This window comes from Sinorhizobium chiapasense (genome assembly GCF_036488675.1).
Classification (GTDB): Bacteria; Pseudomonadota; Alphaproteobacteria; order Rhizobiales; family Rhizobiaceae; genus Sinorhizobium; species Sinorhizobium chiapasense.
Genome location: NZ_CP133148.1, coordinates 113,924 through 170,821 on the forward strand (window position 1 = coordinate 113,924; position 56,898 = coordinate 170,821).

52 protein-coding genes, 2 tRNA genes, 1 pseudogene and 1 riboswitch (2 of these 56 only partly in view) are annotated in these 56,898 nt (G+C 62.0%); of the genes and pseudogenes, 34 read left to right on the plus strand and 21 right to left on the minus strand.

Annotation, left to right across the window (positions count from 1 at the left end; translation table 11 throughout):
• Positions 1-810: the 3' portion of a proline racemase family protein gene (locus RB548_RS00535; protein ID WP_331373133.1), read on the plus strand. It extends 225 nt beyond the left edge of the window; the window shows 810 of its 1,035 coding nt (coding positions 226-1,035); the start codon falls outside the window, past its left edge; it ends in the stop codon at positions 808-810.
• A 48-nt stretch (positions 811-858) separates the two neighbouring features.
• Here RB548_RS00535 and RB548_RS00540 read toward each other — a convergent pair whose 3' ends face one another.
• Complete coding sequence (locus RB548_RS00540; RefSeq protein WP_331375037.1) at positions 859-1,134, minus strand: tetratricopeptide repeat protein; 276 nt, start codon at positions 1,132-1,134, stop codon at positions 859-861.
• Positions 1,135-1,176: 42 nt separating this feature from the next.
• Positions 1,177-1,719 (minus strand): annotated as a pseudogene (locus RB548_RS32125) (sel1 repeat family protein); the annotation flags it as partial.
• A 210-nt stretch (positions 1,720-1,929) separates the two neighbouring features.
• Between RB548_RS32125 and RB548_RS00550 the strand changes: the two are divergent.
• Positions 1,930-2,547, plus strand: a complete 618-nt coding sequence (locus RB548_RS00550) for a FecR family protein (RefSeq protein ID WP_331373134.1) — start codon at positions 1,930-1,932, stop codon at positions 2,545-2,547.
• 9 nt (positions 2,548-2,556) lie between these two features.
• Here RB548_RS00550 and RB548_RS00555 read toward each other — a convergent pair whose 3' ends face one another.
• Both RB548_RS00555 and RB548_RS00560 read right to left on the minus strand, forming a co-directional pair.
• Positions 2,557-4,437, minus strand: a complete 1,881-nt coding sequence (locus RB548_RS00555; RefSeq protein ID WP_331373135.1) for a CHASE2 domain-containing protein — start codon at positions 4,435-4,437, stop codon at positions 2,557-2,559.
• A 5-nt stretch (positions 4,438-4,442) separates the two neighbouring features.
• A complete protein-coding gene (locus RB548_RS00560) occupies positions 4,443-5,147 on the minus strand; it encodes a Crp/Fnr family transcriptional regulator (protein ID WP_331373136.1) in 705 nt (234 codons plus the stop codon).
• A 215-nt stretch (positions 5,148-5,362) separates the two neighbouring features.
• Between RB548_RS00560 and RB548_RS00565 the strand changes: the two genes are divergently transcribed.
• Positions 5,363-5,803 (plus strand): DoxX family protein, encoded by a 441-nt coding sequence (locus RB548_RS00565; protein ID WP_331373137.1) that lies wholly within the window; start codon positions 5,363-5,365, stop codon positions 5,801-5,803.
• A gap of 75 nt (positions 5,804-5,878) precedes the next feature.
• Here the strand turns inward: RB548_RS00565 and RB548_RS00570 are convergent, their stop codons facing one another.
• On the minus strand, positions 5,879-6,307 hold the full coding sequence (locus RB548_RS00570) for an RbsD/FucU family protein (RefSeq protein WP_331373138.1): 429 nt from the start codon (positions 6,305-6,307) through the stop codon (positions 5,879-5,881).
• Complete coding sequence (locus RB548_RS00575; protein ID WP_331373139.1) at positions 6,307-7,539, minus strand: ROK family transcriptional regulator; 1,233 nt, start codon at positions 7,537-7,539, stop codon at positions 6,307-6,309. Before RB548_RS00575 ends, RB548_RS00570 begins: the two co-directional genes overlap by 1 nt.
• 382 nt (positions 7,540-7,921) lie before the next feature.
• Here RB548_RS00575 and RB548_RS00580 point away from each other — a divergent pair, with 382 nt between their 5' ends.
• From RB548_RS00580 to RB548_RS00610, 7 genes are all read left to right on the plus strand, one after another.
• Positions 7,922-8,947 (plus strand): sugar ABC transporter substrate-binding protein, encoded by a 1,026-nt coding sequence (locus tag RB548_RS00580; RefSeq protein WP_331373140.1) that lies wholly within the window; start codon positions 7,922-7,924, stop codon positions 8,945-8,947.
• Positions 8,948-9,146: 199 nt separating this feature from the next.
• Positions 9,147-10,229: an ABC transporter permease gene (locus RB548_RS00585; RefSeq protein ID WP_331373141.1), complete on the plus strand. Its 1,083-nt coding sequence runs from the start codon at positions 9,147-9,149 to the stop codon at positions 10,227-10,229.
• Positions 10,229-11,011, plus strand: coding sequence for an ATP-binding cassette domain-containing protein (locus RB548_RS00590; protein ID WP_331373142.1), 783 nt, complete (start codon positions 10,229-10,231; stop codon positions 11,009-11,011). The genes RB548_RS00585 and RB548_RS00590 overlap by 1 nt, the downstream gene beginning before the upstream one ends.
• Positions 11,008-11,628, plus strand: coding sequence for a nucleoside triphosphate hydrolase (locus RB548_RS00595; RefSeq protein WP_331373143.1), 621 nt, complete (start codon positions 11,008-11,010; stop codon positions 11,626-11,628). Before RB548_RS00590 ends, RB548_RS00595 begins: the two co-directional genes overlap by 4 nt.
• Positions 11,629-11,778: 150 nt before the next feature.
• A complete protein-coding gene (gene pyrC / locus RB548_RS00600) occupies positions 11,779-12,816 on the plus strand; it encodes a dihydroorotase (protein WP_331373144.1) in 1,038 nt (345 codons plus the stop codon).
• Positions 12,817-12,887: 71 nt separating this feature from the next.
• A complete protein-coding gene (locus RB548_RS00605; RefSeq protein ID WP_331373145.1) occupies positions 12,888-13,586 on the plus strand; it encodes an orotate phosphoribosyltransferase in 699 nt (232 codons plus the stop codon).
• Positions 13,587-13,667: 81 nt separating this feature from the next.
• On the plus strand, positions 13,668-14,594 hold the full coding sequence (locus RB548_RS00610; RefSeq protein WP_331373146.1) for a carbohydrate kinase family protein: 927 nt from the start codon (positions 13,668-13,670) through the stop codon (positions 14,592-14,594).
• A gap of 71 nt (positions 14,595-14,665) precedes the next feature.
• Here the strand turns inward: RB548_RS00610 and pgi are convergent, their stop codons facing one another.
• Positions 14,666-16,291 (minus strand): glucose-6-phosphate isomerase, encoded by a 1,626-nt coding sequence (gene pgi / locus RB548_RS00615; RefSeq protein WP_331373147.1) that lies wholly within the window; start codon positions 16,289-16,291, stop codon positions 14,666-14,668.
• Between the two features lie 523 nt (positions 16,292-16,814).
• Positions 16,815-18,539: a long-chain fatty acid--CoA ligase gene (locus RB548_RS00620; protein ID WP_408642388.1), complete on the minus strand. Its 1,725-nt coding sequence runs from the start codon at positions 18,537-18,539 to the stop codon at positions 16,815-16,817.
• 576 nt (positions 18,540-19,115) lie between these two features.
• On the opposite strand from RB548_RS00620, the gene RB548_RS00625 reads away from it, so the two are divergent.
• The 9 genes from RB548_RS00625 to RB548_RS00665 all read left to right on the plus strand — a co-directional run bounded on the left by RB548_RS00625 (position 19,116) and on the right by RB548_RS00665 (position 29,443).
• The gene (locus RB548_RS00625; protein ID WP_331373149.1) at positions 19,116-20,294 is read left to right on the plus strand and encodes an AI-2E family transporter; all 1,179 of its coding nucleotides are present in this window, start codon (positions 19,116-19,118) and stop codon (positions 20,292-20,294) included.
• A 475-nt stretch (positions 20,295-20,769) separates the two neighbouring features.
• Positions 20,770-20,859 (plus strand): K(+)-transporting ATPase subunit F, encoded by a 90-nt coding sequence (gene kdpF / locus RB548_RS00630; RefSeq protein ID WP_331373150.1) that lies wholly within the window; start codon positions 20,770-20,772, stop codon positions 20,857-20,859.
• Between the two features lie 27 nt (positions 20,860-20,886).
• Complete coding sequence (gene kdpA / locus RB548_RS00635; RefSeq protein ID WP_331373151.1) at positions 20,887-22,590, plus strand: potassium-transporting ATPase subunit KdpA; 1,704 nt, start codon at positions 20,887-20,889, stop codon at positions 22,588-22,590.
• 10 nt (positions 22,591-22,600) lie between these two features.
• Positions 22,601-22,774 carry a hypothetical protein gene (locus RB548_RS00640; RefSeq protein WP_331373152.1) on the plus strand — a complete coding sequence of 58 codons (174 nt, stop codon included), beginning with the start codon at positions 22,601-22,603 and terminating at the stop codon, positions 22,772-22,774.
• 40 nt (positions 22,775-22,814) lie between these two features.
• Positions 22,815-24,905 (plus strand): potassium-transporting ATPase subunit KdpB, encoded by a 2,091-nt coding sequence (kdpB, locus tag RB548_RS00645; protein WP_331373153.1) that lies wholly within the window; start codon positions 22,815-22,817, stop codon positions 24,903-24,905.
• Between the two features lie 11 nt (positions 24,906-24,916).
• Positions 24,917-25,486: a potassium-transporting ATPase subunit KdpC gene (gene kdpC, locus RB548_RS00650; protein WP_331373154.1), complete on the plus strand. Its 570-nt coding sequence runs from the start codon at positions 24,917-24,919 to the stop codon at positions 25,484-25,486.
• A gap of 59 nt (positions 25,487-25,545) precedes the next feature.
• The gene (locus tag RB548_RS00655) at positions 25,546-28,251 is read left to right on the plus strand and encodes a sensor histidine kinase KdpD (RefSeq protein ID WP_331373155.1); all 2,706 of its coding nucleotides are present in this window, start codon (positions 25,546-25,548) and stop codon (positions 28,249-28,251) included.
• The gene (locus RB548_RS00660) at positions 28,248-28,943 is read left to right on the plus strand and encodes a response regulator transcription factor (protein WP_331373156.1); all 696 of its coding nucleotides are present in this window, start codon (positions 28,248-28,250) and stop codon (positions 28,941-28,943) included. Before RB548_RS00655 ends, RB548_RS00660 begins: the two co-directional genes overlap by 4 nt.
• A gap of 50 nt (positions 28,944-28,993) precedes the next feature.
• Complete coding sequence (locus RB548_RS00665; protein WP_331373157.1) at positions 28,994-29,443, plus strand: PTS sugar transporter subunit IIA; 450 nt, start codon at positions 28,994-28,996, stop codon at positions 29,441-29,443.
• Between the two features lie 88 nt (positions 29,444-29,531).
• Here RB548_RS00665 and RB548_RS00670 read toward each other — a convergent pair whose 3' ends face one another.
• The 5 genes from RB548_RS00670 to RB548_RS00690 all read right to left on the minus strand — a co-directional run bounded on the left by RB548_RS00670 (position 29,532) and on the right by RB548_RS00690 (position 34,096).
• Positions 29,532-30,761, minus strand: a complete 1,230-nt coding sequence (locus tag RB548_RS00670; RefSeq protein WP_331373158.1) for a cytochrome-c peroxidase — start codon at positions 30,759-30,761, stop codon at positions 29,532-29,534.
• 9 nt (positions 30,762-30,770) lie between these two features.
• A complete protein-coding gene (locus RB548_RS00675; RefSeq protein ID WP_331373159.1) occupies positions 30,771-31,223 on the minus strand; it encodes a FixH family protein in 453 nt (150 codons plus the stop codon).
• Positions 31,224-31,361: 138 nt separating this feature from the next.
• The gene (locus RB548_RS00680; RefSeq protein ID WP_331373160.1) at positions 31,362-32,084 is read right to left on the minus strand and encodes a helix-turn-helix transcriptional regulator; all 723 of its coding nucleotides are present in this window, start codon (positions 32,082-32,084) and stop codon (positions 31,362-31,364) included.
• A gap of 849 nt (positions 32,085-32,933) precedes the next feature.
• Positions 32,934-33,009: transfer RNA gene (locus RB548_RS00685), tRNA-Thr, on the minus strand.
• Positions 33,010-33,085: 76 nt separating this feature from the next.
• Positions 33,086-34,096, minus strand: coding sequence for an NAD(P)H-dependent flavin oxidoreductase (locus tag RB548_RS00690; RefSeq protein ID WP_331373161.1), 1,011 nt, complete (start codon positions 34,094-34,096; stop codon positions 33,086-33,088).
• Positions 34,097-34,693: 597 nt separating this feature from the next.
• Here RB548_RS00690 and RB548_RS00695 point away from each other — a divergent pair.
• Complete coding sequence (locus RB548_RS00695) at positions 34,694-35,848, plus strand: biotin transporter BioY (RefSeq protein ID WP_331373162.1); 1,155 nt, start codon at positions 34,694-34,696, stop codon at positions 35,846-35,848.
• Between the two features lie 91 nt (positions 35,849-35,939).
• On the opposite strand, the gene ppk2 is transcribed toward RB548_RS00695, so the two are convergent.
• Complete coding sequence (gene ppk2, locus RB548_RS00700; protein ID WP_331373163.1) at positions 35,940-36,842, minus strand: polyphosphate kinase 2; 903 nt, start codon at positions 36,840-36,842, stop codon at positions 35,940-35,942.
• A gap of 139 nt (positions 36,843-36,981) precedes the next feature.
• On the opposite strand from ppk2, the gene phoR reads away from it, so the two are divergent.
• The 7 genes from phoR (at position 36,982) to phoB (ending at position 44,983) form a co-directional block, all read left to right on the plus strand.
• On the plus strand, positions 36,982-38,241 hold the full coding sequence (gene phoR, locus RB548_RS00705) for a phosphate regulon sensor histidine kinase PhoR (RefSeq protein WP_331373164.1): 1,260 nt from the start codon (positions 36,982-36,984) through the stop codon (positions 38,239-38,241).
• 195 nt (positions 38,242-38,436) lie between these two features.
• Positions 38,437-39,471, plus strand: coding sequence for a substrate-binding domain-containing protein (locus RB548_RS00710; RefSeq protein WP_331373165.1), 1,035 nt, complete (start codon positions 38,437-38,439; stop codon positions 39,469-39,471).
• A 101-nt stretch (positions 39,472-39,572) separates the two neighbouring features.
• Positions 39,573-41,057, plus strand: a complete 1,485-nt coding sequence (gene pstC / locus RB548_RS00715; RefSeq protein ID WP_331373166.1) for a phosphate ABC transporter permease subunit PstC — start codon at positions 39,573-39,575, stop codon at positions 41,055-41,057.
• On the plus strand, positions 41,054-42,376 hold the full coding sequence (gene pstA, locus RB548_RS00720; protein WP_331373167.1) for a phosphate ABC transporter permease PstA: 1,323 nt from the start codon (positions 41,054-41,056) through the stop codon (positions 42,374-42,376). Before pstC ends, pstA begins: the two co-directional genes overlap by 4 nt.
• A gap of 13 nt (positions 42,377-42,389) precedes the next feature.
• The gene (pstB, locus tag RB548_RS00725) at positions 42,390-43,205 is read left to right on the plus strand and encodes a phosphate ABC transporter ATP-binding protein PstB (RefSeq protein ID WP_331373168.1); all 816 of its coding nucleotides are present in this window, start codon (positions 42,390-42,392) and stop codon (positions 43,203-43,205) included.
• A gap of 146 nt (positions 43,206-43,351) precedes the next feature.
• Complete coding sequence (phoU, locus tag RB548_RS00730; protein WP_331373169.1) at positions 43,352-44,065, plus strand: phosphate signaling complex protein PhoU; 714 nt, start codon at positions 43,352-43,354, stop codon at positions 44,063-44,065.
• A gap of 234 nt (positions 44,066-44,299) precedes the next feature.
• The gene (gene phoB, locus RB548_RS00735; protein WP_331373170.1) at positions 44,300-44,983 is read left to right on the plus strand and encodes a phosphate regulon transcriptional regulator PhoB; all 684 of its coding nucleotides are present in this window, start codon (positions 44,300-44,302) and stop codon (positions 44,981-44,983) included.
• Between the two features lie 80 nt (positions 44,984-45,063).
• Here the strand turns inward: phoB and RB548_RS00740 are convergent, their stop codons facing one another.
• Positions 45,064-45,582, minus strand: a complete 519-nt coding sequence (locus tag RB548_RS00740; RefSeq protein WP_331373171.1) for a GcrA family cell cycle regulator — start codon at positions 45,580-45,582, stop codon at positions 45,064-45,066.
• A 416-nt stretch (positions 45,583-45,998) separates the two neighbouring features.
• Here RB548_RS00740 and RB548_RS00745 point away from each other — a divergent pair, with 416 nt between their 5' ends.
• The 3 genes from RB548_RS00745 to RB548_RS00755 all read left to right on the plus strand — a co-directional run bounded on the left by RB548_RS00745 (position 45,999) and on the right by RB548_RS00755 (position 49,418).
• A complete protein-coding gene (locus RB548_RS00745) occupies positions 45,999-47,198 on the plus strand; it encodes an aspartate aminotransferase family protein (protein WP_331373172.1) in 1,200 nt (399 codons plus the stop codon).
• 34 nt (positions 47,199-47,232) lie between these two features.
• Entirely contained in the window at positions 47,233-48,150 is a 918-nt protein-coding gene (gene argF / locus RB548_RS00750; RefSeq protein ID WP_331373173.1) for an ornithine carbamoyltransferase, read from the plus strand.
• A 272-nt stretch (positions 48,151-48,422) separates the two neighbouring features.
• A complete protein-coding gene (locus RB548_RS00755; protein ID WP_331373174.1) occupies positions 48,423-49,418 on the plus strand; it encodes an Hsp33 family molecular chaperone in 996 nt (331 codons plus the stop codon).
• A gap of 56 nt (positions 49,419-49,474) precedes the next feature.
• On the opposite strand, the gene apaG is transcribed toward RB548_RS00755, so the two are convergent.
• Positions 49,475-49,867, minus strand: a complete 393-nt coding sequence (gene apaG / locus RB548_RS00760) for a Co2+/Mg2+ efflux protein ApaG (RefSeq protein WP_331373175.1) — start codon at positions 49,865-49,867, stop codon at positions 49,475-49,477.
• Positions 49,868-49,977: 110 nt separating this feature from the next.
• Here apaG and RB548_RS00765 point away from each other — a divergent pair, with 110 nt between their 5' ends.
• On the plus strand, positions 49,978-50,592 hold the full coding sequence (locus RB548_RS00765) for a CDP-alcohol phosphatidyltransferase family protein (protein ID WP_331373176.1): 615 nt from the start codon (positions 49,978-49,980) through the stop codon (positions 50,590-50,592).
• A gap of 50 nt (positions 50,593-50,642) precedes the next feature.
• Here RB548_RS00765 and RB548_RS00770 read toward each other — a convergent pair whose 3' ends face one another.
• Positions 50,643-51,827: an O-succinylhomoserine sulfhydrylase gene (locus RB548_RS00770; protein ID WP_331373177.1), complete on the minus strand. Its 1,185-nt coding sequence runs from the start codon at positions 51,825-51,827 to the stop codon at positions 50,643-50,645.
• Positions 51,828-51,870: 43 nt separating this feature from the next.
• A riboswitch (SAM riboswitch) is annotated at positions 51,871-51,949 on the minus strand.
• A gap of 74 nt (positions 51,950-52,023) precedes the next feature.
• Between RB548_RS00770 and RB548_RS00775 the strand changes: the two genes are divergently transcribed.
• From RB548_RS00775 to RB548_RS00785, 3 genes are all read left to right on the plus strand, one after another.
• A complete protein-coding gene (locus RB548_RS00775; RefSeq protein WP_331373178.1) occupies positions 52,024-53,121 on the plus strand; it encodes a 2'-deoxycytidine 5'-triphosphate deaminase in 1,098 nt (365 codons plus the stop codon).
• 151 nt (positions 53,122-53,272) lie between these two features.
• Positions 53,273-53,347, plus strand: a tRNA-Gly gene (locus RB548_RS00780).
• Positions 53,348-53,498: 151 nt separating this feature from the next.
• On the plus strand, positions 53,499-54,350 hold the full coding sequence (locus RB548_RS00785) for a transporter substrate-binding domain-containing protein (protein WP_331373179.1): 852 nt from the start codon (positions 53,499-53,501) through the stop codon (positions 54,348-54,350).
• A gap of 111 nt (positions 54,351-54,461) precedes the next feature.
• Here the strand turns inward: RB548_RS00785 and RB548_RS00790 are convergent, their stop codons facing one another.
• The 4 genes from RB548_RS00790 to RB548_RS00805 form a co-directional block, all read right to left on the minus strand.
• Positions 54,462-55,274, minus strand: coding sequence for a sterol desaturase family protein (locus RB548_RS00790; protein ID WP_331373180.1), 813 nt, complete (start codon positions 55,272-55,274; stop codon positions 54,462-54,464).
• Positions 55,275-55,358: 84 nt separating this feature from the next.
• Positions 55,359-55,769: a tellurite resistance TerB family protein gene (locus RB548_RS00795; RefSeq protein ID WP_331373181.1), complete on the minus strand. Its 411-nt coding sequence runs from the start codon at positions 55,767-55,769 to the stop codon at positions 55,359-55,361.
• A 49-nt stretch (positions 55,770-55,818) separates the two neighbouring features.
• Complete coding sequence (locus tag RB548_RS00800; RefSeq protein ID WP_331373182.1) at positions 55,819-56,628, minus strand: thermonuclease family protein; 810 nt, start codon at positions 56,626-56,628, stop codon at positions 55,819-55,821.
• A gap of 13 nt (positions 56,629-56,641) precedes the next feature.
• On the minus strand, positions 56,642-56,898 hold the end of the coding sequence (locus tag RB548_RS00805) for a S24 family peptidase (RefSeq protein WP_331373183.1). It continues 403 nt past the right edge of the window; the window shows 257 of its 660 coding nt (coding positions 404-660); its start codon lies beyond the right edge, outside the window — the gene reads right to left on this strand; its stop codon occupies positions 56,642-56,644.

Consider the following 56,898-nt stretch of genomic DNA (forward strand, 5'->3'; position numbering starts at 1 on the left):
GATGCCGGCTTCATCATCCTTCAGGCGGACCAGGCCCACGCCATGTCTGGCTCCAATTCGATTTGCGTGACGACGGCGCTGCTCGAATCCGGCATGATCGAGATGAAGGAGCCGGAAACGGTGGTGATGCTCGACACGGCGGCCGGCCTCGTCAAGGCGACGGCCACCTGCCGCGACGGACGGTGCGAAAGGGTGAAGCTCACCATGGTGCCGTCCTTCGTGCAGGAGCTGGACGTCGAGGTCGAAACGCCGGAATGGGGCCGCATCAAGCTCGATCTCTGCTTCGGCGGTATTTTCTATGCGCTGGTCGATGTCCGGCAGATCGGTACGACGATCGAAAAGGCGAATGCGCGGCGGATTGTCGAGGCGGGTATGCTGCTCAAGGATCTCGTCAACCGCACGATCCCGGTCGTCCATCCGGAGATCCCCGAAATCAGCGGCGTTGCCTACGTGATGTTCCGCGACACCGAGGCGGATGGCACGGTCCGCACCTGCACGACGATGTGGCCGGGCCGCGTCGATCGCTCGCCTTGCGGCACCGGCAGTTCGGCGAACCTTGCGACGCTTCACGCGCGCGGCCACGTGAAGCCCGGCGATGCGCTCAAATCCCGGTCGATCATCGGCTCGGAGTTTGAGGTGGGGCTTGAAGGCGTGACGACGGTCGCCGGCAGGAAGGCCATCATTCCGACCATTTCCGGTCGCGGCTGGACGTTCGGCCTGCATCAGGTGGCACTCGATCCGTTCGATCCGCTCGCCGAAGGTTTTGCGCTGACCGATACCTGGGGGCCGCAGGCGGGCGAGATCCATTGAGACCCGATCGCGCGGCGGCCATTATCCCTCCGCGCAGAGATGGTGTCTTCATTCGGGTCGGTCCATCTTTGCCAGCATGGCCGTTTGAAAGATGCCGCCGGTGGCGACCGGGTCGAGCTTTTGCTGGCCAAGCGGGTCGCCTCGGTCGGCGGCCTGCCTGAACAACTCCCGGGCGGCGACAGGATTGCGCCGAACGCCTTCACCGCTTTCGAACATCAGGCCCAAATTGATCATCGCGTCGACATTGCCGCGTTCGGCCGCGAGACCGTAGAATTTTGCGGCCTCCAGATTGTCTTCCGGCACCGCCTTGCCCTCATCCAGCATCACCGCCAGGTTGAATGCCGCGACGTCGTCGCCGGCAAGCGACGCGCGCTCGAACCAGCGGATCGCAAGCGCGCCGTCGGCGGCGGTGCCGACACCGTCGCGATAGGCGACACCGAGATTGTACGCGGCGAGGATGTTTCCGGCCGCCGCGGCTCGCTCGTAGAGGTCGAACGCCGTTTCCGCTTCGCCCGACTCGGCGAGCAGGGCGCCGTAATTCACCATGGCGAGCGCATGACCGTTGCGTGCGGCTTCCGCGAGAATGCGGCGCGACTGTATTTTCTGCCCGGCCTTATCGAGGACACGCGCGAGCTGGAATTGTGTCCGTGCATCGCCATTCTGATTGTAGGCTTCGCGGCATGCGGAGAGCGCAATGCCGATGCGGATGTCGTCCGTGGAAACGGTCGGGAACGACCGGTTCCGCTCCAGGTCGAATTCGCTGCCCGCTTCCCGGTCGCATTGCTCCGCGGCGGTCAGATCGGCGGCACGCGCCGCGGGCAGCGCGATCGCAGCAAACGAAAGGACCATGATAGCCGCCAATAGCAGGACATTGGCGATGCGAACGCGCTGATTGATCCGGTTGTCCATGATGGTTTCCCTCTTTACGGCTTGATCCTAGGGCGGTTGCGGCGCCGGACCTGTTCCGGGGGAAACAGCGGCGCTTCGGATCGGGCGGCGAAGTGGGAGCGCCTGCGTCCAGCTAGGCGAGATGCGTCTTGCATCGCCTATGCGTGGGTTTATCCTCGCAGACGCCGGAGGCTCGAACAGGGAGCGTTGCGAAGGCAGCGAGCAAAGCCGATGCGGCAGATATGTGTGAAAAGGCGAATCTTCGTCGGCGGCCTGATGCTGGCGGCCATGGTGGGTCGATCGGCGAACGCGGCGCCCGATTCCGTGGTCGGTAGGGCCGAGAAGATACGCGGCAATGTTCGCCGCCGGCAGGGAGAGGACGAGGCGCGGCTTGCCGTCGGTGGTGACGTTCTCGACAATGACTACGTCTCGACGAGCACCAACAGCTTTGCCGATCTGGCGCTCAGCGAAACGCGCATCCTGCTTGGCCCGCAAACGGAACTCTTGATCGACAGCTTCATCGCCGGCCAGGGCGGCACGCTCGAGCTCGGTCTCGGCCGGATGGTCTTCGACCGGCCGGAGGGGCTTTCGAAGGTTGACGTGGCAGTGCGCACGGCTTTCGGGATGATCGGCGTGCGTGGCACGAAATTCTTCTGCGGCCCGAGCCGGGCGGCTTTCGCCGTCTTCGTGGAGCGTGGAGCGGTCTCGGTCCAGGGCGGCGGTGTGACGCGCACGGTTGCAGCCGGCCAAGGCGTCGACTTCGACCGGCCGGGCGCGGCACCGTCGGAGCTGACAAACTGGGGGCAGGCCCGCATCCGGGAAGCCTATGCGAGCGTCGGCTTGCTGTAACGCACGCCCTCACTCGGCTGGCGATGGCGGGTCAGCGACTGTGAAGAGCTCCATCAGTCCGAAACCACGGATATCATGGCGCCCCAGTGCCCGGAGAGGTGCGTCCGATTGCGCTGCTGCCGCTGGCCCGATGCAGATTGCCGTTCCGAGGAATTTGTTCGCGTCCTGAAGCCGCGCCGCGAGGTTCACCGCGTCGCCATGAGCGGTGTAGTCGAGCTTGCCGCCCGCGCCCACCTCGCCGAGTACGGCAGGCCCGGTTTCGACACCGATCCGGGTACGGCCGAAACTGTTTTCTGCAAATTGCGGCCGCCGCCGCATTTCTTCGGTCAAGGCGTGGATCGCGACGGCGCATTCGATCGCCTTGTTGACGTGATCTTCGAGGTCCTCCGGCGCGTTGAAGAGCGCGTGCACGGCATCGCCGACCACCTTGTCGACCATGCCTCCATGGCGGGAGACGAGGGTGTTCACTTCCGCGAAATAGATGTCGAGCAGGGCCACGAGCTCGCGAGGCCCGAGCTTGCGGGCGAGTGTCGAGAATCCCTCGATATCGGTGAAGAGTGCGGTGACCACGCGCTCCTCGCCCGCCACGCGTCCGGCATTCGGCTCGTCGATGTAGCGCGCGACGACGGACTGCGGCAGGTACTGCGAAAATTTCTGTCGGGCGATCGCCTCGGCGCGCCGCACGTGGGCGAGTTGGAGCGCGCTTGTCACGACGAGCACAGCGATGAGCGCCGCACCGATACCGACTGCATCGACGAGCCAGCCCGTTGCGGTATAAACGCCACCGGCGCCGGCGACGACGAAGAGTAGCGCGAGGAGGCCGAGGGCGAGGGTCGCGAGCGGCCGAAGCCGTGTCGCGCCAAGGGCTGCAAGCGTGCCCGCCGCGAAGCTGAACAAAGCCTCCAGTGGCGGCAGCCGGCCGTGCCGGTAGGGAACGAAGCCGGTGATGATGGCATTGGCGATGTCGGCGTGGATCTGCACCGAAGGCTCGAGCGGCATCGAGGCGCTGGGTCTCAGGCCGCCGAGGCTCGGCATGCTGCTGCCGACGAAGACCAGTTTGCCCGCAAGTCGGCTCCGATCGGCGGTGTTTGCCACGACGTCGGCAGCCGAGAGCGTGCGCGCGGCAATGGCCTCTTCCGAACTTGCCACGAAGCGCAGGTTTCCCGCCTCGTCGAGGGGGATGACGGCATGATCGAGCCTGAGCCAGGCAGGCTCGCCGCCGAGCACCGGCGTGCTGCTCCCGGCCGCCAGCCGTCCCGCTTCGATCGCGAGCGCCGGGTAGGCGTCGTTGCCGAGGATCGCAAAAGCCTGCGCCCTCCGCACGCGCGCATCCTCGTCGCCGACGAGAAAGCCGGCGGTCGCCGCCTTGGACTGGTCCATGAATGTCGGGCAGGATGTTTCCGCCCCGGCAATGAACCACGGCTCCGGCACCGCAAGCGGGCGTCTAAGAGCGAGCGGAGGAACGGGACGCGGATGCTCCAGGGCACGGTCAGCCGCGAGAAAGCCCAGAACGACGGGTGCCCCCGCGATCGCGGAAGCAAGCGCAGCATTGCCTGCGGCGTCGGCCTCGCATTCGGAGCTGAAGACGAAATCGAGCGCAATCACCTTCGGTCCGGCCGCGGCCAGCCGCGATATCAGCACGGCCGTCGCCGCCCGGTCCCAGTTTTCGGAGCCAAGCGTCTCATGCGCCTTGCGATCGACGTCGACAACGGTGATCTCCGGCGACCGGGGCGAGGCCACCCATTGCGTGAGGTTGTCGAAGAAAAGTTCACGCGGGGTTTTGAAGACGGTTCCGCCATAGAGATAGAGAAGCAGCGCCGCCGCCAGGCTTGCGACGATCCCGCCGAAGAGCGGGGTGACGCGATGGTGGCGGCGGTGCTTCGCACTCAATCGAGCTAGCCCTCCTCGGGATCGGCGACGTTCAGGAGGCGATCGACGTTGCAGCAAATGATGCCTTCCGTGCGCTTGAGCGCACCGCATTCCTCAAGCGACAGAATGGCGCGATTCACCTTTGGCCGGCTCGCGCCGAGAATGGCGGCGATGTCGGTCTGGCTCAAGGTCAGGCGCAGATTGGCGCTGCTTGGAAGTTCGTGGCCGTGAATCTGTTTGAGCGTTGCCAGAAAGAAACGGGCTACGCGGGCGTTGAGGTCGTAGAGCGCGATCGTTTCCAGCCGCTCGGTGGTATCGCGAAGCTGGGCGCAGAGAAAGCGGATCACAGCCTCGGCGATCTGTGGCCTGTGGATGATGAGATCGAGAAAAGCCTTCTTGCCGATCACGTAGCCTTCGGATGCGATGACCGCTGTCGCATCGGCCGACCGCGGCTGGCCGTCGAGCAGAGCCATTTCGCCGAAGAGTGCGCCCCCCTCATGCTGGCGCAGCATCAGTTCGCGGCCCTGCGGTGTGAACAGCGAGAGCTTGATGCGACCCGAAACCACGACAACCATGTAGTTACCTTCGTCGCCGCGCTGGAAGATGACCGTACCTGCCGGCCATCTCCGGTACGTGGCGATGCCGGCAAGCTCCGTCAGCGTCTCCTTGTCGAACTCCTCGAAAATCGGAAAGGATCGCCAGAAGGCGGGACTCCTGTTGACTTCGGCCATGACATCTCCCCTGCGTTCCCTGCAACGCGTTGAAATTCTTCACCCAGTCCTTCCGCCGTTGCAACAGAAAAGAGTTGTTCGGATCCGACGGCGGTTGACGATAAGCCGCGTCTGTCTCCGAACTGTGAACGATGTGTTATCGGTTGTGCCGCTAGATCTTTTTGAAAATGTTGATATTTCTGCTGCCAACACGTTTTCCAACAGGAGCCTCGCGCATGTCTCAGAATGTCGTCGTCCTTATCGGGCGCATCCTCCTTTCGATCATGTTTATCATGTCCGGCTTCGGCAAGCTCACCGATCCGACGGCCACTGCCGGCATGATCACCGGTGCCGGATGGCCGGCTGCAACGGCACTCGCCTATCTCGCCGGTCTGTTTGAACTCGTTGCCGGTGTTGCGATCCTCGTCGGCTTCCAGACGCGCATTGCGTCCTATCTGCTGGCCGCATTCTGCTTGGTTACCGGTTTGGTCTTCCATAGCGGCGCCATCAACGTTCCGGACTTTCCGGCGGCTGCCAACGGCCTGCTGACCGTCTTCAACCAGATCATGATGATGAAAAACATCACGATCGCCGGGGCCTTCTTGGTGCTGGCCGCCTTCGGTCCGGGCGCGCTTTCGGTCGATGCCCGCACTGGAAAGGCCCTCGCCACCGCCTAAGGCGTGGCGAAAGTTTCCGACCAGAACAAGGAACCCGCCGGCTGTCCCGGCGGGTTTTTGCATTGTCGCGTGATGTCAGGGGTAGATGACGCCCTTGCGGAGAATGACGTTACCGTAAAGACGCGGTTCGCTGGTCTGCACCACCGTATGGGCGGCCTTCACGCGCGGATAGAAGTCGGCGCCGAGCAGCGGCACGACCTCCCGTGATGGCTCATGCCTGCCGCAGCATTCGATGATTTCCCGATGTACGGGGTCGAGCGCCTGCTTGTCCTGCTTGACGGTGGCGCGGAAGATCGCCTCGGGTACGAAGTCGTCGATCGGCAGGACGCTCAAGATCGCGTCGAGCACGGGGATGAGGCCGTGTCCGTCGAGGCGGACAAGGCGACGCGCATGTTCCTCGCCCGGATAATTGCCGTCGACGAGCGCGATCTCGTCGCCGTGACCCATTGCCCTCAGTGCCGCGAGAAGCTCCGGACCGAGCAGCGGGTTTATTCCTTTCAGCATCAACTGAGCTCCTTGAAGAGGACATTGGTGTCCAAGAGATAGCGGGAAAACAGAGGAAGGCTCGCCCCGCCGATCGCCCGGGCGTGGCTCCCGACCGCGCCTTCGACAAGATCCGGAACCGTCACGCCCTGAAGGTCGAGCGTCTGCAGCGCCCGGCGCGTCGCCGCAAGGATACGCGCCCGCACCCAGGGAGGAAAACCGCCATCGATGACGGCTGCGGAGAAATCGATGATCGATGCGGCGGAGACCACGGCCTGCGCGAGCGCATAGGCGGTGTCCTGGATCCAGATCTCGAGCGGTTCGCCGAAGTCGATCCAGTCGTCGGCCGAATACCAGAGCGGCTGCGGATCGATGCCGCGTTCGCGCAGCAGGTTTTCAAGCACGAAGACGGAAGCGATCTTTAGCAATTGCGTGGACTTGCCGTCCTTGCCCGAGACCGGCAGCGGGCCGACCGCTCCTGCGGTTCCGGTCCGCCCGGAAAACAGGGCGGAGTTGAGGACGATGCCGCCGCCGATGAAGGAGCCGATATAGAAATAGACGAAGTCGGGATAGCTTGAGCCGACACCGAAGGCGAGTTCCGCTCCGCAGGCGCTCGTTCCGTCGTTCTGCAGAAAGACCGGGTGGCGTATCTGTGCGGCTACGGCTGTCTGCAGGTTGGCGTCACGCCAGCGGTCCATTTCTTCGCGCGGCGCGCCGACTTCCTCGGCCCAGTTCCAGAGTTCGAAGGGCGTCGCAATGCCGACGCCGGCGATCCGCGCCCGCTGCTCGGGCGCGAGTTGCTGCTCGAGTTTTTCAATGCCGCCGACGATGAAGGTGACGAGGTCCTCGGGCAGCGGGTAGGTGTGGATCTGATGCAGATGCAGCCGGATATTGCCGACGAAATCCATCAGAACCAGGTCTGCGCTGCGGCGGCCGATCTTGACGCCGAATGAGTAGACCGAATCCGGATTGAGGCGCATCGGAATCGATGGCTGGCCGACGCGACCGCGCACCGGGGCGCCACGGATTAGGAGGCCGTCGCGTTCCAGCGCGCGCATGATGACCGAGACGGTTTGGGCGGAGAGGCCGGAGCGGCGGGCGATGTCCGCTTTCGACAGACTGCCGTGGCGACGGACGAGCGACATGACCAGGCGCTCGTTATAGGCGCGCACACGGGTCTGGTTCGCTCCGCCGCTTGGGTCTATCACGTCCGGTTGCGTTGATCCCCCGCGGGAATCGTCTGTCAGTGACATGCCACCGTCTCCTCCCCGTTGGCACCACTGCATGATTCCTTGAACCAGTTTAAGGGCAAAATCATGCAGCAAATTCAAAGTGCTACGGCGACCTTTGCGCATCCGGTCGGACGCGTGGCACCGTAGATACTCGCTTGGCGCGAGTCTGTTGTTTCCACTTCAGGTGGATCTGTCAATTTGCCGGGACGGTCGGGGTTCCTCCAAGGTCGTCCTGAGCCTCAGAATGCCACAACTGAATAATAATTCAATTTGATTTATTTATTGACACCCAAAAAGTTTGGTGTTTGACTTACCTTCGGAAGCGCCGTCCGCAGGAGGAGAATGCTGCGGCGGCGAAGCCTGTGCCGGTCCGCCGGCGTTTTTTCATCCTTGGGAGGGTTTTATGAAGAAAACAGTTCTTTCTGCCGCATTCGGCGCGCTCGCGCTTGGCGTGGCCTTCGCTTCGCCGTCGCAGGCGGCCGATGTCTCCGCCTGCCTCATCACCAAGACCGACACCAATCCCTTCTTCGTGAAGATGAAGGAAGGTGCCACCGCCAAGGCGCAGGAACTCGGCATGACGCTGAAGTCCTATGCCGGCAAGATCGACGGCGATTCCGAAAGCCAGGTCGCGGCGATCGAAACCTGCATCGCCGATGGTGCCAAGGGCATTCTCCTGACGGCATCCGACACCAAGGGCATCGTGCCGCAGGTGCAGAAGGCACGTGATGCCGGCTTGCTTGTCATCGCGCTCGACACGCCTCTTGAGCCGCTCGATGCCGCTGACGCCACTTTCGCGACGGACAACCTGCTTGCCGGCAAGCTGATCGGCCAATGGGCGGCCGCGACGCTCGGTGACGCCGCCAAGGAAGCCAAGGTCGCCTTCCTCGACCTGACGCCGTCGCAGCCGACTGTCGACGTCCTGCGCGACCAGGGCTTTATGATCGGCTTCGGCATCGACCCGAAGGACCCGAACAAGATCGGTGACGAGGACGACGCGCGCATAGTCGGCCACGACGTCACCAACGGCAACGAAGAGGGCGGTCGTACGGCTATGGAGAACCTCCTCCAGAAGGATCCGACCATCAACGTCGTGCACACGATCAACGAACCGGCCGCCGCCGGTGCCTATGAGGCGCTGAAGGCCGTCGGTCGTGAAAAGGACGTGCTGATCGTTTCCGTCGACGGTGGTTGCCCGGGCGTCAAGAACGTCGCCGACGGCGTCATCGGCGCGACGTCGCAACAATATCCGCTGATGATGGCTGCGCTCGGCATCGAGGCGATCAAGAAGTTCGCCGATACCGGCGAAAAGCCGAAGCCGACCGAAGGCAAGGACTTCGTCGATACCGGCGTCTCGCTCGTTACCGACAGGCCGGTCTCGGGTGTCGAGTCGATCGACACCAAGGTCGGCACGGACAAGTGCTGGGGCTGATCGGCTCCTGATCGAGACAGATCATGTGACAGGGAAGGGCGGCCCCGGCCGCCCTTCGTGTAAGCGCCGAGGTCTTTGACAAGGCGCGGAAAACCTGCGCAATTTTTAGTAGTTGCTGAAACTCGCCGCGATCACAGGCGGGCCGCATCCGGCAGCAATGCAACCCCCCTTGGGAGTGGGGTTCACGGGAGGAGTCTCCATGGCCGAACCAAATACAGCCGCACAGCCATCCCAGGAATTCGAAAAGGTCCTGGCCAACAGCTCGACGGACGTGGCGTCATTCGACACGCATGACAAGACGCCACTTCAGAAGCTCCAGCATTTCCTTCATTCAAGCCCGGCCGCCGTTCCGCTGATCGTGCTGGTCCTGTCGCTGGCGACCTTCGGCGCCATCCTCGGCGGCAAGTTCTTTTCCGCCTTCACGCTGACGCTCATCCTGCAGCAGGTGGCGATCGTCGGCATCGTCGGCGCCGCCCAGACGCTCGTCATCCTGACGGCCGGCATCGATCTCTCGGTCGGCGCCATGATGGTGCTGTCATCGGTGATCATGGGGCAGTTCACCTTCCGCTACGGCTTGCCGCCGGCCTTGTCGGTGCTCTGCGGTCTCGGCGTCGGGGCGCTCTGCGGCTTCATCAACGGCACGCTCGTCGCGCGCATGAAGTTGCCGCCCTTCATCGTCACGCTCGGCATGTGGCAGATCGTGCTCGCCTCCAACTTCCTCTATTCCGCCAACGAGACGATCCGCGCCCAGGATATCTCCGCCAACGCACCGATCCTGCAGTTCTTCGGTCAGAACTTCCGCATCGGCAATGCCGTCTTCACCTATGGCGTCGTCGCCATGGTGCTTCTCGTGGGCTTGCTCTGGTACGTGCTCAACCGTACCGCCTGGGGGCGCTATGTCTACGCGGTCGGCGACGACCCGGAGGCGGCCAAGCTCGCCGGCGTCAATGTCAAGGGCATGCTCGTTACCATCTACACTCTGTCCGGCCTCATCTGCGCGCTTGCCGGCTGGGCTTTGATCGGCCGCATCGGCTCCGTTTCGCCGACGGCGGGCCAGTTCGCGAACATCGAATCGATCACCGCCGTGGTGATCGGCGGCATCTCGCTGTTCGGCGGCCGTGGCTCCATTCTTGGTATGCTCTTCGGCGCGTTGATCGTTGGCGTCTTCTCGCTCGGGCTTCGCCTGATGGGCACGGATCCGCAATGGACCTATCTCCTGATCGGCTTGCTGATCATCATCGCCGTCGCAATCGACCAGTGGATCAGAAAGGTAGCAGCCTGATGGCACAACAACCCATTCTCACCGCTCGCGGTCTCGTCAAGCGCTACGGTCGCGTGACCGCTCTCGACCACGCCGATTTCGATCTCTACCCGGGTGAAATCCTGGCCGTGATCGGCGACAACGGCGCCGGCAAATCCTCGATGATCAAGGCGATCTCCGGCGCCATCACGCCCGACGAGGGCGAGATCCAGCTCGAAGGCCAGCCGGTGAATTTCCGCTCGCCGATGGAAGCCAGGAAGGCCGGCATCGAGACCGTCTATCAGAACCTGGCCTTGTCGCCGGCGCTGTCGATCGCCGACAACATGTTTCTGGGCCGCGAGATCCGCAAGCCGGGCATCATGGGCAAGTGGTTCCGCTCGCTGGACCGCGTGGCCATGGAAAAACAGGCGCGGGCAAAGCTCTCCGAACTCGGCCTGATGACGATCCAGAACATCAACCAGGCGGTGGAAACGCTCTCGGGCGGCCAGCGTCAGGGTGTTGCCGTCGCGCGCGCCGCGGCCTTCGGTTCCAAGGTGGTCATCATGGACGAACCGACCGCAGCACTCGGCGTCAAGGAAAGCCGGCGCGTGCTGGAACTGATCCTCGACGTTCGCCGCCGCGGCCTGCCGATCGTCTTGATCTCGCACAATATGCCGCACGTCTTCGAGGTCGCGGACCGCATCCACATCCACCGCCTCGGCCGGCGGCTCTGCGTCATCAATCCGAAGGAATACACGATGTCGGATGCGGTGGCTTTCATGACCGGGGCGAAGGCACCTCCGGGCGAGGCGAAGGCGGCATGAACCTGCAGTCCTTGCGGGATGAGATCCTGAAGCGGGCGGGTGATGCCGGCCGCTTTATCGTCGCTATCGCCGGCCCGCCTGGCGCCGGCAAATCGACGCTGTCCGAAGCGCTTTCCAAGGCGCTTGCCGAGGCAGGCGAGCGCTCGGCGGTCTTGCCGATGGACGGCTTCCACATGGACAATGCCGTCCTCGAAGAGAAGGGGCTGCTTTCCCGCAAGGGTGCGCCCGAAACCTTCGACTTCCGATCGTTCCTCTCGACCATCACCGCCGTTCGGGCCAATGACGGCGAAGTCCTCGTGCCGATCTTCGACCGATCGCGCGAGCTGGCAATTGCATCGGCGCGGGTGATCGCCCCGGAGACGCGCATAATCCTTGTTGAAGGCAACTATCTCATGCTCGGCGAAGCGCCGTGGAACGGGCTCGACGGTGCCTTCGATTTTTCGATTTTCATCGATCCCGGCCTTGAGGTGATCGAGCGGCGATTGCTGAAGCGTTGGTTCGATCACGGCTACGACGACGAGACCGCGAAGACGAAGGCGTTCGACAACGATATCCCGAATGCCCGGCGCATTCTCGGCAGCCGCCGGCCGGCCGATCTCGTCATCCGCGATTTCTGAGGGATGGGGGTTCGTGCGCCATTGTGTTTTGCGGCACAATGATGATATCGAGGCGCGGTTTCACCACATGAAGTCCCGCCCATCGAGCGCACCGACCGGCCCCAACGCCGCTCGCGCCGATCGGACGCGAGCATCGGGAGAACGCTGACCATGCAAGACCTCGTTATCCGCCGCCCGGATGATTGGCACCTTCACCTGCGCGATGGCGGCATGCTGCGCGGCGTGATCGCGGACACGAGCCGCCACTTCGCCCGCGCCATCATCATGCCCAACCTGGTGCCGCCGGTGGTGACCACGGCCGATGCGGCTGCCTATCGTGAGCGCATCCTCGCCGCCGTTCCCGCTGAGGATCGGTTCGAGCCGTTGATGACGCTCTATCTGACCGAAGGCACCGATCCGAACGATGTCGAGGCGGGCTTTAGACGTGGCCTCGTCAAAGCGGTCAAGCTCTATCCGGCCGGGGCGACGACCAACTCGCACAGCGGCGTTCGCGACATCGAAAAGGCAATGCCGGTACTGGAGCGAATGGCCGCGATCGGCACACCGCTCTGCGTCCACGGAGAGGTGACGACGGCTGACGTCGACATCTTCGACCGCGAAGCGGTGTTCATCGAAACCGTGCTCGATCCCCTCCGCCGGCGCCTGCCCGAGCTCCGCATCACGATGGAGCATGTGACGACCAAGGATGGGATCGATTATATCAAGGCGTCAAAGGCCAATCTCGCCGGCTCGATCACGACCCATCATCTGATCATCAACCGCAACGCCATCCTCGTCGGCGGTATCAAGCCGCATTATTACTGCCTGCCGGTCGCCAAGCGTGAGACGCACCGCCTGGCGCTGCGCGCGGCGGCCACGTCCGGAGATACCCGCTTCTTCCTCGGCACTGATTCCGCGCCGCATGTCGATCCGCTGAAAGAATGCGCCTGCGGCTGCGCCGGCATCTACACCTCGATCAACACCATGAGCTGCCTCGCCCATGTCTTCGAGGAAGAGGGGGCGCTCGACCGCCTCGAGGCCTTTGCGTCGTTGAACGGTCCCGCCTGGTATGGCCTGCCGGTGAACGAGGAGACGATCACGCTGCGCAAGAGCGAAGAGCCGGTCCGTTACCCCGCCAAGGTCGAGACGGAAGTTGGCCCGGTCACGGTTTTCGATCCGATGTACCCGCTCTACTGGGCGGTTGTCTGATTAACGAGGGTTCGTTTTGTCACGTGACTGAAGCCAAAACCGCTTTCGGGTCACGCTAGAAGGAGAGTTTCATGTTTTCCAATGCGTTCACCGACAAGGCGGTGATGGCCGAACTGGTCGCGAAAATGCTCTGGGAGATCAAGGCGGTACATTTCCGCGCCGACGAGCCCTACAAGCTCTCCTCCGGCATGGCGAGCCCTGTCTATATCGACTGCCGCAAGCTGATCTCCTATCCGCGCATCCGTTCGGCGGTGATGGATTTCGCCGCCGCGACGATCCTTCGCGAGGCCGGCTTCGAGCAGTTCGACGTCATCGCCGGCGGAGAGACGGCCGGCATTCCCTTCGCAGCCATGCTTGCGGAGCGTCTCGGCCTGCCGATGATCTATGTGCGCAAGGCCCCGAAGGGCCATGGCCGCAATGCCCGGATCGAGGGTCACATGCCGGAAGGCGCGCGCGTGCTGGTCATCGAGGACCTGACGACCGCCGGCGGCTCGATGTTCAAGTTCATCGACGCGATCCGCGCGGCCGGCGGCGTGGTCGACCATGGCATCGCGCTCTTCTATTACGACATCTTCCCGGAAGCGCGGGCGGACATGAAATCGAAGGGCGTCGACCTGCACTTCATCGCCACCTGGCGCAACGTGCTGGCGGTTGCCCGCGAGCAGACGCTGTTCGACGAGAAGACGCTGAACGAGGTCGAAGCCTTTCTCAACGCCCCACTCGCCTGGTCCGGCCGCAACGGCGGCGTCAGCGCGCTCGCAGCCCAGTAGGCTTTCCCGCTGGTCTTGGCGGGAAATCTGATTTAAATCGATTGAATAGTCGAAGGAATAATCGTTAAGGGAGGAATGCCGATGATCGTCTGCTGCGGGGAAGCCTTGATCGACATGCTGCCGCGCGATACGGCAGCCGGGGAGAGCGCTTTTGCGCCCTATGCCGGCGGCGCGATCTTCAACACCGCGATCGCGCTGGGACGGCTCGGCATCCCGACCGGCTTCTTCACCGGCCTCTCCGACGACATGTTCGGCGATATCCTGCGCGATACGCTGAAAGCGGCGAATGTCGATTTCGGCCCTTGCGCGACCCTGCCGATGCACACCACGCTTGCCTTCGTGAAACTCGTCCACGGTCACGCGAGCTACGCCTTCTTCGACGAGAACACCGCGGGACGGATGATCACCAAGGAACATCTGCCGGCGCTCGGCGATTTCTGCGAAGCGCTGCATTTCGGTGCGATCAGCCTCATCCCCGAACCATGCGGCTCGACTTACGAAGCCTTGATGGTGCGCGAGCACGAGAAGCGCGTGATCTCCTTCGATCCGAACATCCGTCCCGGCTTCATCAAGGATCGCGAGGCGCATCTTGGGCGCATGAACCGCATGGCCGCGATGTCGGACATCATCAAGTTCTCGGACGAGGACCTCGCCTGGTTCGGCATGGAAGGCAGCCACGACGAGCTGGCCGCGGAATGGCTGAAGCGCGGCCCCAGCCTGGTGCTGATCACCAAGGGCGCGGATGGCGCGGTCGGCTATACCAGGAACCATAGGGTGGAGGTCGCCGGCGAGCGGGTCACGGTCGTCGATACGGTCGGCGCCGGCGACACGTTCGATGCCGGCGTGCTGGCTTCGTTGAAGCTCAACAACTTGCTCACCAAGGATGCGGTGGCAAATCTAAGCGACACGGCGGTCCGTCAGGCCTTGGCACTCGGCGCCAAGGCGGCCGCCGTCACCGTCTCGCGCGCCGGGGCAAATCCGCCGTGGCAATACGAAATCGGGCTCTGAGATTTTCAAGCATCCCGCCGCGGTGCAGATCCAAGGCCAAAGGGCGCCGTTGCCGGCGCCCTCTTTGCTGGTCAGCGCGCGGCCTTCAGCAATGCCGCAACAAGGCCGGCGGTCGATGAATCGTGGCCCTCGGCGCTTTCCTTGCCTTCGACGACCGGGAGAAGGCCCGTTGCAAGTTCCTTGCCCAGCTCGACGCCCCATTGGTCGAAGGAATTGATGTTGAAGAGCGCACCTTCGACGAAGACGCGGTGTTCGTAGAGCGCGATCAGGCGACCGAGCGCGAAGGGATCGAGCTCGTTGTAGACGAAGGTAAGCGAAGGCCGGTTGCCGGTGAAGACCCGATGCGGAGCGATCTTGTCGGCCCTCGCGTCATCCATGCCCTTGGAGGTGAGCTGCGCCTTGGCTTCGGCAAGCGTGCGGCCCTTCATCAAGGCTTCCGATTGCGCCAGGCAGTTTGCCATCAGCAGCTGGTGCTGGTGGCGCAGGTCCTTTTCGTGGCCGTTCGCGGCAATCATGAATTCAGCGGGAATGATGTCGGTGCCCTGGTGGATGAGCTGGTAGAAGGCGTGCTGACCATTGGTGCCCGGTTCGCCCCAGACCACCGGCCCGGTCGAGAATTCGACCGGTGTGCTGTCCATCGTGACGCCCTTGCCGTTCGATTCCATGTCGAGCTGCTGCAGATAGGCCGGAAAGCGCGCAAGGCGCTGATCGTAAGGCAGGATCGCCCGCGACGGATAGCCGAGCACGTTGCGGTGGTAGAAGCCGATGAGGCCGAGCAGCATCGGAATGTTCTGGCGCAGCGGGGCGTTGCGGAAATGTTCGTCGATGGCGTGGCCACCGTCGAGGAAGCGCCCGAAATTCTCACTTCCGATCGCGATCATCAACGGCAGGCCGATTGCCGACCAGATCGAATAGCGTCCGCCGACCCAGTCCCAGAAGCCGAAGACACGGGAGGCGTCGATGCCGAAGGCCGCGACCTTGTCGAGTGCGGTGGAGACTGCCGCGAAGTGGTGGCCGACTGCAGCCTCGCCGAGCTTGCCGGCGATGAAGGCGCGAGCGGTGGCGGCATTGGTCATCGTCTCGATCGTGGTGAAAGTCTTCGAGGCGACGATGAAGAGTGCGGTTTCCGGATCGATGAGCTTCAGCGTGTCGGCGATATGCGCGCCGTCGATATTGGAAACGAAATGCAGCCGCGGGCCGTCGTGGAAGGGGGCGAGCGCCAGCGTCGCCATCACCGGACCGAGATCGGAGCCGCCGATGCCGATGTTGATGACATCGGTGATCTTCTTGCCGGTTGTGCCCTTCAAGGCGCCCGAACGGATGCCATCGGCAAACGCACCCATCGCATCGAGTACGGCGTTGACGTCGGGCATCACGTCCTTGCCGTCGACGAGCACCGGCCGGTTGCTCCGGTTCCTGAGCGCCGTGTGCAGCACGGCGCGGCCTTCGGTCATGTTGATGATGTCGCCGCGGAACATGGCGTCCCGCTTTTCTTCCACCTTCGCCGCCTTGGCGAGTGCTTCGAGACCGTCGAGAACCCGGTCGTTCACCGCGCATTTCGAATAGTCGAGGAGGAGGTCGCCGAGCGTCGTGCTGAAGCGGGTGAAACGGTCCCGGTCGGCCGCGAAGGCGGCGCGAATATCGGTTGCATTGGTCTCGCGTGCAGTGGCTTTGAGGTTTTCGACAAGCGCTTTCATCGCAGGCTCCTTGCATCGGAAATTGGCTGCGATAGCTAGTCGGTTTGTTTGCGGTAAATCAAGGGCATGTGTGCGCTGCAGCGAAAAAAGGCCGCGCGCGGTGCACCGCCCTCGTCGCGTCAACGCTGAAGCACGTGGCCCGAAACCGGAGCGGTTTCTGGAGTGGGACTGCCCCTCACCCTGACCCTCTCCCCGCAGGAGGGGAGAGGGGACGCGAGCCGCGTACTTTGCGGGGAATTATAGAGCGAGGCGGCTGCGGCAAGTCCCTTCTCCCCGCCTGCGGGGAGAAGGTGGCGGCAGCCGGATCAGGGCCTCGCGGCTAGAGCAATTCCAGGAAAAGTGTGTGACGGTTTTCCGTCCGGAATTGCGTGGTTTCAAAGAGTTAGATCATTTCGCTGTTTCAATGAAACAATGAAATGATCTAGAGCGCCGTGCGTTCATGTGAACGCACAAAGGACGCTCTAGCACTTTGATTCTAGAGATCTTGCCCGCTTTCAGTGATTCCACTTGAAAGCGGGATGCTCTAGCCGCGCAAATCCTTGCGCAGGATCTTTCCGACATTCGACTTCGGCAACTCGGTCCGGAATTCCACGTGTCTCGGCCGCTTGTAGTTGGTGAGATTGGCGGCGCAATGGCGCTTGACGTCCTCTTCGGTGAGGTCCGGATCCTTCCGCACCACGAAAAGTTTCACAGCCTCGCCCGAATGCGGATCGGCAATTCCGATGGCGGCACATTCGAGGATGCCCGGGTGTGTTGCCGCGACCTCTTCGATCTCGTTCGGGAAGACGTTGAAGCCGGAAACGAGGATCATGTCTTTCTTGCGGTCGACGATTTTCGTCAAACCCTCGGTGCTCATGAAGCCGATATCGCCGGTGCGGAAAAAGCCGTCCGGCGAGATCGCCTTGGCCGTTTCGTCCGGCCTTTGCCAATAGCCGGCCATGACCTGCGGACCGCGGATGCAGATTTCGCCAATCTCGCCGACCGGCAGCGTGTTGCCTCCATCGTCGCGAATCTCGACTTCGGTGGAGGGGAGCGGCATGCCGATCGTGCCGGTGAACTCGCCCGTGTCGAGCCGGTTGGCAGTGGCGACCGGTGAAGTCTCGGAGAGTCCGTAGCCTTCATGGATCGGGCAGCCGGTCATCGCCAGCCAACGCTCGGCCACCGGCCGCTGCACGGCCATGCCGCCGCCGAAGGTCAGCACGAGCGACGAAAAGTCGAGCTTCTTGAACTCGGCGTTGTTCATCAGCGCGTTGAACAGGGTGTTGAGGCCTGGGAAGATGTTCGTCCGGTACTTGCCGAGCTCCTTGACGAAGGCGGGAATATCGCGGGGATTGGGGATCAAGATGTTGTTGCCGCCCGTCGAGAGGCCCATCAGCGAATTCACCGTCAGCGCGAAGATATGATAGAGCGGCAGCGCGCACATGAAGGTCAGGTTTTCCGGGCGCGGCTTGCGCCGAAAGGCGGTATCCAACCACAGCCCCATCTGCGCCATGTTGGACAGAAGGTTGGAATGCGTGAGGGTGGCTCCCTTGGAAACGCCCGTCGTGCCGCCGGTATATTGCAGGAAAGCGACATCCGACGGCGCCACATGAGGCGTCGTGAGGGTCAGTTTCGCGCCCCGGCCAAGCGCGGCCCTGAAGGAGAGATGTCCCGGGATCGACCAGGCCGGCACGAGCTTCTTGACGCGCCGCACGACGAGATTGACGACCGCGCCCTTCGCGCCGAGCATGTCGCCCATGCTGGCGACCACCACATGTTTGACCGCCGTGCGGGCCACGACCTGCTCGACCGTGTGCGCAAAATTCTCCAGCACGAAGATTGCCTTGGCGCCCGCATCGACGAGCTGGTGCTCGAGCTCGCGCGGCGTATAGAGCGGATTGACGTTGACCACCGTTAGCCCCGCACGCAGGATGCCGTAGACGATCACCGGGTTCTGCAGGATGTTCGGCATCATCACTGCAACGCGATCGCCCTTGCTGAGGCCGAGCGATTGCAGCCACGCCCCGATAGCGGCGGAATGGGTGTTGAGAGCGGCGAAAGTCAGCGACTTGCCCATGCAAGTGAACGCCGGGCGCCAGGAATATTGCGCGACCGCGTGGTCGAAAAACTCACCGATGGAGCGATAGGGCAGGGGGCCGATTTCGGCCGGCACGCCGGGCGGATAGGATTTCAGCCAGATTTTTCCCGTGTTGGAACCCGCCTGCTGCGAGCTTGTTTCCGCCATGACCTCTCTCCCTCTGGTCGCCATTGACCGGCCGCGCTCACGGCGAAGAAAAATCCCTCCCGATCTTCCTCTCCGTCGAAGATGAAGCTTTTGCATCATCTCTTCAAGCCGTGATTCCGATTATATGACCTTGACGTAAACATCAACAACAGGGCGTGCGCGACACACTGGCAGAACGCACGAGATTTCGACGCGCGCCGCCGCACAAATCCTTGCGGCAGTTGGCAAACAATCCATACCGCACCGCAACATAATCCTCCTCCAGCATCGCTGGTGCCACGCCGCTCGCGGCATCTCGATTTTTAAGCAGCGGCCTTCAACCAGGCACGTCGGTGCGGTCCTCGGCCTTACCGGCTTCGCCATCTCCTTCGTCTCGATCCTCGTCGGCCGCAGGAAACGGTGGGCAGCGCGAGCCTGCGGAGAGCCCAGTTGGCTGGAAATTTTGCACGACATCTTGAGTGTGCCTATATTTCCCTGTCATGTCGCGCCGCTAACGTCCGCGGCAATCGGCCTCCCATCGGAAACTGAGTGTCAACACAGCAGATGGGCTGGCAAGGTCTCGGGTTTGTTGTAAGGTTTCTAAAAGACGGAGGATGACAGGTGCAATTGGGCAGTCGTGAACGAGAAAACCTTCCCGCGGAGCCGAGGCTCTTCGGGCAGCCGGCCCATTCACGTTCCGCCCTCGTCCTGCCGATCTCGGCCGCACGCTGGTTGCTCGTCCTCGTTCTGCTCGCGGGGGTCTATTTCTTCCACGGCTTCGTGGTGCCGGTGCTCGCTGCCGTCGTCATCGGCTTTGCGAGTTGGCCGATTTACAGACGGCTGCTTGAGGCGGTGAACGGCAACCGCACCCTGGCAGCTACGATCGCCATCGTCTGTGTCGTTGCGTTCATCGTGGTGCCTATTTCGCTCGCTGCCGTCTACGCGGTCGACGAGGTGCGCGACTGGCTTGTCTGGGCAGTCGAGACGAATGCCAATGGCGCGTCGGTGCCCGCCTGGCTGACGACGATCCCGATTGCCGGCGCTTGGCTCGGCGAGCAATGGGTCAAGTATATCGGCCATCCGGGCGCGCTCGGCGAGCTGGTGCAGCTCGTCAGCGGCTCGAATATCGGCAATATCTATCGCGGCGTGCTGGTGGTCGGCGCGTCCGCCTTCCAGTCCTTCCTGACGCTCCTCTTCATGCTGATCACGCTGTTCTTCGTCTATCGCGACGGTCAGTCCTTCTCGAAGCAGCTCGACCATCTCGGCGAGCGGATCTTTCCCATGCGCTGGGAACGGCTGTCCCGCGTCGTGCCGCTCACCATCAGCTCGACGGTGACCGGCATGGGCATCATCGCGATCGGCGAAGGCATCGTTCTCGGCGTGGCCTACTGGCTCGCCGGCGTGCCGTCACCGGTGACGCTCGGCATCATCACCGGCATCATGGCGTTGGTGCCCGGCGGCGCACCGCTCTGCTTCACTCTGGTGTCGATCTATCTGGTTGCAAGCGGCTCGCCCGTGCAGGGAGTCGTGCTCTTCGCCTGGGGCACGACCGAGCTTTTCATCGTCGACAAGACGCTGAGGCCGAAACTCGTCGGCGGACCGATCAAGCTGCCGTTTCTGCCGACCTTCTTCGGTCTGATTGGCGGCGTGAAGACGATGGGCTTCCTCGGCCTCTTTGTTGGCCCCGTCCTCATGGCGCTGCTCGTCGCCATCTGGCGGGAATGGCTGCACGAGGTGACCACGCAGCCCGAGCAGCCGACCGTCAACCATATCTCGCGGGCGGATATATCCGTGAAGTGAAGTTTTTCTGGTGACTGGCAAGGACAGCCCGGAATCAATGCTTGGCCCTTCGGCTGGCATCCGACAGGATGATATTTCCCTGATCTCAGCGAAAAGTTAGAATTTTCAGCGGCTTAGAGTATTGCGGCGATCGCCGCGCGGCCCGCAGGGTTCCTGCGTGCGACGGTGAACGCGGCGGCACGTCAGCCGGCCCGTCTATATAAGTTTTTTATTTCTTTGCTCTCCAGCCTCTCTCGAACCTTTATGCGGTTGGCGCGATATTGTGGCCGGATTTAGTCTTCGTGCGCCTCCTATCAGGCTCGCGGAGAATATCTGTGCGCCGTTACGTGCACAAGGGCTGCTGCGGTTAGTCGTCATAAGAAAATAGGAGTGATGCGGATGGATTTCGTCGTCCTGTCGATAGGGGTTTTGTTTTTCGCGTTGTCTTTCACCTACGCCAATGCGTGCGACAAGCTTTAGAAGTGTGAATAAAATCATGTTCGTCGACTACATTCTTGGTGGCGCCGTAACGGTGTTTCTTCTCACCTACCTGATCTACGCGCTCGTTCGCCCAGAGCGGTTTTGATCGCACAATATCCGGAAAGCTACGTCTATGACTCTCAACGGATGGATACAGATCCTCGTCTTCTGCGGGATCGTCATCTTGCTCGTGAAGCCGCTTGGCGGCTACATGACGCGCGTCTTCAACGGCGAGCGCACCATTCTCTCGCTCATCTTCGGACCGCTCGAGCGCGGCCTCTATCGGATTGCCGGGACGAGCGAACGCGAGGAACAGCACTGGACGGCCTATGCCGCGGCGCTGCTGTTCTTCAACCTTGCCGGCTTCCTGCTCCTTTATTTCCTCCAGCGCCTTCAAGGTGCCCTGCCGTTCAATCCGGCCGGCATGAGCGCCGTGCCGCCGGAGCTCGCCTTCAACACGGCGGCGAGCTTCATGACCAATACCAATTGGCAGAACTACGGCGGCGAGAGCACGATGTCCTACCTCGTGCAGATGGCCGGGCTGACGGTGCAGAATTTCGTGTCGGCTGCAACCGGCATTGCCATTGCGGTGGCCCTGATCCGCGGCTTCGCCAGGGCATCGGTAAAGTCGCTTGGCAATTTCTGGGTCGATATGACCCGAAGCACGCTTTATGTGCTGCTGCCGATCTGCGTTGTGCTGACGCTCGTCTATGTCTATCTCGGCATGCCCCAGACCCTCGGCGCCTACGTCAACGCGACGACGCTTGAAGGCGCACAACAGACGATCGCCGTCGGGCCTGTCGCCTCGCAGATCGCCATCAAGATGCTCGGCACCAATGGCGGGGGTTTCTTCAACGCCAACGCCGCGCATCCCTTCGAGAATCCGGACGCAATCTCCAATCTGATCCAGATGGTGTCCATCTTCGCGATTGGGGCGGCCATGACCAACGTCTTCGGCCGCATGGTCGGGAACCAGCGGCAGGGCTGGGCGATCCTTGCGACAATGGGTCTCCTGTTCCTCGCAGGCGTCGTTGTCTGCTATTGGGCGGAAGCTGCGGGCAACCCGCTCGTCCATGCGCTTGGCCTCGAAGGCGGCAACATGGAAGGCAAGGAAGTCCGCTTCGGAATTTCGCTCTCGGCCCTCTTTGCAGTCATCACGACGGCCGCCTCCTGCGGCGCGGTCAACGCCATGCATGGCAGCTTCACCGCGCTCGGCGGTCTCATTCCGCTGATCAACATGGAACTGGGGGAGATCATCGTCGGCGGCGTCGGCGCCGGCTTCTACGGCATCCTGCTGTTCGTCGTCCTGGCGGTCTTCGTCGCCGGCCTGATGGTTGGACGCACGCCGGAGTATCTCGGCAAAAAGATCGAGGCGAAAGAGGTCAAAATGGCCGTCCTCGCCGTGCTGTGCCTGCCGGCCGCGATGCTGATCTTTACGGCCATTGCCGCGGTCCTGCCGACGGGCGTCGCCTCGATCGGAAATCCCGGCCCGCACGGCTTCTCGGAGATCCTCTACGCCTACACTTCGGGTGCAGCGAACAACGGCTCTGCCTTCGGCGGGCTGACCGGGAATACGCCCTGGTACAACATCACCATCGGTATCGCGATGCTGATGGGGCGTTTCTTGGTGATCATCCCGGCGCTCGCGATCGCTGGCTCGCTCGTCGCCAAGAAGACCGTGCCTGCCTCGGCCGGAACGTTCCCGACCGATGGCGCGCTGTTCGTCGGCCTTCTGGGCGGCGTCATCCTGATCGTTGGCGGTCTGACCTTCTTCCCGGCCCTCGCCGTTGGCCCGATCGTCGAGCATCTCGCCATGCTTCTCGGACAGACCTTCTGAAGGTGATGTCATGGAACAGCCGTTCTACCAGTCACGCAAACACGTCGACCCCCGCACCAGCCAGATGGCGTGGGGACCGGTCGAGCCTCCGCGCATATCGAGCATCCTTCTCCTGATGACGGGCGTCATGGTGCTGGTCGTGCTCCTCGTCGAGGCGCTCATTCCGCTGTTCACGGCGACCTGACGGATCGCGGTCACTTAAGAACTTCAAGCTGGAGTCTCCTATGAGCCAGTCCAAATCCGCGAGCATCATGGACGCTCGCATCCTCGTGCCCGCCATGGGCGATGCATTCCGCAAGCTCAATCCCAGGAGCCTTGCCAAAAATCCGGTGATATTTGTTGTCGCCGTCGTTTCCGCGCTCACGACCATCCTTTTGTTCAGGGATCTCGCGACCGGTGGCGACAATATCGGTTTCTCGTTCCAGATCGTTCTCTGGCTCTGGTTCACCGTGCTTTTCGCCAATTTCGCGGAAGCCGTCGCCGAAGGCCGCGGCAAGGCACAAGCTGAGTCTCTGAGGCGCACACGCACGGAAACGCAGGCCAAGCTGCTGACGGGCGGCGACCGCACGAGCTTCAAACTCGTGCCCGGCACCAGTTTGAAGGTCGGTGACCTCGTCCTCGTCGAGGCCGGCGACATCATCCCGTCCGACGGCGAGGTGATCGAAGGCGTGGCCTCGGTCAACGAGGCGGCGATCACCGGCGAATCCGCTCCGGTCATCCGTGAGTCCGGCGGCGACCGTTCGGCCGTCACCGGCGGCACCCAGGTGCTGTCGGACTGGATCCGCGTGCGGATCACCGCGGCGGCGGGCTCGACCTTCATCGACCGCATGATCTCGCTCGTGGAGGGCGCCGAACGTCAGAAGACGCCGAACGAGATCGCTCTCAACATCCTGCTTGCCGGGATGACGCTGATCTTCCTGCTGGCGACGGTGACCATTCCGAGCTTCGCCACCTATGCCGGCGGCTATATCCCGGTTCTGGTGCTCGTGGCACTCTTCGTGACCCTGATCCCGACGACGATCGGCGCCCTGCTCTCCGCGATCGGCATCGCGGGCATGGACCGCCTCGTGCGCTTCAACGTGCTTGCCATGTCGGGCCGTGCGGTCGAGGCGGCCGGCGATGTCGACACGCTGCTGCTTGACAAGACCGGCACGATCACGCTCGGCAATCGCCAGGCGACGGAGTTCAAGCCGGTCGCGGGTGTCACGGCAGAGGAACTTGCCAATGCCGCTCAGCTCGCCTCGCTTGCCGACGAGACGCCGGAAGGCCGCTCCATCGTCGTGCTTGCCAAGGAGAAATATGGCATCCGCGCCCGCGAGATGGGCAGCCTGCATGCCACCTTCGTGCCCTTCACGGCGCAGAGCCGCATGAGCGGCGTCGATTTCGACGGCTCGAGCATTCGCAAGGGTGCCGTCGATGCCGTGCTTCGGCACGTGGACCACACGGTAGCGGCGTCCGCGAACGGCCTTGGGAGTGTCGTGGCGCCGCGCGAACCGCAAGCGGCCCGCGAGATCCAGACGATCGCGGATGAAATCGCCAAGTCCGGCGGCACACCGCTCGCCGTCGTCAAGGACGGCCGGCTGCTTGGCGTCGTTCATCTGAAAGACATCGTCAAGGGCGGCATCCGCGAGCGCTTTGCCGAATTGCGCCGCATGGGTATCCGGACCGTTATGATCACCGGCGACAATCCGATGACGGCGGCCGCGATCGCCGCGGAAGCCGGCGTCGACGATTTCCTTGCGCAAGCCACGCCCGAAAACAAGCTCAGCCTCATCCGCGAGGAGCAGGCCAAGGGCAAGCTGGTGGCGATGTGCGGTGACGGCACCAACGACGCTCCCGCGCTCGCCCAGGCCGACGTCGGCGTCGCGATGAACACCGGCACGGTCGCGGCGCGCGAAGCCGGCAACATGGTCGATCTCGATTCCGATCCGACCAAGCTCATCGAGATCGTCGAGATAGGCAAGCAGCTGCTGATGACGCGCGGCGCCTTGACCACCTTCTCCATCGCCAACGACGTTGCGAAGTATTTCGCGATCATTCCGGCAATGTTCCTGGCCTTCTATCCGCAACTCGGCGCGCTCAACATCATGGGGCTTGCCACCCCTCAGAGCGCAATCCTGTCGGCAATCATCTTCAACGCGCTGATCATCGTCGCGCTGATCCCGCTCTCGCTGAAAGGCGTGAAATACAGGGCTATCGGCGCCGGCGCGCTGCTGTCGCGAAACCTCATGATTTATGGCCTCGGCGGCATCATCGTGCCCTTCGTCGGCATCAAGGCGATCGACGTCGTCATCACCGCGCTTGGCCTCGTATAAGGATCATCTCGATGTTGAAACAACTCAGACCCGCGATCGTCATGATCATCGCATTGACCGTCATAACCGGACTGGTTTACCCGCTCGGGATGACCGGGATCGCTCAAGCGCTTTTCCCGTATCAGGCCAATGGCAGCCTGATCGAGAAAGACGGCAAGGTGATCGGCTCCGAGCTGATCGGCCAGGCTTTCAGCGGTGAGGGCTACTTCCATGGCCGTCCCTCTGCCGCCGGCGACGGGTACAACGCTGCCGGATCCAGCGGCTCCAACCTCGGGCCGACGAGCGCGAAGCTGATCGACCGCATCAAGGCCGATGCCGAGGCGCTGAAGGGGGAGAACCCCTCTGCGCCGGTGCCGATGGACCTCGTCACGACTTCCGGCAGCGGCCTCGATCCTCATATTTCCCCCGAAGCCGCCTACTTCCAGGTACCGCGGGTCGCAGGGGCACGTGGCATGGACGAGGCCGCGGTCAGGGCACTCGTCGACGGCCACGTCGAGGCGCGGGAGCTCGGTTTCATGGGCGAGCCGCGCGTGAACGTGCTCGCGCTCAACCTTGCGCTCGATAGCGCAGGAGCGCAATAAGGCGAAGCGTCGGAGCCCGTTTCACGATGGGCTTCGGCGTTCTCAACGAGGGAAGATGAATGGTTGACGAGAGACACGGTACTGATACCCGACCGTCGCCGGACGCTCTCCTTGAAAGCGCCGAACGCGAGACGCGCGGCCGGCTGAAGATTTTCCTCGGCGCAGCGCCTGGTGTCGGCAAGACCTATGAAATGCTGGTCTCGGGAAGAGCGCGCAAGGCCGAGGGAACAGATGTCGTCATCGGCGTCGTCGAGACCCATGGTCGCAAGGAGACCCAAGCGCTTGCCGAGGGGTTCGAGGTTGTCCCGCGCAAGAGGGTCGACTACAAGGGCCACCTCCTCGATGAGATGGACATAGACGCCATCCTCACGCGCCGCCCGGAACTGGTTCTCGTCGATGAGCTTGCCCACACCAATGTCGACGGCAGCCGTCATGCCAAGCGCTACCTCGACGTCGAGGAAATCCTCGCCCGGGGCATCGACGTCTACACGACGCTGAATGTCCAGCACATCGAAAGCCTCAATGACGTGGTCGCGCAGATCACGCGCATCCGGGTGCGCGAAACCGTGCCGGACTCGATCATCGATCGCGCCGACGACGTCGAGATCATCGATCTCACTCCCGATGACCTGATCAAGCGCCTGCATGAGGGCAAGGTATACCTGCCGAAGACGGCGAAACGGGCGATCCAGAACTACTTTTCACCCGGCAACCTGACGGCCCTGCGCGAGCTCGCCTTGCGTCGCACGGCGCAGCGTGTCGACGAACAGCTCGTTAGCCACATGCAGGCGCATGCCATACCGGGCCCATGGGCGGCGGGAGACCGGGTCCTCGTCTGCATCGACGAGCGGCCGCGCGGAGCGTCGCTTGTCCGCTATGCCAAGCGTCAGGCGGATCGATTGCGCGCGCCCTGGGCGGCGCTTCACGTCGAGACGTCACGCTCGGTCAACCTCTCCGATGCCGACAAGGACCGGCTTGCGGCGCATCTGCGGCTCGCGGAGCAACTGGGCGGAGAGGCAACGACGGTTCCCGGGGCGAACGTGGCGAGCGAGATCCTTCGCCATGCGGCCGCGAACAATGTCACGCAAGTGATCGTCGGAAAGCCCAGCAAGTCCCGATGGCGCGAGCTCGTCGAAGGATCGGTCTCGCATGACCTGATCCGGCAGGCGGGCGACATCAGCGTGCACGTAGTTTCCGGAGCAGCGGCGGCGCCCGCCGAGCAGCGCGGCGTCAAGACCGCGCCGGCGCCGACACAGGTCAGGCTCCGCCCCTATCTCTGGAGCACGGTCTATATCGCCACGGCACTCGCACTCGGCGCGCTGCTGGACCAGGTCCTGGACGTTCAGAACATAGCGCTCGTGTTTCTGATGGCGGTGCTGATTTCGGCGCTGACCGGTGGACTGTGGCCGGCACTCTATGCCTGCGTCGCGAGCGCGCTTGCTTTCAACTTCTTCTTTCTCGATCCGCGCTACACCCTGACGATCGAGGACCCGGAAAGCGTCCTGGCGCTCGTCTTCTTTCTCGTGGTCGCGGTGATCGCGAGCAATCTGACGGCGCGCGTGCAGCGGCAGGCAATCGCCGCGCGGCAGCGGGCAAGGACGACCGAAGACCTCTATCTCTTTTCGAAGAAGCTCGCGAGCACCGGCACATTGGATGACGTGCTGTGGGCCACGGCCTACCAGATCGCCTCCATGCTGAAGGTGCGCGTCGTCATCCTCCTCCCGGAGGAAAATTCGATCGAGGTCAAGGCGGGTTATCCGCCCGACGACACGCTGGTCGATGCCGATATCGCCGCCGCCCGCTGGGCATGGGAACATGACCGGCCGGCGGGCCGCGGAGCCGATACGCTGCCGGGCGCCAAACGCCTCTATCTTCCTCTGAAGACCGGCCGCACGGCGATCGGCGTGGTGGGGCTCGACAATGACAAGCAGGGACCGCTGCTGACACCGGAGCAACAGCGGCTCTTCGATGCGCTTGCCGATCAGGCGGCGCTTGCCATCGAGCGGATCCAGCTTGTCGCCGACGTCGATCGGGCGAGGCTGGCGGCGGAGGCGGACAGGCTCCGCACTGCGCTGTTGACGTCGATTTCCCATGACCTCAAGACGCCGCTTGCGGCGATCATGGGAGCGGCGGGCACGTTGCGTGACTATTCGGCCTCCATGCCGGAGGGCGATCGCGTGGACCTCCTTTCGACCGTCGTCGATGAATCCGAGCGTCTCAATCGGTTCATCACCAATCTCCTCGACATGACCAGGATTGAATCCGGAGCGACGCAGCCCAACGCCTCCTCGCATTACGTCGGCGACATCGTCGGCACCGCATTGAGCCGGGCGAACAAGATCCTGGCAAGCCACAGGACGCTGATCGACATTCCGCCGGACCTGCCGATGCTGAAGCTCGACCCCGTCCTGTTCGAGCAGGTGCTGTTCAATCTTCTCGACAATGCTGCCAAATATGCCGCGCCAAACTCGACGATCCAGATCCGCGGCTGGGCAGACGGCAACGTCGTTCTGTTGCAGGTCATCGACGAGGGGCCGGGCATTCCGGCCGGCGACCTCGAGCGTGTGTTCGATTCCTTCTATCGCGTCGAAAAGCGCGATCATGTCCGGGCGGGCACCGGGCTCGGCCTTTCGATCTGCAGGGGGTTTGTCGAGGCGATGGGCGGTACGATCTCCGCCGGAAACAGGACGGACCGATCGGGCGCGATCTTTACGATCAGGATGCCCATTCCGGCGGAAAGGCCAAATCTGGAAAATCTGACATGACGATCTCTGCCGTGAAAATACTGGTCGTGGACGACGAGCCGGCGATCCGGAAGCTGCTTCGCGTGGGCCTGACGACCGAAGGCTATGCGGTAATGGAAGCGATCAACGCCAAGGACGCGATCGCCCAGGTGAGCGCGGAACAGCCGGACGTGATCCTGCTCGACCTCGGCCTGCCCGACATGCCCGGCCACGACCTCCTTGGCAGATGGCGAAACGAGGAAGCGCTGGATTTGCCGATCGTCATTCTCTCCAGCCGCACCGACGAGACCGGCATCGTCAGGGCGCTGGAGGTCGGTGCTGACGACTACGTGACAAAACCATTCGGCATGAAGGAACTCGTGGCGCGCATCCGGGTCGCGCTTCGGCACAGGTTGCAGCAGCAGGGAGAGCGGCCGGTCTTCAAGACCGGCGAACTTTCGGTCGATCTCGTCAAACGCATCGTGAAGATCGGAGACAAGGAGATCAAGCTGTCGCCCAAGGAGTACGATATTCTGCGCGTGCTCGTGCAGCATGCGGGCAAGGTCATCACGCACCAATATCTGTTGAACCAGGTCTGGGGCGGGTCGACCGACGTCCAGTATCTCCGCGTCTATGTTCGCCAGCTTCGCCAAAAGATCGAGCGAAGTCCCGATCAACCTCAATACATCACGACCGAGACCGGCGTCGGCTATCGCCTGCGCGAGGTCGATTAGGTGCTCAAGGGCATCATCGCTCTTAGACGTGTGAACAGCGAAACGGCATCATGAAAATCTCGGAAATTATCAGTCCGGAGAGCGTCAGACTTGATCTGACCTCATCATCGAAGACGAGCCTTCTGCAGGCGATCTCGGAAATCGCCGCAACGGAGCTTGGCATTGGAGCGTCGGAGATACTCCTTGCCTTGACCAACCGGGAGAAGCTCGGCTCGACCGGCATCGGTCAAGGCATCGCCATTCCGCACGCGCCCGTGCCGGGTGTGGAACGCCCCTTCTTCCTGATCATACGGCTGAAGAAACCGATTGATTTCGAGGCGGTCGACGATGCTCCGGTCGATATCGTCTGCCTGTTGCTGACACCGGTCCAGGGAAGTCAGCTGAACATGCTGGCCCACCTGGCGAGAAAACTGCGGTCACCGGAAATCGTCGGGGCGATCCGATCCTCTTCGTCGCCCGAGGAGGTGTATTCGCTGCTGGTGGATGACGGGGCAATGTAAGTGCGAACGGCTATTTTTGCGCGTGCGACAAAGTTCCATGCATTGACGAAAAGGAGGCGCCAGGCGCACCCGGGCGCTCGCTTTTCAGTCAGTTTTCTTCGTTGAGGCTGGCAAGGAAGGCCTGCAGCGCCTGGACCTCACTGTCGCTCAGCTTCAGTGGCTCAAGCTCCGAATGTCCGGCCGGCGCCGGAGGCGCCTCGTTGTAGTGACGAACGACTTCGTCAAGCGACCTGAATTGTCCGGCATGCATGTAAGGTGGCCTCAGTGCCACGTTGCGGAGTGACGGCGGTTTGTAGGCGCGCACCAGCGCCTCGCCCTCGCTGACCATAAAATTCAGTTCAGTGCAGTCGGAAGGCTCCGCGTCGCTGTAGCGACCCCGGCAATTGAACGGATCATTCTTCACCTGCAAGGCTCCGAGTGTCCGGCCGGTGTCCTCGGGTAATCCTTCGACGGCCGGAACGCCCGTGTTGTGAAAGTGATTGTCCGTCAGCAGCGGCCCGTTGTGGCAATTGATGCAGTTTCCCTTTCCGATGAAGAGGGCCAATCCCGCGATTTCGGTTTCGCTCAGCCCATTATTGGGCGCCGTTCCCGCCTGAAGGCTGCGGGCATAGCGGTCAAAGCGTGTTTCCCGCGGCTCTACGGTCCGTTCGAAGGCGGCGATGGCCTTGCCGATATTGGCAAATACGCGGTTGACCGCCTCGCGCTCTCCCTCCGTCATCTTCGACCAGGCGGACTTGGCCGCCGGGTTACCTTCCGGCGATGCGTGATCCGGCAGGCTTGTGAGCTCGGGCAACGGGCCAAAAAGCTGCTCATAGTCGCGGCGGTAGTGAGTCACGACCTGTCGTGCGAGAGCGGTCCGGTCGCTGCCATGCTCGACGGCGCTTTCGAGTGGCCCGAGGGCCTGTGCCCACTGACTGTCCTTGCGGCCGTCCCAGAAGAGGAACGGCGCATGGGCCGTGCCGCTGATCGGCATGGTCCTCCGGTTCGTCTGTCCGACACCGTGACCGAAGGGCGTATCGTCCTGGAACTGGCGGTCGGGCAAGTGGCAGGTCGCGCACGCGACCTTGCCGTTTGCGCTCAGACGCCTGTCGTTGAACAGCGCTTCGCCGAGCTCCGCCGCTTTGGGGTCATCCGCGACCCGGTTGGACGGATCGACGGGCAGGGCGGGTAAGGCATCGAGCGACAGTGAGGCAATCAGGCTTTTCTGCTCCTCGGACCAGTACTGGCTGACGTAAATCCCACCCTTGTATGAAAAACCGGCCAGCACAACGAGCGCAATGATGCCGGCGGCGGCGTAGAGAATGCCGGACCGTTTCATGGCCTGGCCTCAGAGTTTCAGATTGAAAGTGGTTTCGTCGCTGCCTGCACCGCTCGTCGCGTGCACGGTCACGGTCCACCAGCCTGGCATGTTGAATTTGATGCCTTCGACGCGATAGCGACCCAGACCCAGATCGGCGGTCACGCGCGGCCTGGTCGGCAGACCGTGGCCGTGCTGCGGCATGCCGCCATCGATGGTCAATGCGGCCTTTTCTACCGGCTTGCCGTCGCGCGTCTTCAGGGTCACGGTGAAGACGTGCATGACCCCGATCGAGACGGGCTTCGTGTCTGTGTCGAGGCGGGTTTCATAGAGGCCCGCATCCGAGTAACGGGTGAGTGAAAAGTCGAGGTCTTCAGGAAGCGACGCCGTCATTTTCGCTGCGGTACCGATGCCGACCATTGCGATCAGCGTGAGCGGTGCGGCCCATAAAAGTCTTGATTTCAGAATCTGACGCCTTGTCATGGCAGCTCCATTTCGAACAGGGTTTGGGATGGCCTGCTTTACGGATTGCTCGGCGGAACGGATTGAACGAAAGGGCTACTGCGCGATTCCTGAATCGGAAATAATTGAAGGTCTGAATCGGCGCGCACCGTTGAAATGTCAGACCGGTATTTTCTCCTCGGCAGCGGTGACATTGATCCGCATTGATGTCGGGACAAGGCCGAGCATCCGGCGGCAGGTGCGGATAAGATGCGCCTGATCGGAAAAATTCGCTGCGTGGGCCGCCTCGGTCCAGCTTGTCCCGCCGAAGCCAAGCTCCAAAGCCCTGTTGAGCCTCGTCCAAAGGATATAGGGGCGGAAGGCGATGCCTGTTTCGGCAACGAACAGATGCCTGAAGCGTCCTTCGCTGAGCCCCGCGACGGCAGCAACTTCGGAAAGACGCAAAGGCCCGTCAAGATGGTGCGAAATCCAGTTGATGCACTTCAGAATACGGGGATCCGCCTTGTTGCGAGGCGAAGCTGTGCCGGCCAATCTGCTGAGCAACGCCTGCGCATGAGAGGCGAGTTCCTGGTCACTGGCGCCCGCCGCCCACGCCGCTTTCAAGTCAGCTGAAACGTCTGCCGCGAGGCTACCGGGAATGCGCGCGATGGAGCCGTTGCTGAATCGCTCGAGCAGGGCCTCACCGATCGGCGTTTCCGGCTCGAACAGCATGTTGGCAACCTGACGGCCGGGGGCCCGAAATTCATGGGCTAGATCCGGGGCGATCAGCGCACCGAGATAGGAGTTCCAGGGAGCATCTGGCCGCCCGCGAAATTGGATTGGGCCATCAAAACCGATGCAAAGCTGGATCGCATGATGCCTGTGCAGTTGCGCAGGGGCCATGGCCTGTCCGATCCACAGGCTCCCGCCACCCCAGAAGATGACCCGTCCAATGCCACTGACTTTCATCGCGAATATAGCTGTACTGGCCGGTCGTGATCCGTGCAAGACCGCTTGGACCAGGCCTGCTCGTGGTGTCGGGCCTTGCCACACTCATCGGGGGCGAGGGAGTGCGCGCCTGCAACGGGTCTGAACCCCTCTTCTGAGGAACACTCGCCGGACCGCTGCCGTCCAAAATCCTGTGACGTCTCAATCTTTGGAAAGCTCATCGACTGTGGCCGCGATAGGTGCATTCCCCAAGGAATCATCCGCATATTTGAAGACAAGTATGCTGATCACCGAGGCGACTATCGCCATTATCACGAGATGCATGCAGGTTTTCCGGGTTTGGTGTCGCGCTTAGCAACTCGCCGGAAGGCGTTGTTGTTCCAGCGCGAATGGTCGTCTCATTGAGGTGTAACGTAGTTGGTGGGAATTATTGCCGACCTGTTCGGCGGCACCTCTATCGCTGTCTGATCGACCGCCAGGATGCTCATCACGATAGAGATGAGGACGAGTATAAGCGCCAGAAACGCGATGCCTGCCTTATCCATCGCCCATCATGGTCGGGCGAATGCGAGCAAAGCGGGGCAGCCATCGTCGAAGACTTCACCGATGTCTGTCATGGTTAATTTTGGTTAAAGCAATCCAAATCATCCCGCAGGCAGAGCAACTGGTGGCCGCGTGGGGCCGAGTTGGTTCCCTGCTAGCAGTTTGACCTGGTGGTGCGCCTTAAGTGAGGGGACGAACTCTCAAAGGCCGCTGCCCGTCCAGCTTCAGCGCAAGCGCATCCAAGTCTACGTCGGAAGGAAATGGTGCCGCTTACGTGACTCGAACACGTGACCCCATCATTACGAATGATGTGCTCTACCGACTGAGCTAAAGCGGCCTTCGATGGTCCCGCGGAGAACCGCGGAACGAAGTGTGAGGCGCTGATAAACGCAAAGCGGCAAGATTTCAAGCCATCAGTTTCGAGAACTTGAAAATTCCTTGGAGGCCTGAACATCGCGATAGGCGCCGAGCCCGAGCCTCTTTCTCGCCGCGGCGTATTCCCGTTCCAGCCGGTCGACGAGTTGCGTCACTGGGGCGATCTCGCGGATGGCACCGATGCCTTGGCCGCAACCCCAGATATCCTTCCAGGCTTTCGCCCCTTCCGCGGCGCTGCCGAAATCCATCTTGGAAGGGTCCGCCTCCGGTAGCCTGTCCGGATCCATGCCGGCGGCGGTGATCGAGGGCTTGAGGTAGTTGCCGTGAATGCCGGTGAAATAGTTCGAATAGACGATGTCGGCGGCGCTGCTGTCGACGATCATCTGCTTGTAGGCGTCGCTGGCGCGCGCCTCTTCGGTGGCGATGAAGGGGGAACCGATATAGGCCATGTCCGCGCCCATCGCCTCTGCCGCGAGGATGGCGCCGCCGGTGGCGATCGCGCCCGAAAGCAGAAGCGGCCCGTCGAACCACGCCCGGATTTCCTGGACAAGCGCGAACGGCGAGAGCGTTCCAGCGTGGCCGCCGGCCCCGGCGGCAACCGCGATCAGGCCGTCCGCGCCCTTGCGGATCGCGGAATTGGCGTGCCGATTGTTGATGACGTCGTGAAGCACGATGCCGCCGTAGGAGTGGATGGCGGCATTCACTTCCGGGACGGCGCCGAGCGACGATATGACGATCGGCACCTTGTATTTGATGCAGAGCATCAGGTCCTGCTCGAGCCTGGCGTTCGACTTGTGGACGATCTGGTTGACCGCGAACGGCGCCGCAGGCCGGTCGGGATGCCTGGCATCGTGGTCTGCGAGCGTTTCGGTGATTTCCGCAAGCCATTCATCCAGTTGCGATTGGGGACGCGCATTGAGGGCGGGAAAGGAGCCGATGACGCCGGCTTTGCACTGCGCGATCGTCAGCCGGGGGTGCGAGACGATGAAGAGCGGCGCGCCGACCACCGGCAGTCTCGTTGTTCCGGAAAGGATTGGCGGCAAGGACATCAGGTTTCTCCATCCCATATTGTTTTGACGTTTGCGTAAACGTCAAAACAAATAGCAGCAACCAATGGACTTGCAAAGAGACGCTTTCTATGGAGCAACTCCAGGAAAAGTGTGTAACGGTTTTCCGTCCGGAATTGCACAATTTCAAACGGTTAGATCATTTCACTGGCTCAAAGAAACAACGAAATGATGTAGCGCCGCGCGTCTCAGGCGCACAAAAGGTCGCTGTAGCACTTTGGGTTTCTGCATGTTTTGTCCTTAAATCCACTCCGACTTAAGCACACATGCAGTAGGCATCGATCGGCACCCGCCTCGCTTTTCCTGTGGAAGTCCCGGTGGTTTTGCGCCCGGACTTGCGAATTCCGAAAGCAACGGTTACCCAATCGTTAATAAAAACCAACGGCGTGGATCGGGAAGGGGACTGTTCTCTCCTGAAAGGATGGAAACACCCGCCCGGCCGCGGCGCGGCCCTGCAGCACCGCGCGTCTTGCCGGGCGCGCAAACGTCGCTGTAGTGCTTTGAATTGCTGCATGTTTCTTTAAATCATTACGATCTAAGGAAACATGCAGCAGGCTTCGTTACACAGAAGGACTTGATGTGAGCGGACTCGAAACTGCGATCAGAAATGCACTGGAACGTTCGGACAGGACCAATGCGGAAATCCGTGCACGCATCTATCAGTCGGCCCGTCAGGCGCTCGAAAACGGACTGAAGAAGCAGCAAATCGAAGACCCCGATGTGATTACGAAGCAGCGCCACCGGCTCGAAGCGGTCATTCACGCGATCGAGACGGAAGAACGCGCGGCCCTGCGGGCGCGTTCCGCTGCAGCACCGGTCATCGCCCACGGCGGAGCAGGCGAGCGGCCGGCGCAAAGCCCGGCGGCCGCGGAACTTTCCGTTTCGCCCCGGCGCGAGCCGACTGCCGGTGGACAAAGCCGCGCGGGACAGGGCGAGAGCGACCTTGGTGCCCTGCGCGCCGAACGTGAGGACTCGTTGGCCTCGGGGCGGACTATCGCCTCACCGCAATCCGCCGCTGCGGGCGGCAAGGCCGCGTCAGCTGCGCCGGACGTCGGCGCCGCGGACAAGCGGCCGCGCAAGCGCCGGCGCGGGCGCCTGCTCTCCTTTGCCATGGTCGTGGCAACGCTCGCGGCGGCGGCCGGCGCCGCAGTGTGGTGGATCCAGACAAATGACCTGCTGAAGTCTCCGGCCGATACCAGCGTCGCCAATCCGCCTGCCACGGTGGAATCGGAAGATTTCGACGGCGCGGCAGGTCTTCAGAATCTCGGCGCACAGGAGGGCTTCTCGGGCGAGTGGATCGAGGTTTTCACGCCGGCGGAGGTCGCGGCGATCAAGCCGGGCGCGCGCTCCACCGTCGAGCCTTTGAACGACGAAGGCGGCGAGCGAGTGCGCGTGACCTCGGCAGTCGCCGGCAAGGATGGGGATCTCGTCTTCGAAATTCCCGCCGATATACTGGCGCAGCTCTCCGGCAAATCATCGACATTGGCGCTCACCGTCCAGGCGATGCCCGGCAAGACCGCGGAATTCTCCGTCGAATGCGACTTCTCCTCGCTCGGTGCCTGTGGCCGCCACCGGTTCACCGTGCATGACGAGCGGCTGGACATGCTTTTCAAGATCTCGTTCGATCGGAGTGTCGCGCCAAGCGATCCCGGCAGGCTCGTGCTCAACAGCGACGTCAGCGGGGCAGGCAACAGCCTGAATATTTTTGCGATTCGCGTGTTGCCGGGGCAGTAGGGCGGTGAGGCGCCCTATGTCGCAAATGTGCATCTGACAGACGTGCGGCACCCTTCGTGCGTTCACTTGAACGCACGTTCCGATCTTCAGATCATTTCAGAAATCCCGGCCCGGAGCCGACGATCTTGTCATCGACCTCGCCGATGGCCGCCTTGTCCTTGCCGTCATAGTCCAGATTCTTGAGCATGTGGCGGATCAGATTGATCCGGGCGCGACGCTTGTCGTTGCCGCGGATGACGGTCCAGGGGGCATGGTCGGTATGCGTTTCCTTCAGCATCCGATCACGCTTCTCGGTGTAGTCGTCCCATTTGTTCAGCGCAGCGATATCCATCGGCGACAGCTTCCAGACCTTCAAGGGATCATGCCGGCGATCATGGAAACGCTTCAACTGCATCTCCCGACCGATGTTGAGCCAGAATTTGAAGAGCTGAATGTCCTCGTGAACGATCATTTTCTCGAAGCGAGGGGCCTGCTTCAGAAAATGCTCGTACTGCTCGGGTGTGCAGAAACCCATGACCGGCTCCACACCGGCGCGGTTGTACCAGGAGCGATCGAAGAGCACGAATTCCCCCGCCGTCGGAAAGGTCGCCACGTAGCGCTGGAAATACCACTGACCGCGCTCGGTCTCGGTGGGTTTGGTGAGCGCGACGACGCGGGCGGAACGAGGGTTCATATAGGCCATTGTCGCGTGGATGGCGCCGCCCTTGCCGGCCGCGTCGCGACCTTCGAAAAGTGCCATCACCCGCTTGCCGGTCGCCTGCATCCAGAACTGGACCTTGACGAGTTCGACCTGCAGTTTCGTCAGCGTTTCTTCGTACGCGTCTTCTTCCAGCTTCTTCTTGTAGGGATAATCATCGGACGAGAAGGCGTCGTCATCGATCCACTTCGGCAACACCGGATCATCGACGTCGAAGACGCGGGACTTGCCGCCGATCCGCAATTGGACCGCCCGGCTCTCCTGTTTGGCCTCGGCCGCCGCTGGTTCTGCTGCCATTTGTCTGCCTCCCGCTGATGCTCGATTTCCCGGAAGGAGGCCATAATTGCATTGCGGATTCAAGCAGGTCGTGAAAATCATGTCATGAAGCAGCGCTATCCCTCTGCTTTCGCCGCATCGTGATCAGGGGGAACTGCAATTGAGCCATGAGGATGTTGTGCTGGACGACGCAAAGGTGTTCTGGCGAACGCTGTTGCCGAAACTGAAGGCGGAACGGTGGGTTCTCGGCCTTTCGATCCTCATCGCCATTCTTGCCACGCTCGCCGGTATTCATATTCTTGCTGTGCTGCCGTTCTGGATCGTGCTTGCGGCGGCCCTCCTCAATCGCAGTGTGCCGTCCGTGCCGCCGGCGCCGGTCAGCGTCGCTGCCGTCGAGAAGGGAGGGGACCCGCTGGTTCCGGCGTTGAACGCGCTCGATATGCCCGTGCTCGTCGTCGCCGCGGATGAAACCGTGCTCTTTCAGAACATTGCCGCCGAAAAGGCCTTCGGCACGATTCCCCCGAACAGCGATCTTTCCGCGCGCGTCCGCTCCCCGGGCATTCTCGATATGGTCCGCGAGACAATTGCCACCGGCAAGATCAACCAGATCGAACACACCGAGAGACTGCCGTCGGATGCCGTCTATGTCGTGAGGGTGGCGCCCGCAGAGATTGGAACCGATGCTTCGAGCCGGCGTATCTTCCTGCTGACCTATCGCGACATCTCTCAGGCGCGCCGGATCGACCGGATGCGCTCGGATTTCGTCGCCAATGCCAGCCACGAGCTGCGCACGCCGCTCGCCTCTCTTCGCGGCTTCATCGAGACGCTGCAGGGGCCGGCGCGCAACGATCCGAAGGCGCAGGAGAAGTTTTTCGGCATCATGCACGAGCAGGTGACCCGCATGAGCCGGCTCGTCGACGATCTCCTGTCGCTCTCCAGGCTCGAACTGAAATCGCATCTTGCGCCGGAAGACATGGTCGATCTGGCGCCACTGCTCGGACACGTGCGCGACAGCCTGCTGCCGCTCGCGACCGAGCTCGACGTGGCGATATCGCTCGACGTTCCCGATGCACCGGTCTTCGTACGGGGCGATCGCGATGAATTGATCGAGGTTTTCGAGAACCTGATCGAGAATGCCTGCAAATACGGGCAGGAGGGCAAGAAGGTCGAGGTGCGTCTCACAGGCGGCGAGAGCGAGCAGGCCGAGGTGACCGTCACGGACCATGGCCCGGGCATTCCGGCCGAGCACGTACCGAGAATTACCGAACGTTTCTATCGGGTTAACGTGGAGGCGAGCCGTTCAAAAAAGGGAACCGGTCTCGGGCTTGCGATCGTCAAGCATATTCTGACGCGCCACCGTGCCCGCCTCCTTGTCCATTCGGAGGTCGGGAAAGGTACGATTTTCACGGTCCGCTTCTGACACAAAACACCGCAAGTTTCGTGCCGAATTCGAAATCAGCCATGCTTTTCAATAACATAGACTGTCATAAATGTTTCATCGAACTGACATAAAAGGTGTGACCATCGGCGGCTAACTAGGGGCGGCCGATTACACGGCGAAGAGAGCGCTGGATCCTTAGCGCACCAACCACAAGCCCATTCCGGGAGAACATCTATGAAAGCTCTTAAACTCACTGTAGCGGCGCTGGTCGCATCCGCCGCGTTCGCGGGCGTCGCAGCAGCTCGCGACCAGATCCAGGTCGCCGGCTCCTCGACCGTTCTTCCCTACGCAAAGATCGTCGCCGAAAGCTTCGGCGAAGCCTTCCCGGACTTCAAGACTCCGGTCGTCGAATCCGGCGGCTCTGGCGCAGGCCTGAAGGAATTCTGCAAGGGCGTCGGCGAAGACACGATCGACATCGCCAACTCCTCGCGCAAGATCAAGGACAGCGAAATCGAGGCCTGCAAGGCAGCTGGCGTAACCGAAATCCAGGAAGTCAAGATCGGTTATGACGGCATCGTCTTCGCAACCGACGCCGGCAACGCCGACCTCGCCCTGAAGCCGGAACACCTCTACAAGGGTCTGGCCGCTGAAGTCGTCGTCGACGGCAAGCTCGTCGCCAACCCCTACAAGAAGTGGTCGGAAATCGACGCTTCGCTTCCGGACGCCGAAATCGCCGCCTTCATCCCGGGCCAGAAGCACGGCACGCGCGAAGTCTTCGAAGAGAAGATCCTCGCTGAAGGCTGCAAGGAATCGGGCGCCCAGGACGTCATCAAGGCTGCTGTCAGCGATGCCAAGGAACAGCTCGCCAAGTGCGTCGCCGTCCGTAAGGATGGCATGGCTGTCGACATCGACGGCGATTACACCGAAACGCTCGCCCGCATCGCTTCCAACAAGGCCGGTATCGGCGTATTCGGCCTGTCGTTCTACGAAAACAATGCCGACAAGCTGAAGGTTGCGAGCGTCAACGGCATCGTTCCCTCGACCGAAACGATCGCTTCGGGCGAATACCCGGTTTCCCGCCCGCTGTTCTTCTACGTGAAGAAGGCGCACATGGGTGTGGTCCCGGGTCTCAAGGAATATGTCGAATTCTTCATCGACGACCAGATGATCGGCCCCGACAGCCCGCTCGCTGAGTACGGCCTCGTTTCCGCTCCGGACGCCGAGCGCGAAGAAATTCGCAAGGCCTTCGAAGCTGGCAACATGCTCTGATTATAAAGACGCACCCCGGCGCAACTCCTTGTTCCGCCGGGGTGCGTGTTCATTCGATATTGCCGGTGGCTTGGCATGGCCTTTACCAGGGAGACGTGCCGATGAGTACTTCGCTCCTCCTTTTCTTGATTGTTTTGATTGGTTTCATTGCTTATTTTGCCGGTCGTGCGCGCTCGCTCGCGCACTCAGGCGGCAAGCTCGCGAACCTGCATTCCCTGCCTGGCTACCACGGCAGCTACGTCGCCATATGGGCCATGCTGCCAGCCGTACTCGTGCTGGCCGCCTGGCTGATTGCCTCGCCGATCTACGTCGATGCAAGCGTGCGCTCGGCTCTTCCTGATGCGGTGCAGAGCCAGGGTGAGGCGACCACCCAGCTCGCGCTCGGCCAGGTCAAGTCCGTTGCCTTGGGCCTCAGTCGTTTGAGCCCCGCTGAAATTGCGGCGGTTGAGAATGGTAGTACCAACCTTCGTGAGGCGCTCGCGGCCAAAGGCGTGCCGCTTGCCGGCGAAGGCGAGCCGTACATGATCGAGGCGGCACAGCAGTTCAACGCGATGCGTTATAACAGCCGTTGGCTGATGACCGCGGTCGTGCTTCTGATTGCGGTTGCAGGTGCTCTCTACGCGATCCGCAATGTCTCGACGCGTTTTCGTGCCCGCAACCAGGTGGAGCGGGTCATGCTGGGCGCACTTGTCGTCGCCTCGTCCATCGCCATCCTGACGACGATCGGCATTGTCGGTTCGATGCTGTCGGAGGCTGGCCGGTTCTTCAGCATGATATCGCCCGTAGAATTTTTCTTCGGTACCGTCTGGGATCCCCGTTTCGCCGCCGCCGGCAATTCAGGCGCCTCCGGCCAGTTCGGCCTGCTGCCGCTGCTCGCCGGCACGCTCTACATCGCCTTCGTCGCCATGCTTTTTGCCGTGCCGATCGGCCTCTTCGCCGCGATCTACATGGCCGAGTACGCCAGCCCACGGCTGCGTTCGACGGCCAAGCCGCTCCTCGAAGTGCTCGCCGGCATCCCGACGATCGTCTACGGCTTCTTTGCGCTCGTGACGGTCGGTCCGTTCCTGCGCGATATCTCGGCGCAATTGAGCGGTCTGCTGACTGGCAGCTACCAGAGCTTCATTCAGGCGCAGAGTGTCATCACGGCCGGGATCGTCATGGGCATCATGCTCATTCCGTTCGTCTCCTCGTTGTCCGACGACATCATCACCCAGGTGCCGCGGGCGTTGCGCGATGGCTCTCTCGGTCTTGGTGCCACGCGCTCGGAGACGGTGAAGAAGGTCATCCTGCCGGCCGCACTGCCCGGCATCGTCGGCGCGTTGCTGCTGACGGCTTCGCGAGCGGTCGGTGAAACCATGATCGTCGTGCTTGCCGCCGGTGTCGCGGCGCGCATGCAATTGAGCCCCTTCGAGCCGATGACGACCGTTACGGTCAAGATCGTCCATCAGTTGACGGGCGACCTGGAGTTCACGTCGCCGCAGACGCTGGTCGCCTTCGCGCTCGGCATCACGCTGTTCGTCATCACGCTCTGCCTCAACATCTACGCGCTCTACATCGTGCGCAAATATCGGGAACAGTACGAATGACCGAACTTGCCTCCCCCACGGTAAAGGTCTCCACCCGTCCTGCCGAAACCCGCCGCGATATTGGTATCAAGCGCCGTTATGCGGCAGAGCGGCGCTTCCGCGCCTACGGCATCACCGCCATCACCCTTGGTCTGCTGTTTCTGGCGATCCTCATCTCGACGGTGGTCTCCAACGGTTACACCGCCTTCCTGCAGACGACGATCACGCTGCCGATCGAGTTCTCCGAGAAGGTGATCGATCCGAAGAACGAGCGCGCCACCGATCCCAAGGTCTTGATGACCGCAAACTATCCTTTGCTCGTTCGCGATGCTCTCGTGAAGCAGCTCGGCCTCGACCCGACGAAGCGGCCCCTGCTCAAGCAGGCGACGGATATGATCTCCCCCAGCGTGCGCACGCAGCTGCGCAACATGGTGGTTGCCGACCCGTCGCTGATCGGCAAGACCGTCCCGGTCACAATGCTTGCCGAGGCTAATATCGACTCCGCCTTCAAGGGTCAGATCGACCTGTCGGTGGATGAGGGCAGGCGCAGGGTCAAGGACCAGCAGGTCGCCTGGATGAGCCAGCTTGCCGATGCCGGCGTGCTCAAAAAGAGCTTCAACACCGGCATCTTCACGTTCGGTGCGTCGAGCCGCCCGGAAGCGGCGGGCGTCGGTGTCGCACTCGTCGGATCGCTCTACATGATGCTGATCGTGCTGGTCCTGGCGCTGCCGATCGGGGTCGCCGCCTCGATCTATCTCGAGGAGTTCGCGCCGAAGAACCGCCTCACCGATCTGATCGAAGTCAACATCAACAATCTCGCGGCCGTACCGTCGATCGTTTACGGTCTTCTCGGCCTTGCCGTCTTCATCAACTTCGCCGGCATGCCGCGTTCGGCGGCCCTCGTGGGCGGTTTCGTGCTGACGCTGATGACGCTGCCGACGATCATCATCGCCACGCGTGCGGCACTCAAGGCCGTGCCGCCTTCGATCCGTTCCGCGGCACTCGGTCTCGGTGCGTCGAGGATGCAGACGATCTTCCACCATGTGCTGCCGCTCGCCATGCCGGGCATTCTGACCGGCACGATTATCGGCCTTGCGCATGCACTTGGCGAAACGGCGCCGCTGCTCTTGATCGGCATGGTGGCCTTCGTCGTCGATTTTCCTGGATCGCCGCTGGAACCCTCCACGGCACTGCCGGTGCAGATCTACATGTGGGCAAATGAGCCGGAACGCGCCTTCGTGGAGCGGACGTCTGGAGCGATCATCATTCTCCTGATCTTCCTCGTCTTCATGAACCTGGGCGCAATTCTCTTGCGGCGTCGCTTTGAGCGCCGCTGGTAGTGGGGTAAGGACTATGAACATGATGTCGGAAGCTGCAGTGGAAAAAGCTCTGGATCTGAAAATGAATACGGTGCCCTACAAGATGATCGGCAAGGATGTGTCGGTCTACTACGGCGAGAAGCGCGCGCTCTTCGACGTCAATCTCAATATCCGTGAAAACACCGTCACAGCCTTGATCGGTCCGTCGGGCTGCGGCAAGTCGACGTTCCTGCGCACCTTGAACCGCATGAACGATACGATCGAGCACTGCCGGGTTACCGGCAAGATTACGCTGGACGAGGACGACATTTACGATCCGTCGATCGACGTCGTGGAACTGCGCGCGCGCGTCGGCATGGTTTTCCAGAAGCCGAACCCGTTCCCGAAATCGATCTACGACAACGTCGCCTATGGCCCTCGCATTCACGGCCTCGCCCGCACGAAAGCGGATTTCGACGAAATCGTCGAAACGAGCCTGCAGAAGGCCGGCCTTTTCAACGAGGTCAAGGATCGCCTGCAAGAGCCGGGCACCGGCCTTTCCGGCGGCCAGCAGCAGCGCCTATGCATTGCGCGTGCCGTTGCGGTCAGCCCCGAAGTGATCCTGATGGACGAGCCCTGTTCGGCGCTCGATCCGATCGCCACCGCGAAGGTCGAGGAACTCATCCACGAACTGCGCGCCAACTTCACGATCGTTATCGTGACCCATTCGATGCAGCAGGCCGCGCGCGTTTCGCAGCGCACCGCCATGTTCCATCTCGGCAATCTCGTCGAGGAGAACGATACGGACAAGATGTTCACCAATCCCGATGACCAGCGCACGCAGGACTACATCATGGGTCGGTTCGGTTAAGCCAGGCGACTAGAGCATCCCGCTTTCAAGTGGAATCGCTGAAAGCGGATAAGATGCTCTAGAATCTAAGCGCTGGAGCGTCCTTTGTGGGTTCATTGAGCGCATGGCGTTCCAGTCAACCGGGTTACGAATTCAAGGAACGAAACATGTCATCCACACACATCATGTCGGCATTTGACGACGAGCTTAAATATCTGACGCGCCGCGTCTCGGAAATGGGTGGGCAGGCCGAACAGATGGTGGCGGATTCCGTCCGGGCGCTGGTGAATTCCGACCTGGCGCTGGCGCAGAAGGTGATTTCCGACGACGCGATCCTCGACGACGCCGAGCGACAAATCGGTGAGAAGGCGATCGTAACCATCGCCAAGCGCCAGCCGGTCGCATCCGACCTGCGCGAGATCATGGGGTCCATTCGAATTGCGGCGGACCTGGAGCGCGTTGGCGACCTCGGCAAGAACACCGCCAAGCGCGTGATCGCGGTCGCCGGATCCGGCATCCCGCGCAAGCTCGCGCGTGGCCTGGAGCATCTGGCGGAGCTGGCCCTGGTCCAGCTCAAGGAGGTGCTCGACGTCTACGCCTCTCGCTCGCCGGAAAAGGCGAACCGCATCCGCGAGCGCGATGAAGAGATCGACGCGATCTATACGTCGCTTTTCCGCGAACTGCTGACCTATATGATGGAAGATCCGCGCAACATCACCCCGTGCACGCATCTGCTCTTCTGCGCCAAGAACATCGAGCGTATCGGCGACCACGCGACCAACATTGCCGAAACGATCTATTACATGGCGACGGGCGCCCAGCCGCAGGGTGAGCGGCCGAAGGACGATAATACGTCGACGCTGGGCTCAGTAACGGACTAGAGCATCCCGCTTTCAAGTGGAATCACTGGAAGCGGATAAGATGCTCTAGAATCAAAGTGCTAGAGCGTCCTTTGTGCGTTCATTTTGAACGCACGGCGCTCTAGGGCGCCCGAGAGCCCGATAGCCGCATGCCTTGGTTTGCATGCGTTAATCTTGTCCGGTCGCGATCTTTCGCGGCCCACAGAGTGTCGCGGTGGCATGATGGCACCCGCGCGTGGGAAGGAGCATGACCGAATGTTGCCGAAGATAGCTGTTGTCGAGGACGAGGAGGCGCTGAGCGTCCTCCTGCGCTACAATCTCGAGGCCGAAGGTTTCGACGTCGATACGATCTTGCGCGGAGATGAAGCTGAAATCCGCCTTCAGGAGCGGCTGCCCGATCTCCTGATCCTCGACTGGATGCTGCCCGGCGTCTCCGGCATCGAACTTTGCCGCCGACTGCGGCAGCGGCCGGAAACGGAGCGCCTGCCGATCATCATGCTGACCGCGCGTGGCGAGGAAAGCGAGCGGGTTCGTGGTCTCGCTACCGGCGCGGACGACTATGTCGTCAAGCCGTTTTCGACACCGGAACTGATGGCGAGGGTGAAGGCGATGCTCAGGCGTGCCAAGCCCGAGGTGCTTTCGACGGTGTTGCGTTGCGGCGACATCGAGCTCGATCGCGAGACGCACCGCGTCCACAGACGCAGCCGCGAAGTCCGGCTCGGACCGACGGAGTTCCGGCTCCTGGAGTTCCTGATGTCCTCGCCAGGGCGCGTCTTCTCGCGTTCGCAGCTGCTCGACGGCGTCTGGGGACATGACATCTATGTCGACGAGCGCACCGTGGATGTGCATGTCGGCCGTCTGCGCAAGGCGCTGAATTTCTCGAACATGCCCGATGTCATTCGCACCGTGCGCGGCGCCGGCTATTCGCTTGAAAGCTGAAGGCCGGCGGCCATCCTTCGATGGACATCAAAAAAAGGGGCGTCACCGCCCCTTTTTCAATTGCGTTCGCGCGAGGCCGGTCAGCGCATGCGCCGGCGTTCGCCGGAAGGCTGATAGGCGAGCCGCGTGTGATAGCTGCAATAGGGCGACGATTCCGGTGAGTCGTTGCCGCAGAAATGGAACTCCTCCTTCAGGGGGTCGCCGATCGGCCACTTGCAGGTGCGCTCCGTGAGTTCCGTCAGGCCGAGGCGTCGCGACATCGGGACGACGACGTTCGGTGCGAGTTCGAGGTCCTGATCGGCGACGAGATCGACTTCGATCTCTTCCTTGAGGACAGTGGCGCCAGCGGTGCGGGTGACGGTGCGGGTGGCGACGCGCGCGGCATAGTTCGGCGCCCGGGGGGCCGACGTGGTGCGCTTCGGGCGTGCGGCAGTGGTCGCGCCGCCGGCCTTGGCTCGGCCCGGCAAGCTCAACCGGTGAACCTTGCCGATCACGGCGTTGCGGCTTACGCCGCCCAGTTGTGCCGCAATCTGGCTGGCGCTCAAGCCCTCGGACCACAGCTTCTTCAGTTTCTCCACCCGCTCGTCAGTCCAGTTCATTTCTGCACTCTCCGTTCTCGGCGTTGGATGGCAGAATCCATCACCACGCTCCGGAAAAACTCCGGAGCTGCAACGCGATAACTCTTTTGGTGACTAGGTCCGCCGCATGCGTCTAGTAATTGAATATTAACCTACTGGCAGGGTGACTCCGTGGCAAGAGTCGCGGGAATCGCGCCGAATCGATTTCGGAGTTTTCCCCAACTTGCTGGCTGGCCGTTGCATTTTTGCAAGCCCCCGCTGGAGGTTTTTTCGCACATCGGAATCCGCGCGTTCAAGCTCGCTGCAAGCCTTGGTTTTGTTGACATTGCGGTGCGAAATAGGAATAGTGCCTGCGCCGCCGAAAGGCGGCATTTTTGATTTTTATCGGACACGATCGCCCGATATTGATGCCAACAGGACGGAAGGAGAAGTTCGCCATGGCCGCAACAACGCCGCTCTACGACACCTACATGCGTGCGCCGTTGCGTTTCGAGCGAGGCGAGGGCGTCTGGCTTATTGCCGAGGACGGCTCGCGCTATCTCGATTTTGCCGCCGGCGTTGCCGTGAACTCGCTCGGCCATGCCCATCCGCACCTCGTCGAGGCGCTGAAGGCGCAGGCGGACAAGGTCTGGCATCTTTCCAACCTCTATGAGATTCCGGGCCAGGAAAGTCTGGCGCGCCGGCTGACGGCGGTGACCTTCGCGGACCGCGTGTTCTTCACGAATTCGGGTGCGGAGGCGCTGGAATGCGCCATCAAGACCGCGCGCCGCCATCACTTCGCCAAGGGAAATCCGGAAAAATTCCATATCATCACCTTCGAAGGCGCCTTCCATGGCCGCACGATCGCGACGATCGCCGCCGGCGGCCAGCAGAAGTACATCGAGGGTTTCGGACCAAAGGCACCGGGCTTCTATCAGGTTCCTTTCGGCGATATCGCCGCGGTCAAGGATGCGATCAACGACGAGACGGCGGCGATCCTGATCGAGCCGATCCAGGGCGAGGGCGGCATCCGCCCGGCCAGCAAGGAATTTCTGCAGGAGTTGCGGGCGCTTTGCGACGAATTCGGCCTGCTGCTCATCCTCGACGAGGTTCAGTGCGGCATTGGCCGGACCGGCAAGCTCTTCGCCTATGAATGGGCCGGCATCCGGCCGGATATCATGGCGGTCGCCAAGGGCATCGGCGGCGGCTTTCCCCTGGGCGCCTGCCTTGCGACCGAAGAGGCGGCTGCTGGCATGGTGACGGGCACGCATGGCTCGACCTATGGCGGCAATCCGCTGGCGATGGCGGTCGGAAACGCGGTCCTCGATGTCGTTCTCGCCGACGGGTTCCTGGAGCAGGTGCGCGACGTCGCGCTCGTTTTCCGGCAGGGGCTTGCGTCGCTCAAGGACCGGTTCCCGGATGTGATCGAGGAAATCCGCGGCGACGGGCTGATGCTCGGCATCAAGGCGAAGGTGCCCTCGGCTGACCTGTTGAAAGCAATCCGCGCCGAGAAGCTGCTTGCAGTTCCGGCCGGCGAAAACGTGCTGCGCCTGCTGCCGCCGTTGATCACCACCGCCGCCGAGGCCCGAGAAGGGCTCGCAAGGATCGAGCGCGCCGCCGAAGCGGTCAGGAGCAACAGCGGCAACGCGGCGGCCTGATCGGCCCGACTCTCACGACAGGAATTCTTGAGCAATGACAGGTACCAGACATTTTCTCGACATCTCGGCGATGGCGGCTACCGACTTGAGGACGATCATCGACGACGCGCGCGTTCGCAAGGCGGCAACCAAGGACGGCACCGCCGAACGCCCGCTTGCCGGCAAGATGCTCGCGATGATTTTCGAGAAGCCCTCCACCCGCACGCGCGTCTCCTTTGACGTCGGCATGCGCCAGCTCGGCGGCGAGACCTTGTTCCTTTCCGGAACTGAAATGCAGCTCGGCCGCGCCGAGACGATCGGTGATACGGCCAAGGTACTTTCGCGCTATGTGGACGCGATCATGATCCGCACGACCGACCATCGGCGACTGCTGGAGCTCGCCGAACACGCTACGGTGCCGGTCATCAATGGTTTGACCGACGACACGCATCCTTGTCAGCTCATGGCCGACATCATGACGTTCGAGGAGCATCGCGGATCGGTTAAAGGCAAGACGATTGCCTGGACGGGCGACGGCAACAACGTCCTTCATTCGCTGATCGAAGGCTCCGCACGCTTCGGATATCGCATGAACATGGCGGTGCCGCTCGGTTCCGAACCGCAAGACAAATTCCTCAACTGGGCGCGCAACAATGGCGGCGATATCCTGCTTTGCCATGAGGCCGAGCAGGCCGTCGCCGGCGCCCATTGCGTCGTCACCGACACCTGGGTGTCGATGAACCAGGAGCACCGCGCCCGCGGCCACAATGTTTTCCAGCCGTATCAGGTCAACGAGGCCCTGATGAAGCATGCTGACCCGGACGCGCTGTTCATGCACTGCCTGCCGGCACACCGCGGCGAGGAGGTGACGGACGAGGTCATTGACGGCCCGCAGTCGGTCGTTTTCGACGAGGCGGAAAACCGGCTGCACGCGCAGAAATCGATCCTTGCCTGGTGCATGGGCATCGTCTGAGGAGCAGTACCGATCTTTAGAAACCGAGACTCCTATTGAATTTATCGAGCTGAAACACAATTTAGGCGGCAAGCGGGCGGCTTCGGTTCTGCTGCCGGGTAGTGGCCGCCATCAGCCATTGTGCATTGCGGGCGCGTGCTGCGCACCGTCGGAATGCACATGCCTTCTGGAAAAATTCGATCGCGACAGGGTCAAAATGAGATGGCGGGCAGGCTGCGCCGGGGATGCCGATGTCTCCACGCAGCTTTCGCCTGCGATGCAAGGAGCAAGATATGACAGAAACAGCACGGGGGCTTGGCGAATTCGATTTTGCCGGTGACGACCACGTTGTGCCTTTCCACGTTGAAGGGCTCGACGTGCGCGGGCGCGCCGTGCAGCTCGGGCCGATGCTCGACGCCATCCTGGAGCGGCACAATTATCCGCTGCCGGTGGCGCGTCTGGTTGCAGAGACAGTGGTGCTGACGGTGCTGCTCGGCACGTCGCTGAAGTTTGAGGGCAAGCTGATCGTTCAGACCCAGGGCGACGGTCCGGTCGATCTTGTGGTCGCGGACTTTTCGACCCCGGATCGGGTCCGCGCCTATGCCCGTTACAGCGAGGAGGCGCTCGCCGCGGCCGAGCAGGGTGGACGCACGCAGCCCCATGAGCTCCTCGGCAAGGGGGTTCTTGCCTTCACCATCGACCAGGGCGCTCACATGCAGCGCTACCAGGGTATTGTCGAACTCGACGGTGCAACGCTCGAGGAAATCGCTGGCGCCTATTTCCGCCAGTCGGAGCAGATTCCGACCAAGGTGCGCCTTGGTGTTGCCGAGCTTCTCGATCGCGACGAGAACGGAAAGCCGCGGCACCGCTGGCGCGCTGGTGGCATGGTTGCCCAGTTCCTGCCGGACGCCCCCGAACGCATGCGCCAGCCGGACCTTCCGGGCGGCGATGGCGACGAAGGCGAAGCTCTCCAGCTCTTCGCGGAAGATGATCTCTGGTCGGAAGCCAAGGTGATGGTCGAGACGATCGACACCGACGAACTGACCGATCCGACCGTCGGAACGGAACGGCTGCTCTACCGACTGTTCCATGAACGCGGGGTCCGCGTCTATCAGCCGCAAGCGGTCTATGATCGCTGCAGCTGCTCGCGCGAGAAGATCCGGGGAGTATTGGCGGGGCTCGACAGCGACGACATCGAAAGCAGCATCGAAGACGGCGAGGTCAAGGTGACGTGCGAGTTCTGCTCCACCACCTATCGTTTCGAGGCGAGCGAAGTGCGCCCTCAGTGATGCATCTCCACCTGATGCATTTCAACTGATGTCCGAACGGTGTTTGGTCCGCGCCCTCAGTTCAGGGTGCGGACCAGCCCGGGCGAATCGAGCGAGAAGGCGGGGATAGCGACATTGAAGGTCTCTCCGTCCTCGGCCTCCATGCTGTAGTGGCCGAACATGACGCCCGAGGGTGTATCCAGCGGGCAACCGGAGGAGTATTCGTAAGTGTCGCCGGGGTTGAGCAGAGGCTGCTCGCCGATCACGCCGGGGCCACTCACTTCGTCCACTTGGCCGTTCTCGTCGGTGATGTGCCAGTAACGGGTCATCAGGCGAACCGTGATTTCGGAATGGTTAGAGATGACGATGCGATAGCCCCAGACATAGCGGCTATCGTCCGGATCCGACTGTTCTTCCAGATAGTACGGTTCCACCGTGACTTCGATGTCGCGAGTCAGGGCACGATACATGTGCAACACCTTATGCCAAATTTATTCGGGTATTCTACTGCAATATGGTTTCGGCAAGAATAACAGCAAGATTGCATGAGTCCCATTCAAATTAGACGGAGCCGAGATCCATGCTCGACGGTGCGGTGCGCAGGCGGCTCGATCCGCTTCTTGACCGGTTGGGCGTCGCTCTCGTCAGGCGCGGCGTAAGGGCTGACACGATCACGATTGTCGGTCTTGGCCTCGGACTGGCGGCCGCGGGCCTCATCGCATATCGGTTCTATCTCGCCGGCGCCGTCATGATCCTGCTCAGCCGGTTGTGTGACGGTCTCGACGGGGCCGTGGCGCGCGCCAGCCGCCGCACGGATTTCGGCGGGTTTCTCGATATCGTCCTCGACTTCGCCTTCTATGGCGCAGTCCCGCTCGCCTTCATCGTCGCGGATCCATCTGCAAACGGCCTTGCCGGCGCCTTTCTGCTTTTCTCCTTCTATGTCAACGGATCGAGCTTTCTCGCCTATGCCATTATGGCCGAGAAGCGCGCAATGACGACCAGCGTGCGTGGAGCAAAGTCGCTCTATTTCACGACCGGGCTCGCCGAGGCGACCGAGACCATCATTGTTTTCCTAGCCTTCTGCCTGTTTCCCGCGTGGTTCCCACCTCTCGCGGCGGTGTTCGCGGTCGTCTGCCTCTACACGGCCGTATCGCGGATCGTTCTTGCCCGCCTCAGCTTCCTGGAGCCGCGATAAAGAAACCGCCCGCGTAATGACGGGCGGCGTCAGTTGAAGCAGCGGGTTGATCAGGCCGTCACGCTCTTCAACGCGCGAGCGAAATCCTCGATCAGATCCTCGCTGTCCTCGATGCCGGCGGAGAAGCGCACGGTGCCGGCGGAAATGCCGAGTTCGGCGCGAGCTTCCTCCGTCAGGTTCTTGTGCGTTGTCGTGGCCGGATGGGTGATCAGGCTCTTGGAATCGCCGAGGTTGTTGGAGATCCGGACGATTTCCAATGCGTTCTGAAGCGCGAACGCCGCTTCCTTGCCGCCCTTGAGTTCGAAGGCGACCAGCGTCGAGCCGCCGGTCATCTGCTTCGCAATGATGTCAGCCTGCGGATGGTCCTTGCGGCCGGGATAGATGACGCGGCCGACCTGCGGTTGCTCGGCGAGGAAATCGGCGATGAGCCGGGCGCTTTCCGTCTGCTGTTTGACCCGCAGCGGCAGCGTCTCGATGCCCTTGAGCAATGTCCAGGCGTTGAACGGCGACATGGCCGGGCCGGTATGGCGGAAATAATCGTGGAGGTTTTCGTCGATCCATTCCTTGTTGGAAAGCACGACGCCGCCGAGGCAGCGGCCCTGGCCGTCGATGTGCTTGGTGGCGGAGTAGACGACGACATGCGCGCCGAGTTCGAGCGGCTTCTGGAAGAGGGGGGTCGCGAACACATTGTCGACGACCAGTTTGGCGCCGATCTGATCGGCGAGCTTGGCGACGCCGGCGATGTCGATCACTTCGAGCGTCGGGTTGGTCGGGCTCTCCAGGAAGAAGACCTTGGTGTTCGGGCGAACCGCCTTCTCCCAGTTTGCGAGATCGCGGCCGTCGACGAGCGTACATTCGACACCGTATTTGGGCGCGAGGGTCTCCACGACCCAGCGGCACGAACCGAAAAGCGCGCGGGCGGCGACGATGTGATCGCCCGCCTTCACCTGGCAGAGGATCGCCGAGGCAACGGCCGCCATGCCGGAGGCGGTGGCGCGGGCGTCTTCGGCTCCTTCAAGCATGCACATGCGCTTTTCGAACATGTCGTTGGTCGGACTGCCGTAGCGCGCATAGATGAAGCCGTCGGTCTCGCCCTTGAAGCGGGCTTCCGCAGCTTCGGACGTTTCGTAGACGAAGCCCTGTGTCAGAAAGATCGCTTCGGAGGTTTCGCCGTATTGCGAACGGAGCGTTCCGCCATGGACGAGTTGGGTTGCCGGGCGCCAGGTCTTGCTCATGCGACAATCACTTTCAAACAAAAAAACCGGCCGCGAAAACGGGCCGGTTTGACACCCGGCCATTTTAGCTACTTGTTTAACGTGGCTGCAAGCCGACCGGCCAAATCACCACGGGATAAAGCTCCAATACTGCCTGGGCGCGCTTGCGTCAATTCCCGGAGTTTGGTTTTGTCTGGCAACTGGAATGAGGTTCGGAATGGCTCGCGAGACAGGGATTTTGGCCGACCGCGCAATTGCCGCGCTGTTTGCCACGGGGCGCTTGAAAAGCGAGAGACCGCTGGATGATGACCAGATCCAGCCGGCGAGCCTCGACCTGCGCCTCGGCGCCAAGGCGTTTCGCGTCCGGGCGAGCTTCATGCCCGGCCCGGCCCATCTTGTTGCCGACAAGCTCGACCGCCTGAAACTGCATGTCATTGATCTCACGGTCGGGGCGGTGCTGGAAACGGGCTGCGTCTATATCGTGCCGCTGATGGAGAGCCTCGCACTGCCGGAAAACATGTCGGCTTCCGCCAATCCGAAGAGTTCGACCGGACGCCTCGATATCTTCACGCGCGTCATCACCGACAGGGCGCAGGAGTTCGACAAGATCCCCGCCGGCTACAGCGGCCCGCTCTATCTGGAAATCAGCCCGCGCACCTTTCCGATCGTCGTCAGGCGCGGTTCACGCCTGTCGCAGATCCGTTTCCGCGTTGGTCAGTCGATGCTCTCCGAACAGGAGCTTCTGGCGCTGCACGAAAGCGACGTGCTCGTCGCAAGCGAGCGGCCCAACGTCACCGGCGGCGGCATTGCGCTTTCGATCGATCTCAAGGGCACCGGTCCGGACGGCCTCATCGGCTACCGCGGCAAGCACCATACCTCGGTCGTGGATGTCGACAAGAAGGCGGAGCATCCGATCTTCGATTTCTGGGAGCCGCTCTACAGCCGCGGCCGCGACGATCTGATCCTCGATCCGGACGAGTTCTACATCCTCGTCTCGCGCGAGGCGGTGCATGTTCCGCCGCTCTACGCGGCCGAAATGACACCCTTTGATCCTCTGGTCGGCGAGTTCCGCGTCCACTATGCCGGCTTCTTCGATCCGGGCTTCGGGCACGCCTTGGCCGGCGGCAGCGGCAGTCGGGCGGTGCTGGAGGTCCGCAGCCACGAAGTGCCGTTTATCCTGGAGCACGGGCAGATCGTCGGCCGCCTCGTCTACGAGCACATGATGGAGCGGCCGGAAGGTCTCTATGGCCTCGACCTTGGCTCGAACTATCAGGCCCAAGGCCTGAAGCTTTCCAAGCATTTTCGCGCCGAGTGAGCCCCGAGCAATTCCAGGAAAAGTGTGTAACGGTTTTCCGTCCGGAATCGCGTAGCTTCAAGGAACTGGATCATTTCGCTGTTCAATGACGGAATGAAATGATCTAGTCGCTTGACAGATCGCGGTTGTTGAGGAAATTTCCGCTTCTGTCGCGGGTGTAGTTCAGTGGTAGAACGCCAGCTTCCCAAGCTTGATGTCGTCGGTTCGATCCCGATCACCCGCTCCATTTTTCTTGTCTCGTCCAACGATATGATGGAACTCCGGGATGGCTCGTGCGATCGAGGTTCCTGTAGCCAGTCGGGCAACATCTCGATAATCTTTGGAAAACCAAACCGAATCCGCGTGTTCCAGGCCGCGGCTCCAAGTATCGGATCGTAATGACGCGTGCTCTGAGTCTACGTATTTGCGGAATCCTTGCGCTCTGCGCCTTCCTCGTCGCCGATCCGGTGCTTGCGCAACCGCGGGATCTGCCGCTTCTCTTCGACGCCCGCGAACGCATCGCCCGGCCGGACCTGACCGGACTTGCACGGCTTCGCTTTTTGACGACGGTCGATTTTCCGCCGTTCAATTTCATCGACCAATCGGGCAAGCTTTCGGGTTTCCACGTCGACCTCGCCCGCGAAATCTGCCGCGAGCTTGAGATCGAGGACAAATGCCAGATTCAGGCGGTGACCTATGCGGAACTGATCCCGGCGCTCGAACAAGGCCAGGGGGAGGCCGTCGTCGCGGGTATCGCAGTTCGCCCGGAACTGCGCCAGCGTTTCGCCTTCTCCAGGGCTTTCATGCAGTTGCCGGCTCGTTTCGCTGTCAACACGAAGGCAGAAGATGCCGTGGCTAACGCGGCTGAGCTCGAAGGCAAGCCCGTCGGCGTCGTGTCCGGCACGACGCACGAGGCCATGCTCAAGGCCTTTTTCCCGAAAATCGAGCCCAAGGCCTTTCCAGACCGGGAGGCGATGCTTTCGGCTTTGCGGCAGGGTTCGGTTGCGGCCGTCTTCTCCGACGGCATGCAGCTCTCGTTCTGGGTTTCGGCCAGTGTCGCCGGAGGATGTTGTGCCTTGCTCAATGGCGCTTATTTCTCGCAACACTACCTAGGGGAAGGTTTGACGATCATGAACCGCAAGGCCGAGCCGGCATTGACCCAGGCGATCGATCACGCCTTGCTGGCGCTGTCGCGCAGCGGCAGGCTCGAGGAGATCTATCTGCGCTACTTCCCGAACGGCATTTATTGATCGAAGCGGAGCCAGCGCTCCTAGAGCATCCCGCTTTCAAGTGGAATCGCTGAAAGCGGATAAGATGCTCTAGAATCAAAGTGCTAGAGCGTCCTTTGTGCGTTCACCGCTCTAGCCACGCCGGAAAGGCAGCATCAGCGACCAGGCGAGCTTGATCGGCGCGTCGCGCCCATAGGCCTTGAGGCCCGTCTCGATGGCATCGTCGCCGCTTGCCGGTTGTGCCACATAGGTGGAGAACAGCCGGTCCCAGATTGAAAGGTTGAAGCCGTAGTTGGAATCCGTCTCGATCCCCTCGACGGAGTGGTGGATGCGATGCATGTCTGGCGTGACGATGAAACACCGCAGCCGCCGCTCGATCTTGGGCTGTAGGCGCAGATTGGCGTGGTTGAACATGGCGCCGGCGTTGAGGACGATTTCGAAGAGCAGCACGGACAGGGCAGGGGCGCCGAGTAAAACAATGATCGCCGCCTTCCACACCATCGAGAGAAGAATTTCCAAAGGATGGAAGCGGAGTGCCGTCGTCAGATCAACCCCCGGATCGGCATGATGGACGCGATGGATACGCCAAAGGATCGGCAGCTTATGGGAGGCAACGTGCTCCAGCCAGACGGCAAAATCCAGCACGACGAAGGCGATTAGGCCGGAAAGCAGCGCTGGGACGCCCAGTGCGGGCAGCGCCCCGTATCGGTGGGCGTCGGCCCAGAGCGCAACGCCCGTGGCTGCGGCCGGAAAGACGATGCGCAGGAAGACCGAGGAGAGAACGAGAATCGAAAGGTTCGTCGCCCAGCGACGGGCCTTCAACGCTTTCACGAGCTCCGGTCGTTCCAGGCGCGGATGAGAGAGTTCGAGCAGCGCGAGGAGGGCGAAGGCAGTGGCAAAGGCGATGAGGCGCCAAAGCGGTTCCGCAACACCGTAAAACAGCATCCGTTTAGACCTCGTCGATGCGCTCCAGTCGCCCGGAACAGCGGGGAGCCGGCCCGCGCCTCCGGCGATTCTGGGTTAGGGAATCTATTTCCTGAAGCGCGCGATCGCGCCGCGTTCGATGCCAGCGCAGGTCAGTTTGTCGAGGCCCAGCCGGTCGCGCAGCAATTGCAAGAGCCGGATTTCCTCGTTGCGAATACGCTGATCGGCGGCAGCAAGCTCCACGGCGAGTGCATACGCCGTGTCATAAAGCCGTTGCGGCAAGGCTTCGCGGATCATTTCAAGAATGACGTCTAGGCCCTCCGGCGCAGCAAGCTGGGCCGAGCACTCGCGGCCAATGTCGATCAGCCTGTTCTCATCAAAACCGTCAAAGCCGGGCAGAAACCGGACGAGCTCACCGATGCGGGCAAATTCGTCATCGGTCATGTTCCGATCGACAGCGGACATCATCACCATGACATAGACGAAGGCTTCGTGCTGGCTGAGGCTTGGCGGCATTTGACCGGACTCCTGTGACTGAGGGGCAGTTAGGAATTTCGGGTTGGGCTTACAAGTCTGGTGCCGTGTCCTCCGGTATTGTCGCCACCGGTGGTTCATCGATGATGAGCGGCGCGCGGCTCAGATCGCGCGGGTCGTCGCCGTAGAAGCCAAGCTTTGCGCTTCGGGCGGCTTCCGCCTTGGCTTCAAGGGGGCTGCCAGGCAGTGGTGTCGCCCAACCGTTGCTGACGAGCCATTCCGCTGGGTTTTCGTTCCCGACCTTGCAGGCTGTCGTAACGGTTTTCTCGGAATTCTCTTCGGGCTGATCGCAGACGAGCGCGCGCGCCCTCAGGAAGTTACGAAAGGCGGTACGCGCGACCATGCCGCAGGGCCAGCTGCGGCCGCTGCCCTCGCAGGTTTTCTCGGCGTTTTCCGGTTCGATATCCTCGAGCTGGACGGTCGTGTCGCCCGAGCGGATCAATCCGGCGGCAAGCGCGACCGGACGCTGGAAGACAATCGTGGTTGCTGCCGGCTTTTCTTTTGGTTCGGAGAGCGGCGGGCGTGGTGCAACACGCTCGAGCGGCTGCGCGATGCCGTCCTCCGGCAGGGCGAAAAGCTGCGGCTCGATTGTCCGTGCCGGCAGTCGGTCGACCTTTCCGGTACTGGCCTTCTGCTCGGGGACTGCTGGAGGTTGTGGGTCGGCGGGCACCTCTGCCGGCGGGTCCGGCGCTTCGATCGTTGCCACGTCCGGCGTTTCGAGGGGAAAATCCGGTCCGGCACTTTCCGGGTCGCGGATTGCGGCGACACCGGCCCAGAGGATGCCGGCGTAAAGCAGCAGGGCGAAAAGCCCGCCAGCGATTGTGAACGACTGCTGCCGCATCAGGAAAGATATCCTACTGGCTGGCCCAGATGATCCGGGCGATCCACTCCACGTCTGACATTTCGAAATTGCGGTTCGGGTGATCCGGGTTGAGCGACAAGAGGTCGATGCCGCGCGGTGTCTGCCGCGACAATACTTTCGCCATCACCTCGCCCTCGCAGGTCTTGACGACGACGCGGTCGCCGCGCCGCACCTGCGCGGTCGGATCGACAATCAGAACATCGCCGTGGCGATAAAGCGGCAGCATGCTGTCGCCCTGGACTTCCAGGG

Coding starts and splice junctions, on each gene's coding strand:
- RB548_RS00540 (WP_331375037.1), bottom strand. CDS start 1,134: ATGCTGGATGAGGGCAAGGCGGTGCCGGAAGACAATCTGGAGGCCGCA.
- RB548_RS00550 (WP_331373134.1), top strand. CDS start 1,930: ATGCGGCAGATATGTGTGAAAAGGCGAATCTTCGTCGGCGGCCTGATG.
- RB548_RS00560 (WP_331373136.1), bottom strand. CDS start 5,147: ATGGCCGAAGTCAACAGGAGTCCCGCCTTCTGGCGATCCTTTCCGATT.
- RB548_RS00565 (WP_331373137.1), top strand. CDS start 5,363: ATGTCTCAGAATGTCGTCGTCCTTATCGGGCGCATCCTCCTTTCGATC.
- RB548_RS00570 (WP_331373138.1), bottom strand. CDS start 6,307: ATGCTGAAAGGAATAAACCCGCTGCTCGGTCCGGAGCTTCTCGCGGCA.
- RB548_RS00575 (WP_331373139.1), bottom strand. CDS start 7,539: ATGTCACTGACAGACGATTCCCGCGGGGGATCAACGCAACCGGACGTG.
- RB548_RS00580 (WP_331373140.1), top strand. CDS start 7,922: ATGAAGAAAACAGTTCTTTCTGCCGCATTCGGCGCGCTCGCGCTTGGC.
- RB548_RS00585 (WP_331373141.1), top strand. CDS start 9,147: ATGGCCGAACCAAATACAGCCGCACAGCCATCCCAGGAATTCGAAAAG.
- RB548_RS00590 (WP_331373142.1), top strand. CDS start 10,229: ATGGCACAACAACCCATTCTCACCGCTCGCGGTCTCGTCAAGCGCTAC.
- RB548_RS00595 (WP_331373143.1), top strand. CDS start 11,008: ATGAACCTGCAGTCCTTGCGGGATGAGATCCTGAAGCGGGCGGGTGAT.
- pyrC (WP_331373144.1), top strand. CDS start 11,779: ATGCAAGACCTCGTTATCCGCCGCCCGGATGATTGGCACCTTCACCTG.
- RB548_RS00605 (WP_331373145.1), top strand. CDS start 12,888: ATGTTTTCCAATGCGTTCACCGACAAGGCGGTGATGGCCGAACTGGTC.
- RB548_RS00610 (WP_331373146.1), top strand. CDS start 13,668: ATGATCGTCTGCTGCGGGGAAGCCTTGATCGACATGCTGCCGCGCGAT.
- pgi (WP_331373147.1), bottom strand. CDS start 16,291: ATGAAAGCGCTTGTCGAAAACCTCAAAGCCACTGCACGCGAGACCAAT.
- RB548_RS00620 (WP_408642388.1), bottom strand. CDS start 18,539: ATGGCGACCAGAGGGAGAGAGGTCATGGCGGAAACAAGCTCGCAGCAG.
- kdpF (WP_331373150.1), top strand. CDS start 20,770: ATGTTCGTCGACTACATTCTTGGTGGCGCCGTAACGGTGTTTCTTCTC.
- kdpA (WP_331373151.1), top strand. CDS start 20,887: ATGACTCTCAACGGATGGATACAGATCCTCGTCTTCTGCGGGATCGTC.
- RB548_RS00640 (WP_331373152.1), top strand. CDS start 22,601: ATGGAACAGCCGTTCTACCAGTCACGCAAACACGTCGACCCCCGCACC.
- kdpB (WP_331373153.1), top strand. CDS start 22,815: ATGAGCCAGTCCAAATCCGCGAGCATCATGGACGCTCGCATCCTCGTG.
- kdpC (WP_331373154.1), top strand. CDS start 24,917: ATGTTGAAACAACTCAGACCCGCGATCGTCATGATCATCGCATTGACC.
- RB548_RS00655 (WP_331373155.1), top strand. CDS start 25,546: ATGGTTGACGAGAGACACGGTACTGATACCCGACCGTCGCCGGACGCT.
- RB548_RS00660 (WP_331373156.1), top strand. CDS start 28,248: ATGACGATCTCTGCCGTGAAAATACTGGTCGTGGACGACGAGCCGGCG.
- RB548_RS00665 (WP_331373157.1), top strand. CDS start 28,994: ATGAAAATCTCGGAAATTATCAGTCCGGAGAGCGTCAGACTTGATCTG.
- RB548_RS00670 (WP_331373158.1), bottom strand. CDS start 30,761: ATGAAACGGTCCGGCATTCTCTACGCCGCCGCCGGCATCATTGCGCTC.
- RB548_RS00675 (WP_331373159.1), bottom strand. CDS start 31,223: ATGACAAGGCGTCAGATTCTGAAATCAAGACTTTTATGGGCCGCACCG.
- RB548_RS00680 (WP_331373160.1), bottom strand. CDS start 32,084: ATGGCCCCTGCGCAACTGCACAGGCATCATGCGATCCAGCTTTGCATC.
- RB548_RS00690 (WP_331373161.1), bottom strand. CDS start 34,096: ATGTCCTTGCCGCCAATCCTTTCCGGAACAACGAGACTGCCGGTGGTC.
- ppk2 (WP_331373163.1), bottom strand. CDS start 36,842: ATGGCAGCAGAACCAGCGGCGGCCGAGGCCAAACAGGAGAGCCGGGCG.
- RB548_RS00710 (WP_331373165.1), top strand. CDS start 38,437: ATGAAAGCTCTTAAACTCACTGTAGCGGCGCTGGTCGCATCCGCCGCG.
- pstC (WP_331373166.1), top strand. CDS start 39,573: ATGAGTACTTCGCTCCTCCTTTTCTTGATTGTTTTGATTGGTTTCATT.
- pstA (WP_331373167.1), top strand. CDS start 41,054: ATGACCGAACTTGCCTCCCCCACGGTAAAGGTCTCCACCCGTCCTGCC.
- pstB (WP_331373168.1), top strand. CDS start 42,390: ATGAACATGATGTCGGAAGCTGCAGTGGAAAAAGCTCTGGATCTGAAA.
- phoU (WP_331373169.1), top strand. CDS start 43,352: ATGTCATCCACACACATCATGTCGGCATTTGACGACGAGCTTAAATAT.
- phoB (WP_331373170.1), top strand. CDS start 44,300: ATGTTGCCGAAGATAGCTGTTGTCGAGGACGAGGAGGCGCTGAGCGTC.
- RB548_RS00740 (WP_331373171.1), bottom strand. CDS start 45,582: ATGAACTGGACTGACGAGCGGGTGGAGAAACTGAAGAAGCTGTGGTCC.
- RB548_RS00745 (WP_331373172.1), top strand. CDS start 45,999: ATGGCCGCAACAACGCCGCTCTACGACACCTACATGCGTGCGCCGTTG.
- argF (WP_331373173.1), top strand. CDS start 47,233: ATGACAGGTACCAGACATTTTCTCGACATCTCGGCGATGGCGGCTACC.
- RB548_RS00755 (WP_331373174.1), top strand. CDS start 48,423: ATGACAGAAACAGCACGGGGGCTTGGCGAATTCGATTTTGCCGGTGAC.
- apaG (WP_331373175.1), bottom strand. CDS start 49,867: ATGTATCGTGCCCTGACTCGCGACATCGAAGTCACGGTGGAACCGTAC.
- RB548_RS00765 (WP_331373176.1), top strand. CDS start 49,978: ATGCTCGACGGTGCGGTGCGCAGGCGGCTCGATCCGCTTCTTGACCGG.
- RB548_RS00770 (WP_331373177.1), bottom strand. CDS start 51,827: ATGAGCAAGACCTGGCGCCCGGCAACCCAACTCGTCCATGGCGGAACG.
- RB548_RS00775 (WP_331373178.1), top strand. CDS start 52,024: ATGGCTCGCGAGACAGGGATTTTGGCCGACCGCGCAATTGCCGCGCTG.
- RB548_RS00785 (WP_331373179.1), top strand. CDS start 53,499: ATGACGCGTGCTCTGAGTCTACGTATTTGCGGAATCCTTGCGCTCTGC.
- RB548_RS00790 (WP_331373180.1), bottom strand. CDS start 55,274: ATGCTGTTTTACGGTGTTGCGGAACCGCTTTGGCGCCTCATCGCCTTT.
- RB548_RS00795 (WP_331373181.1), bottom strand. CDS start 55,769: ATGCCGCCAAGCCTCAGCCAGCACGAAGCCTTCGTCTATGTCATGGTG.
- RB548_RS00800 (WP_331373182.1), bottom strand. CDS start 56,628: ATGCGGCAGCAGTCGTTCACAATCGCTGGCGGGCTTTTCGCCCTGCTG.